Consider the following 41,368-nt stretch of genomic DNA (forward strand, 5'->3'; position numbering starts at 1 on the left):
CGCGGCCCCGCCCCCGCCCCCCCCCCCGGGCCCCGCCCCCCCCCCGGCGCGCGCGGGGCGCGCGGGGCGCCGGCGCCGCCCGCCCCGCCCAGGTCCGCGTCCGGGCCCGCCGGCTCCAGGGCCTCCGCCATCACCCGCATGATCGTGCCGAGCTGTTCGACCTGCTCGGGGCTGAGCCGGTCGAACATCGCCTGCCGCACCGCCGCCACATGGCCGGGCGCGGTGCGCCGCAGCACCTCCATGCCCTCGTCCGTGAGCTGGGCGAACTGGCCGCGCTTGTCGGAGGGGCAGTCCTCGCGCCGCACCCAGCCGTTCTTCTCCAGGCGGGCGACGGCGTGCGAGAGCCGGGAGCGGGTGATCTTGGCGTGCTTCGCGAGCTCGGTCATCCGGAGCCGCCGGCGCGGGGCCTGGGAGAGCTGGACGAGCAGGCCGTAGTAGACGTGCGGCATGCCCGCGTCCCGCTGCAGCTGGCGGTCGAGGTGATCCTCCAGGAGCGTGGTGGCGTGGAGGTACGAGCGCCAGACGCGCTGCTCGCCGTCGCTGAGCCAGCGCGGTCCGGTTGTGTCTTCGGTGGCACCCATGACGCCCATCGTACGACCTGTTCTTGAAAGTTGAATTATTTACGTTTACGCTGCATATATAGAGCTTGAAACTTCAAGTGCCTGTCGGAACGGCTGCGAAACGGAGGCCCGCCATGGACGCCGCCCTCGACGTGCGGATGCCCGCCCTCTACCTCTCCCACGGCGCGCCCCCGCTCGCCGACGACCCGGTCTGGCCCGGCCAGCTCGCCGCCTGGTCCGCCGGACTGCCCCGCCCCAAGGCGATCCTCATGGTCTCCGCCCACTGGGAGGAGGCCCCGCTCGCCCTCGGCGCCACCGAGACGATCCCCCTCGTCTACGACTTCTGGGGCTTCCCCGAGCACTACTACCGGGTGGAGTACGCCGCCCCGGGCGCGCCCGGGCTCGCCGAGTCCGTCCGCAAGCTGCTGCGCTCGCCCGGCCACCCCGTGCAGGACATCCCCGACCGGGGCCTCGACCACGGCGCGTACGTGCCGCTCGTCGAGATGTACCCCGAGGCCGACATCCCGGTCCTCCAGATCTCCATGCCGACCCTGGACCCGCGCCGGCTCATGGACATCGGCCGCAGGCTCGCCCCGCTGCGCGACGAGGGCGTGCTGATCGTCGGCAGCGGCTTCTTCACCCACAACCTCGCCGCCCTCCGGCACACCGGCGGCGGCGTGCCGGGCTGGTCCGCCGAGTTCGACGCCTGGGGGAACGAGGCCCTCGCCGCCCAGGACGTGGACGCCCTGCTCGACTTCGAGCACAAGTCCCCGGCCGGCCGCCTCGCCCACCCCCGTACGGAGCACTTCGCCCCGCTCTTCGTCACCATGGGCGCGGCGGACGCGGCCGGCGACCTCGACGCCGAGCGGTCGGTCATCGACGGCTTCTGGATGGGCCTCGCGAAGCGGTCCGTCCAGTTCGGCTGAGTCCTCAGCCGAACACCGGCGGGTTCAGCTCCACCGAGCGGACGGCGGCGGCCAGTGCGAGCGGATCGCCGACGTCGAGGGCGGTGTCGGTGAACTTGATCGTGTGGTCGTCGCCGTGCGCCGCCGCCCGCGCGAACACCTCCTCGGAGGTGAGGGTGACCGCCTCGTACGGGGCCGGCTCGCGTGGCGTGTACGCGGCCGTCACCGCCGCCGAGGCCGCCCAGGCCGCCGCCAGGCTCGGCGCCCACAGGGTGCGGGGCAGCGCCGGCAGGGTCCGCAGCACCGCGTTGGGCGCGGTCGCCGCGTGCACCAGCATGATCGGCTCGCCGTGCCCGTGCGTCGCGTACCGGTGCACGGCCGCCGTCACCAGCTCCGCCAGCCGCTCCCGCGCCGCCTCGGGCTCCTCCTCCGCGCCCCACACGGGCAAGGCCGTGAGCTGCGCGAGCCGCCGCAGGATCCCGCCCTCCTGCTCCGGGACCGGCGGTACGGCGGCGAGCGCGGCGGCCGCGTCCGGCGCGGGGGCCAGCGCGGCGAGCGGCGGCAGCGGCTGGTGGCGCGCCGCCCAGTAGCCGAGCGCGTGCGCCAGCTCGGCCCGCCGGGGCGCGGTCTCCCCGCCGGGCGCGAGCAGGGTCCGTACGGCGTGCCCGGTGCGGATCACCGGATGCGTGGCGCCGCCCGCGATGCCGGGCAGCAGCCGCGGCCACCACTCGGCCAGCACGTCCCGCCACGGCCGGTCCGCCAGCTCGCGGCCGAAGTAGCGGGTCCAGTCGGTGATCCGGCCCGGATCGCCGAGCGCCTCCCGCCAGTTCCCGGCGGTGACCGGGGCGGACGGGGCGGGCGCGTCCTCCAGCTTCCGCGCGTACGCGTCGAGCCAGCGGTGCACGGCGGCGGAGTGCCCGTGCCGGGCCAGCGCCTCCACGGCCATCGGCGCGTGGTTGGTGAGCCAGCCGTTCCGCTCGGGTCCGGTGGTGTGGAGCCGTTCGAGGGCCTCGTCGAGGATGCCGGTGGTGTCCATGGACTGGACGGTAGGGCGGGCGGCCCCCGCCCCGTAACGGGCTCGGGACCTACACCCGGGGGCGGAGACGGGCCTCGGTCGTGGGGACGGACCTCGGTCGCACGGGTCGAGTGGTCGCCGAGGCAACTTCCCGGCGCGCTCCGACGTCGTAAGAGGAGAAGGGCGGACGGCCGATCGTGTGACGGCCGTCTCACCGACAGTGCGGTCGGGGAAGACCCGGAGGCCGTTCCACAGGCTCTGACCTGCGGATCCGTACCGCCGGCAGATCGTCGGGCGGGGCGGTGGCCGCGCAGGATACTGCATGATCGCGAAAATCCTGAGCCTCCTGGGAATTCTGTCCCGATTCCGGTCGTTGTTTCCGTCGGATGCAGGGCACCCGCAAGGGTGTCGCGACCTACTCAGCAAGGGAGCACGCATGGCAACCCGTGCCGTCGCCCGTCGTCAGTCCACCGCCAAGAGCGGGGACAGCCGGGCAAGCAGCGTTCGCGCCGTGGGCGGGGAGATCGCCGACCGCGACCTGGTCGGCATGTACCTCGACGAGATCGCGCGCACGCCTCTGCTCGACGCCGCCAAGGAGGTCGAGCTCTCCCAGACCATCGAGGCGGGCGTCTACGCCCAGCAGATCCTCGACGGCGAGGTGGAGGACACCGAGGCGGGCGGGGCGACCCGCGAGGAGCTCGAGGCGCTGGCCGCCGAGGGCGAGCGTGCCAAGGACCTCTTCATCAAGTCCAACCTGCGGCTCGTCGTCGCCGTCGCGCGACGCTACCCGCGCAGCGGACTGCCCCTGCTCGACCTGATCCAGGAGGGGAACGCGGGCCTGGTGCGCGCCGTCGAGAAGTTCGACTACGCGAAGGGCTTCAAGTTCTCCACGTACGCCACGTGGTGGATCCGCCAGGCCATCACCCGGTCCATCGCCGACCAGTCCCGCACCATCCGCCTCCCCGTCCACCTCGTGGAGGAGCTGGGCCGGATCCGCCGCGTCCAGCGCGAGTTCAACCGCGAGCACGGGCGCGAGCCGGAGCCCGCCGAGGTCGCGGAGGAGCTCGGCTCCACGCCGGAGCGGGTCACGGACGTCCTGGACTGGGCGCGCGACCCGGTCTCGCTCAACATGTCGGTCGACGACGAGGGCGAGACGCAGTTCGGCGACCTGCTGGAGGACACGTCGGCGATCTCGCCGGAGCAGTCCGTCCTCACGCTGCTGCGCAGCGAGGAGCTCGACGACCTGATCGACAAGCTCGACAACCGCACGGCCTCCATCATCCGGATGCGGTACGGCATCGAGGACGGGCGCGAGCGGACCCTCACGGAGGTCGGCAAGGAGCACGGGCTGACGCGGGAGCGGATCCGCCAGATCGAGAAGCACGCGCTCCTGGAACTGAAGAAGATGGCGAGGGACACGGGCTTCGACGCGGTGGCCTAGAGCGGCCGGCGACCAGGGCCTTCCGCGGGGCGGTGCCGTCGGCTGGCCCTCCCCGCGGGCAGACGTCCCGCGGGGCGGTGCCCCCCTCCCGTCCGGCACGCGCCGGGCTCGTCTTCCGGGCGGCGCCCGTCCGCCGCACCTCCGCGCGGGCAGGCGTGTCCCCCCCCAGGAACCCGTGAACCCCCCCGCCACAGGCCCCCCCCACCCCCCCCGGCGGGCCCGGGGGGGGGGCCCCCCCCCCGTCGGGCACGCGCGGGGCTGGTCTTCGGGGCGGCGCCCTCCCGCCGCACCTCCGCGCGGGCAGGCGTTCCGCCCCAGCGGAACGATTGCCCACAACGGCAGCGGCCACCCGCAACGCCCGCGTCGGGCCCGGGGGCGGGCACCGCCCCAGCGGAACGATTGCCCACAACGAAACGGCAGCAGCACCGCTGCGCCCCAGCCGGGCGCAGCCCACAGCGAAACGGCGGCGGCTGCGGTGTGGTGGGTTACGTGAGGGCGGCTGTCAGGCGGGTGGTGAGGGACTGGATGTGGGTGCGGAGGGCCGCGGGGGCGTGGACCTTGAAGGGGACGTCCATCAGGGCCAGGCGGACGGCGAGCCATTCGACGGAGTCGGTGACGCGGCCGCGGAGCCGGCACGCGTCGGGGCCCGCCGGCACCGGCACGAGGTGCGCCGGGAGACGCGCGGCGACGACGTCCGCCGCCGCACCGAACTCGACGTCCAGGTCCACCTCCCCCTGCGCCCGCGTCATCGACCGCGCCAGGTACGCCGCCTCGTCCCCCTCCGGCAGCTCCCGCGGCGTGAAGCGCGCCCCCGTGGCGAGCGGGTCGGTGACGCGGTCGACCCGGAAGGTCCGCCAGTCCTCGCGCCCGAGGTCGTACGCGACGAGGTACCAGCGCCGGCCCGTCGACACCAGCCGGTACGGCTCGACGAGCCGCTTCGTCTCGGCGCCGTCGCCCGCGCGGTAGCTGAAGCGGAGCCGTTCGCGGCCGGTCACGGCGCCCGCGAGGGCCGTGAGGGTGGAGGGTGCGACGGTGGCGCCGTCGCCGCGGGTCAGCGGGAGCGTCGCGTTCTGCAGCGTGGAGACCCGGTGCCGCAGCCGCGCAGGGAGGACCTGCTCCAGCTTGGCCAGGGCCCGTACGGACGCCTCGTCGACGCCCTCGATGGCGTGCCCCGCGCCGGCCCGGAGGCCGACGGCGATGGCGACGGCCTCCTCGTCGTCGAGGAGCAGCGGCGGCATGGCCGTCCCGGCGACGAGCCGGTAGCCGCCGACGGCCCCCCGGGTCGCCTCGACGGGATAGCCGAGGTCACGGAGTCGGTCGATGTCGCGGCGGATCGTGCGCGGGGAGACCGAGAGCCGGTCGGCGAGCTCGCTGCCGGGCCACTCGCGCGGGGTCTGGAGGAGCGAGAGCAGATTGAGGAGTCGTGCCGGGGTGTCCGTCATGAGCCCATGATGCGGTCCAAATAGGACGCGCCCTGACCTGTATCCCTCCTATGGTCCTCCTATGAGCGCACACGAGACCGAAGCCGCCACGGGGGCGGACAGCAGCGACACGGGGGACAGCAGACGCTGGATCGCCCTGGCCATCGTCATGACGGCCGCCTTCATGGACCTGGTCGACGCCACGATCGTGAACATCGCGATCCCGAGCATCGAGCACGACCTGGGCACCACGACCGCCGCGATCCAGTGGATCACCGCCGGCTACGCGCTGGCCTTCGCGGCCGGACTGATCACCGGCGGCCGCCTCGGCGACATCTACGGCCGCAAGCGGCTCTTCCTGCTCGGCACGGCGGGCTTCACCCTCGCCTCCGCGCTGTGCGGCGTCGCCGCGAACCCGGAGATGCTGGTCGCCTCCCGCCTCCTCCAGGGCGCGGCCGCGGCGATGATGGTGCCGCAGGTGCTGTCGATCGTCCACGTCACCTTCCCGCCGCACGAGCGCGGCAAGGTCTTCGGCCTCTTCGGCGCGATCGTCGGTCTCGGCGCGGTCTCCGGACCGCTGCTCGGCGCGCTGCTCACCGAGTGGAACATCGCGGGCCTGGAGTGGCGGCCCATCTTCCTCATCAACCTGCCGGTCGGCGTCGCCGCGCTGCTGCTCGGCCGGAAGTTCATCACCGAGTCGAAGGCGCCGAAGGCGCTCCGCCTCGACCTGGTCGGCGTCGTGCTGGTCACGGCCGCGCTGCTCCTGCTGATCTACCCGCTGACCCGGGGCCGCGAGCTGGACTGGCCGCTGTGGGGCCACCTGATGATGGCGGCCAGCCCGGTCGTCTTCGGCGTCCTCGTCGCGTACGAGCGGTACAAGACGAAGAAGGACGGCTCGCCGCTGGTGGAGCTGTCGCTGTTCAGGGTGAAGTCGTTCGCGGCCGGCATCGCCGTGCAGCTGACCTTCGGCATCGTGCTCGGCATCTTCTTCCTGGTGTGGACGCTCTACATGCAGCTCGGGCTCGGCTGGAGCGCGCTGCGGGCGGGCCTGACCGGGGTGCCGTTCTCGATCGCGGTCTCCCTGGCGGCGGGCATGTCGGTGCAGCTGCTGGTGCCGCGCTTCGGCCGCAAGGTGCTCCAGGCGGGCGCGCTGACGATGGGCGCGGGCATCCTGCTGTACTTCTTCGTCGCCGGGCGGTACGGCGCGGAGATCACGTCCTGGCAGATGATCCCGGCGCTGGTGGTGATGGGTCTCGGCATGGGGCTGATCGTGGCGCCGCTGACCGACGCGGTGCTGTCGGAGGTCCCGAAGGAGCACGCGGGCTCGGCCTCGGGCCTGATCAACATGACCGGGCAGATGGGCAACGCGATCGGGCTCGGCCTGGTGTCGGTCGTCTTCTTCGGCACCTTCGACGAGGAGCGGCTGAAGCAGGCCCCGCAGGAGGTCACCGCGGCCTTCACGGACGCCTTCCGCAACTCGCTGGGCTGGGCGGCGGTGGTCCTCGCCGGGATCTTCCTGGTGATGTTCGCCCTGCCGGCCAGGCCGAAGCAGCACCTGGAGGGCGGCGCGGGCGACGGTGAGCCGGCCGCGGTGGAGAAGGAGCCGGCGCTCGTCTCCTGAGCCGTACGGCACCCACGGGAAGGGCCCCGGTCTTCGGACCGGGGCCCTTCCCCGTATCCAGGGCCGCGCCCCCGGGCCCTTCGCCGTCTCGCCGGGCCCTTCGACGTACGCCCCCCGGGCCCTTGGACCCCGATGTCCGTTCGTGCCCGTTCGGATGCCCGGATCCGTTTACTTCGCGGAAACGTGGGCGTAGCCTGACACTGAAACCACAGGTTCGGGCATCGAACGGACACAAACCCACCATGTACGCACCCGAGCGACAGCAAGAGATCCTCCGGCTCGCCCGCGAGAGCGGCCGCGTCGACGTCCTCTCCCTCGCCGAGGAGTTCCAGGTCACCGCCGAGACCGTGCGGCGCGACCTGAAGGCCCTCGACCGGGCCGGGCTCGTCCGCCGGGTGCACGGCGGCGCCATCCCCGCCGGCCGGCTCGACTTCGAGCCCGACCTCGCCGAGCGCGAGGCGGTCGCCGCCGACGAGAAGGACCGCATCGTCGCCGCCGCCCTGGCCGAACTGCCCCACGAGGGCAGCGTCGTCCTCGACGCCGGCTCCACGGTCGCCCGGCTCGCCGCCGCCTTCCCCCTCGACAGCGCGCTCACCGTCGTCACCCACGCGCTGCCCGCCGCCGCCCGGCTCGCCGACCACCCCGGCATCGACCTGCACCTGGTCGGCGGCCGCGTCCGGCACCGCACCCGGGCCGCCGTCGACGCCTGGGCGCTGCGGGCCTACGGCGAGATCCGCGCCGACGTCGCCTTCGTCGGCGCCAACGGCTTCTCCGCCGCGCACGGCCTCACCACCCCCGACCTCGCCGAGGCGGCCGTGAAGCGGGCCGTCCTCGCCTCCGCCCGCCGGGTCGTCCTCCTCGCCGACTCCGCCAAGCACGGCGAGGAGCACTTCGCCCGCTTCGGCGCCCTCGCCGACGTCGACCTGCTGATCACCGACAGCGGCCTCGCCCCCGAGACCGCCGCGGCCATCGAGGCCGCCGGAACGGAAGTCGTCCGCGCATGATCCTCACCGTCACCCCCAACCCGTCCCTGGACCGTACGTACGAGGTCCCCGGCCTCGACCGCGGCGAGGTCCTGCGGGCCACCGCCGAGCGCGTCGACCCGGGCGGCAAGGGCGTCAACGTCTCCCGGGCGGTCGCCGCCGCCGGCCGCCGCACCGTCGCCGTCGTCCCCCTCGGCGGCGCCCCCGGCGCCCTCGTCGCCCAGCTCCTCGCCGGCCAGGGCATCGAGGTGGCCCCGGTCCCGGTCGCCGGCCAGACCCGCTCCAACATCGCCCTCGCGGAGCCGGACGGCACCCTGACGAAGATCAACGCCCCCGGCCCCGAACTCACCGCCGAGGAGGCCGAGTCGCTCCTCGCCACCGTCGGCGCCCACTCCCCGGCCGCCGCCTGGATCGCCTGCTGCGGCAGCCTCCCGCGCGGCCTGGCCCCCGAGTGGTACGCCCGGCTGGTCGCCCGCGCCCACGGCGCCGGCGCCCGGATCGCCCTCGACACCTCGGGGCCCTCGCTGCTCGCCGCCCTCACCGCCCGGCCGGACGTCGTGAAGCCCAACGTGGACGAGCTCGCCGAGGCCGTCGGCCGGCCCCTCCGCACCGTCGGCGACGCCGTGAAGGCCGCCGAGGAGGTGCGGGAGCGGGGCGCGGGCGCGGTCCTGGCCAGCCTCGGCGCCGACGGGCAGCTCCTCGTCAGCGCCGACGGCACCTGGTTCGGCAGCGCCGCCGTCCCCGCCGTCCGCTCCGACGTCGGCGCGGGCGACGCCTCCCTCGCCGGCTTCCTGGCCGCGGGCGGCGAGGGACCGGAGGCGCTGGCCGCCGCCGTCGCCCACGGTGCCGCCGCCGTCCAGCTGCCCGGCAGCCAGATGCCCACCCCGGCGGACCTCGACCCGGCCGCCGTGACCGTCACCTCCGACGTACCCCTGGACGCCGTCCTCAGCGAGCAAGGGAGCCCGCGATGAGCACCATGATCACCGCGGACCTGGTCGACCTCGACCTGTCCGCCGACACCAAGGAGGCGGCGGCCCGCTCGCTCGCCGAGCGCATGGCCGCGCTCGGCCGGGTGACCGACCTGGATGGCTTCCTCGCCGACGTCGCCGCCCGCGAGGCCCAGATGCCGACCGGGCTGGACGGCGGCATCGGCATCCCGCACTGCCGCAGCGCCCATGTCACCGAGCCGACCCTCGCCTTCGGCCGCTCGGCCGCCGGCATCGACTTCGGCGCCCCCGACGGCCCGGCGGACCTGATCTTCCTGATCGCCGCCCCGGCCGGCGCCGACGACGCCCATCTGACGATCCTGTCGTCGCTGGCCCGCCGGCTGATGGACGAACGGTTCACCGGCGCGCTGCGGGCCGTGGACTCCCCGGCGGAGGCGGCGGCGATGATCGCGGGGGAGGAGGCGCCGAAGCCCGCGCCCTCGCCGGAGCCCGAGCCCGAGCCGGAACAGGCCGCGGAAGCTCCGGCGACCGAGTCGGAACAGGCCGCGGAAGCTCCGGCGACCCAGTCGGAACCGGCCGCGGAAGCTCCGGCGCCCGAGACTCCGGCGTCCGAAGCCCCGGTCGTGGCGGCGCGTCCCTTCCGGATCGTCGCCGTCACCTCCTGCCCCACCGGCATCGCGCACACCTACATGGCCGCCGAGGCGCTGGAGAAGGCCGGGCGGGAGGCGGGCGTCGAACTCGTCGTGGAGACGCAGGGATCGGCCGGCTTCACCCGGCTCGACCCGGCGGTCGTCGAGGCCGCCGACGGCGTGATCTTCGCCCATGACGTGCCCGTACGGGAGAAGGAACGGTTCGCCGGAAAGCCGACCGTCGACGTGGGCGTCAAGGCCGGCATCAACCGGCCCGCCGAGCTGATCGGCGAGGTGCGCGACAGGGCCGAGCGCGGCGAGACGACCGCCGCCGCCGCGCCCACCCCCGTCGAGAGGACCGGGGAGCCCGAGGAGGGTTACGGCACCAAGCTGCGCAAGTGGCTGATGTCCGGCGTCAGTTACATGGTGCCGTTCGTCGCGGCCGGCGGTCTCCTGATCGCCCTGGGCTTCGCCCTCGGCGGCTACGACATCGACAAGGCGCCGTCCGTCGCCGAGCACTTCGCCTGGGGGCAGATCGACAGCTGGGCCGCGCTGATGTTCCAGATCGGCGGCCTCGCGTTCGGCTTCCTGGTGCCGGTCCTCGCCGGCTACATCGCCTACGGGATGGCGGACCGGCCCGGTCTCGTGCCCGGCTTCGTCGGCGGCTCCATCGCGCTGACCATCGACGCGGGCTTCCTCGGCGGTCTCGCCGCAGGTCTCCTCGCGGGCGGCACCGTCCTCGCGATCCAGCGGGTGCGGGTCCCCGCCGCACTGCGCGGCATCATGCCGGTGGTCGTGATCCCGCTGCTGTCGTCGATCGCCGTCGGCTTCCTGATGTTCCTGGTGATCGGCAAGCCGATCGCGGGCCTCCAGTCCGCCCTCACCGACTGGCTCTCCGGCCTCTCCGGCGCCAACGCGGTCATCCTGGGCGTGATCCTCGGCCTGATGATGTGCTTCGACCTCGGCGGCCCGCTCAACAAGGTGGCGTACGCCTTCGCCGTCGGAGGCCTCGCCACCCCGAACGAGGGCTCCCTCAAGGTGATGGCCGCGGTGATGGCCGCCGGCATGGTCCCGCCGCTGGCGATGGCGCTGGCCACCGCGGTCCGCGGCCGGCTCTTCACCCGGACCGAGCGCGAGAACGGCAAGGCCGCGTGGGTGCTCGGCGCCTCCTTCATCACGGAGGGCGCGATCCCCTTCGCCGCCGCCGACCCGCTGCGGGTCATCCCGGCCGCGATGGCGGGCGGCGCCGTCACCGGCGCCCTGTCGATGGCCTTCGAGTGCACGCTGCGGGCCCCGCACGGCGGAGTCTTCGTGATCCCGCTGATCGGCAACCCGTTCCTGTACCTGCTGGCGATCCTGGCGGGCGTCCTGGTCAGCGCCGCACTCGTCATCCTGCTGAAGAGCATGCGCAGGACCGCCCCGGAGGGCATCGAGACCACCGCCACGGCCGCCGCGACCAAGGTGACCGTGGCCGCCTGACCGGCCCCTGGACAGGAGGGGCCGGACCCGCGAGGGGCGGTGCGCACCGCGAGCGCACCGCCCCTCGTCCGGCTCAGGTCACTTCTTCAGCGAGTCGAGGAACCTGTTGCTGCGGTTGAGCGGCGGGGCGCCGGGGGTCGTGAGCTTGGTCCACGGGCCGAGCTCGTCCGTGGGCGTGCCCACGCAGTCGAGCCTGTCCGGCGTGCCGGGCACGATGTCGCACAGCGTCTCCCAGACCTCGCCGCCCTGCGTCAGCACCTGGACGGAGACGTTGTTCGCCTGGGAGGCGATGGAGACGGCGCACGCGGTCGTCGGGTACCGGGGGTGGAGCATCGGGTTGGTGAGGTCGGTCCACACGAACGGCGTGACCTCGTCCTGGAGGTCCCGGATGCCGATGTAGGTCTTCCCGCCGCTGAGAACGGCCTTGACCTCGCGGCTCTCGTCCGGGTTGTAGGCGTCGACGTCGATGCACGGGCCGGTGGGGCCGGTGGGGCCGGTGGGGCCAGTGGGGCCAGTGGGGCCCGTGGCTCCGGTGGCGCCCGTGGCTCCGGTGGCTCCGGTCGCTCCGGTGGCACCCGTGGCGCCGGTCGCTCCCGTGGCGCCGGTCGCGCCGGTCGCGCCGGTCGCGCCGGTGGCTCCGGTAGCACCCGTCGCGCCCGTGGCACCCGTCGCACCCTTGGGGCCGGCCGGGCCCTGCGGACCCTTGGGGCCGGTCGGGCCGGTGGGGCCGGTGTTGCCCTTCGGACCCTTCGGGCCGGTCGGGCCGGTGTTGCCCTTGGGGCCCTTGGGGCCGGTGGGGCCCGTGGGGCCCTTGCAGCCCGTCGTCGGGGCCGACGCCGTCCGCGGGTCGGCGGTGACGGCCTCCTGCTCCAGGGCCTCCGTGCCCGGCGAGCCCGGGAGGGCCTTGTGCTTGCAGCCCGTCATCGGGTTCGACGACGCCGAGTCCGCGACCGGGGTCTGCGGGGTGCCCCACGCAGAGGCGGTCGGCGCGAAGCCGGCGAGGACGAGCGCGACCGAGGCGAGCGCGCCGCCGCCGAGCCAGGCGCGCCGCCGGGGCAGCGGACCGAGCGGGGACCGGGTCCTGGGGTCAGGACGCATGAGGGTGCTCCTTCCTCCGCCGACGCCCGGCGGCGCCGACGTGAGTGCCGGTGGGGGATCCGTACGGGAACAACGCCCGGAACCGGATCGGTGGGATGAACTTCCCATCGGTTCATCGGATCGCGACCGCGAAGCCTTGATGGCCCCGAGGGCACTCTCAGCGCCATGGCGTAGCGGTGCCAGCCGAATGGATGCGTACGCGACGGCGAACGCGTAACCCCCCGTCGGCGCGCCGCCCCCGCGCCCCCGCCGGGCCGTGCCTACCGTCGCCCCCCGACCGAACCGCGAGAAGTGGTGTTGCCATGAGGCCGTCCCTCTGCTTGTGCATGATCGTCAAGAACGAGTCCTCGGTCATCGAGCGGTGCCTCGCCTCCGTACGAGACCTCGTGGACACCTGGGTCATCTCCGACACCGGCTCCACCGACGGCACCCAGGACCTGATCAGGAAGGCCCTCGCGGGGATCCCCGGGGAGCTGGTGGAGGAGCCCTGGGTGGACTTCGGGCACAACCGCAGCCTGAACATCGCCCGCGCCCGGGCCCGGCTCGCCGCGGCCGGCGGGGGCGGCTACCTGCTGCTCCTGGACGCCGACCACGTGCTGCGCCAGGACGGGCCGCTGCCGGAGCTGACGGCCGAGTCGTACATGCTGCGCCACGAGGGCGACGTGGAGTACCGGATCAAGCGCCTGGTCCGGGCGGACCTGCCGTGGCGGTACGAGGGCGTCACCCACGAGTACCTGACCGCCGACCGCGACGATGCGCAGCGGAACCTGGACGCGCTGGTCGTCGAGGACCACGCCGACGGCGGCTCGCGACACGACAAGTTCGAGCGGGACGCCCGGCTGCTCGGCGCCGAACTCGTCCGCGACCCGGGCAATCCCCGGACGGTCTTCTACCTCGCCCAGACCATGCGGGACATGGGCCGCACGGGGGAGGCGATCGGGCTCTACGAGCGGCGCGCGGCCATGGGCGGCTGGGCCGAGGAGGTGTACTACGCGCTGCTGCAGGCCGGGGTGCTGGCCGCCGAGGCCGGGGACTGGCCGGCCGGGCAGGACGCCCTCGTCCGCGCCCGGGAGGCCCGCCCGGAGCGCCTGGAGGCGGTGTACGAGCTGGCCTCGCGGCTCCGGCTGGCCGGCCGTCACCACACCGCGCACGCGCTGCTGACGGACGCCCTCGACCGGCCCGCGCCCGCCGACGACCTGCTCTTCGTCCAGCCGTGGGTGTACCGCTGGGGGCTGCTCTTCGAGTACTCGATCACCGCCTACTGGACCGGTGACCACGCGGCCTCGCTCGCCGCCTGCGACCGCCTCCTCGACCTGCCGGAGCTGCCCGCGCCGTACCGCGAGCAGACCCTCGCCAACCGGGAGTTCGCGGTACGGGCGCTGGGCGTGCCGGCCCAGGTCTGAGCCGGGCCGGCGCCACGGCGACGCTCAGACGACGCGGGAACGGGCCTCCATCGCCCCGCGGGCCGCGGCCTCCGACTCGTACACCTCGCACATGTGCCGGCCGTCCGGGGTGGCGGTGTGCTCGACCTCCCAGAGGCTCAGCTCGGTGCCGTCGAGCAGCAGGAACTGGTGCTCGTAGAGGGTGAAGCCGGCGTCCCGGCCGCCCTCCACGGGGCAGTGGCGGCCGAAGACCTGGGTGATGTGGTGGGCGAAGGCGATCCGCAGCCGGCGGGCGGTCCGCTCGGCGGGCCGGTCCTCGTTCTCCGCGCGGCGCAGGACGCGGCGGGCGTGGTCCGCCGAGTTGTCCGGCACGTACATCCGGGGCTGGGCGGGTATCGGACGGGCCAGCAGCGCGCCCAGCGCCGTCAGGTCGTCGTCCTCCCCGAGCGGGCGCCCGTCGGCCCGCTCCACGGTCCACTCCGGCAGCGGCCCCGCGGGCAGCCGGGACGCGGCCAGCCGGGCCTCCGCCTCCTCCGCGTACAGCTCGTGCTGCTCGGCGCCGTCCCGGCCCGCGTTGTGCGTGAGCTCCCACAGGACGAGGGCGCTGCCGTCGGACAGCAGATAGGTGTGGCGGTAGGTGGTGCGGTGCAGCGAGGAGCTGTGGTGCGAGGAGTGCAGCGCGGTGGAGTGGGCGAGCGCCGACTCCAGGCGCTCCACCGTCGCGTCGGGCAGGTCGAAGGAGTTGAGCGCCCGGCCGAGAAGCCGCTCGACGTGCGTCTCGGTCGTCTCGTACGGATCGAGGTGATCCCGCGGATCGTTCAAGAGGGTCTCCAGGCCGTCGCCGCATGTCACTTGGTGCTTGCTTAACGTAGTCCCTGGGTCCGACAACGGGGTCGGGGTTACGGAAAACGAGGGGCCCGCGACGGAAGTTCCCGACCCCGCCGCGGCCGCCCGCCTCCGACACCCCCTCAACTCCCTTGCCGTTACCGGGAGTACGGCTCCTGGGGCGGGTCGTACAGCTCCCCGTACGAGGGGAAGTCGCCGCCCGGACCGCGCAACCCCGCCGGGGCCGCCAGGACCGCGCGGACGATCGCCCGCGTCACCAGGTCCGCGCCCGCCGCCAGTACCTCGTTCAGGGCGAGCGGCCCCGGCCCGGCGGGCAGCTCCCGGGCCCCCGTGGCGAGCGCGAAGACCGTGTCGCCGTCGTTCATCAGATGCACCGGCCGGATCGCCCGCGCGATGCCGTCGTGCGCCGTGCCCGCCACCTTCTGCGCCTGCGCCCGGGTCAGGACCGCGTCCGTCGCCACCACCGCCAGCGTGGTGTTCAGCGGCGGCCGGACCGAGGCGGCCCGGGCCTCGGCCAGCCGCCGGACCGCCGCCTCGTGCACCGCGCGCGACGGCCGGCCGGACCCCGCGCCGGCGGAACCGTCCTCGAAGAGGCCGCCGTACAGGACACCGGTCGCCGGATCGACGGCCGAACCCACCGCGTTCACCACCACCAGCGCGGCCACCGTGATCCCGGACTCCAGACGCAGACCCGCCGTCCCGACCCCGCCCCGCATCCCGCCCACGACCGCGCCCGTGCCGGCGCCGACCGCGCCCGTCGCCACGCGCGCGTGGTCCCCGGACGCCGCCGCGGCCTCCACCGCCGCCCGGCCCGTCGCCGCGTCCGGGCGGGCCGCGAAGTCGCCGCCCCGGCCCAGGTCGAAGACGCACGCGGCCGGCACCACCGGCACCACGTGCGCGGGGTCAGGACCCACCCGCACCCCGCGCCGGCGCTCCTCCAGCCAGGCCATCACCCCGGCGGCCGCGTCCAGGCCGTACGCGCTGCCGCCCGTCAGGACCACGGCGTCGATCCGCTGGACCACGTTCCTCGGATCCAGGGCGTCCGTCTCCCGGGTGCCGGGGCCCCCGCCGCGCACGTCCACGGCGGCCACCGCCCCGCCCTCCGGGGCCAGGACGACCGTCGTCCCCGACAGAGCCCCGGGGCCCGCCACGCGCGCGTGGCCCACCCGGATCCCGGGCACATCGGTCAGGCCGTCGGGGGAGAGCCGCTCAGCTGTCATGTCCCCTTCCTACCTCAGGACGGGGAGGACGTCCTGGTGGCCGGGTTCCGCGCGGTGAGCGTCACTCCGACCGCGACCGCGGCCGCCGCCACCAGACCCGCGAGCAGCACCGCCCAGCGGCCCGCGAACGAAGACAAAAGGATCGCCAGCGACGCACCCGGCAGCACCGCCTGCTGGGCCAGGCCCACCTTGAAGTAGCGCGCGTGCAGCAGCCACACCGACAGCAGGAACACCGCCGTCGGGATCGTCACCGACGCCGACGCGGCGAGCGTGCTGATGTGCGCCTTGCCCACGGCCTGCTCGACCGCGATCTCCAGACCGGCACCGATCGCCGCCGCCGACATGAAGATCACGAAGTGCCCGTACCCCCACAGGAAGCCCTGCCGACTGTCCGTCAGCCGGTCGTGCGCCGGCACCACGAAATAGATCCACCAGGAGGCGAACACGATCAGCAGCCCGCCCGCCGCGATCGGCAGCAGCTCGTTCAGGGCGTCGTTCTCCACCACACCCGACTTCACCGCCACCGTCGCCGCCGCCACCGACTCGCCCAGCACGATGATCGTGAACAGGCCGTACCGCTCCGCGATGTGATGCGGATGCCAGGTGCTCGGCGCGTCCTTCTCCGCGAACACCGGCACCGCCAGCTCCGCCAGCGCCATCACCAGGAACACCCACGGCACCGCCCCCTCCGGCACGAACAGCAGCGCCAGCCAGCCGACCTGCACCGCGAGCACCCCGCCCGCGTACCGCCGGCACATCGTCCGCTCCTCCGCCGACGTCGCGTGCCGCGCCGCCCGCAGCCACTGCGAGGCCAGCGCCACCCGCATCACCAGATAGCCGATGTACACGACGAGGAAGTCGTGCTCCTCGAACGCCCGCGACACCCCCGCCGCGAGGATCAGCACACCGGCGATCTGCACCAGCGTCACGACCCGGTACAGCACGTCGTCGTTGTCGTACGCGGAGGCGAACCAGGAGAAGTTCATCCAGGCCCACCAGATCGCGAAGAACACCATCGCGTAACTGACGACGCCCTCGCCCGCGTGCCCCTCCGCGACCGCGTGCACGAGCGCCGCGCCCGCCTGGGCGACGGCGACCACGAAACACAGATCGAAGAAGAGCTCCAGCGGCGTGGCGGTCCGGTGCGACTCCTCGCGGGAGCGCGCGGTCAGAGGAAGAAAAGGTTGTGTCATGGCCCCAGCACATCAGAGCCGCGACCTCCGCGTTTTCAAGCCACGCGGAGCGGTACGGCCTCCGGCGCCGGGACCTAGGGCCGCTCCGGGAGCCGACCTAGGCCGCCCGCGGTCGCGACCATCGGCACTGACGACACCCCGGACCCGCGGCGGAGCCTGGAAAGGCACGGCAGAAGCCCCGCAAAGGCACGTAGACGTCAGGGAAGTCAGGGAAGCGCCATGAGTTCCGTAGTCCAGGACAGCAGAACCACGGGCGGATCACCCGCCTCGTACGACGCGGAGCAGTACCGCCCCGGCCGGACCATCACCGACTGGGAGCCGGAGAACGAGCTCTTCTGGAAGTCGATCGGACGGAAGGTCGCCGGTCGCAACCTGTGGATCGCGGTCCCGGCCCTCCTCGTCGCCTTCGTCGTCTGGCAGGTCTGGTCGGTCACGGCCACCAACCTGAAGGACGTCGGCTTCGGCTTCTCGACCGCGCAGCTGTTCTGGCTGACGGCCATCCCCGGTCTGACCGGCGGCACGGCCCGCGTCCTCTACACCTTCCTCGGCCCGATGATCGGCCAGCGGCGGTTCACCGCCCTGTCGACGGTCGTCCTGGTCGTCCCGCTGATCTGGCTGGGCGTCGCCATCCAGGACCCGGCCACCCCGTACACCGTGATGGTCGTCATCGCCGCCCTCTGCGGCATCGGCGGCGCCAACTTCGCCTCCTCCCTCGCCAACATCGGCTTCTTCTTCCCCAAGGCGAAGAAGGGCAGCGCGACCGGCATCAACGGCGGACTCGGCAACCTCGGCGTCTCCGTCGTCCAGCTCCTCACCCCGATCGTCATCACCTGGTCGACGATCGCGATCGGCTCCGCCCAGCACAAGGCCGACGGCACCCCCGTCCACCTCCAGAACGCCGCCTTCGTCTGGGTCCCCGTCGTCCTCGTCCTGGCCGCCGTCGCCTGGTTCGGACAGAACGACCTGAAGGTCGCCTCCACCCCCTTCAAGCAGCAGAAGGTCATCTTCAAGCGCAAGCACACCTGGCTGATGACCTGGCTGTACGTCGGCACCTTCGGCTCCTTCATCGGCTTCGCCGCCGCCCTGCCGATGCTGATCAAGACGACCTTCCCGGACCACTCCGTCGCCACGTACGCCTGGATGGGCCCCGCCGTGGGCGCCCTCGCCCGCTGGGCCGGCGGCTGGATCGCCGACAAGTGGGGCGGCGCCCGGGTCACCCTCCTGTCCTTCGCCGGCATGGCCGCCTCGATCATCGGCGTCATCGCGTTCCTGCCCTCGGGCGGCGACGGCGGCACCTTCCACGGCTTCTTCCTCTGCTTCCTCGCCGCGTTCCTCTTCTCCGGCATCGGCAACGGCTCGACCTTCCGCCAGATCCCGGTGATCTTCCGCGGCACCCACCTGAAGGGCCTCACCGAAGGCACCCCCGAACACGCCAAGGCCCTCAAGCAGGCCGAGATGGAATCGGGCGCGGTCACCGGCTTCACCTCCGCGATCGCCGCCTACGGCTTCTTCTTCATCCCGGCGCTCTTCGGCTCGGTCGCCGTCACCAGCGCGATGTGGGGCTTCGTCGCCTTCTACCTCAGCTGCATGGTCGTGACCTGGTGGTTCTACGCCCGCAAGGGCGCCGAGGCCCCCAGCTGACCGGCCCCCGAGAAAGGCCCCGCCCAGGCGGGGCCTTTCCGCATGCCCGGGCCGGGACCTCGGTCCATCGAGAGGTGACCAATGCCGCCCGGAACGATCGATCAGAAGGAGTGCAATGGAGGCAAGCGAAAAGCTGATTCGAGCGATCGAGAAGGCGGTGCGGGCAGTGACTGCGACCCCTGCTGAAGCAACGGTGAACGACGGCGGCGCCTGGAAGGGCTTCAAGGGCGGACTCTGGCGCGACGCCATCGACGTCCGCGACTTCATCCAGCAGAACTACACCCCGTACGAGGGCGACGACTCCTTCCTCGCCGGCCCCACCGAGCGGACCACCGCCGTGTGGAAGGCGATCACGGACAGGTTCCCCGAGGAACGCGCCAAGGGCGTCTACGACGTCGCCCACGACATCCCCTCCACCATCACCGCCCACGCCCCCGGCTGGATCGACCGCGACAAGGACCTGATCGTCGGCCTCCAGACCGACGCCCCGCTGAAGCGCGCGATCATGCCGTACGGCGGCTGGCGGATGGTCGCCGGCGCCCTGGAGACGTACGGCTACCCGGTCTCCGAGGAGCTGGAGAAGGTCTTCACCGAGTACCGCAAGACCCACAACGCCGGCGTCTTCGACGCCTACACCCCCGAGATCCGCGCCGCCCGCAAGGCCGGCATCGTCACCGGCCTCCCCGACGCCTACGGCCGCGGCCGCATCATCGGCGACTACCGCCGCGTCGCCCTCTACGGCGTCGACCGCCTCATCGAGGTGAAGAAGGAGGAGAAGGCCGGACTCGACGTCCTCCCGGCCGGCCACCGCTCCCTGGAGGAGACCATCCGGCTCCGCGAGGAACTCTCCGAGCAGATGCGCGCCCTCGGCGAACTGAAGGCCATGGCCGCCTCGTACGGCCACGACGTCTCCGGACCCGCCACCACCGGCCGCGAGGCGATCCAGTGGCTGTACTTCGCCTACCTGGCCGCCGTGAAGGAGCAGAACGGCGCCGCGATGTCGCTCGGCCGCACCTCCACCTTCGTCGACGTCTACCTCCAGCGGGACATCGAGGCCGGCCTGCTCACCGAGGAACAGGCCCAGGAACTCGTCGACGACTTCATCATCAAGCTCCGCATCGTCCGCTTCCTGCGCACCCCCGAGTACGACGAGCTGTTCTCCGGCGATCCCACCTGGGTCACCGAATCCCTCGCCGGCATGGGCGAGGACGGCCGGCCGCTGGTCACCCGGACCTCCTTCCGCTACCTCCAGACGCTCTACAACCTCGGCCCGGCCCCCGAGCCGAACATGACCGTCTTCTGGTCGCCGCGGCTGCCGCAGGGCTTCAAGGAGTTCTGCGCGAAGGTCTCCATCGACACCTCGTCCGTGCAGTACGAGTCGGACGAACTGATGCGGCCCCGCTTCGGCGACGACACCGCGATCGCCTGCTGCGTCTCGGCGATGCCGGTCGGCAAGCAGATGCAGTTCTTCGGCGCCCGCGTGAACCTCGCCAAGACCCTCCTGTACGCGATCAACGGTGGCCGCGACGAGAAGTCCGGCGCCCAGGTCGGCCCCGCCACCGGCGCCATCGACGCCGAGGTCCTCGACTACGACGAGGTCATGGCCCGGTTCGACGCGCAGATGGAATGGCTCGCGGACGTCTACGTCCACGCCCTGAACGTCATCCACTACATGCACGACAAGTACGCGTACGAGCGGCTGGAGATGGCGCTCCACGACCGCGACGTGCGCCGCACCATGGCCTGCGGCATCGCCGGCCTGTCCGTCGCCGCCGACTCGCTCTCCGCCATCAAGTACGCCAAGGTCACCCCGGTCCGCGACGAGACCGGCCTCGTCACCGACTACACGGTGGAGGGCTCCTACCCCGCCTACGGCAACAACGACGAGCGCGCCGACGAGATCGCCGTCTGGCTGGTCGAGGAGTTCATGCGGAAGGTGCGCAAGCACCCGACGTACCGGAACGCCGAGCACACCCAGTCCGTCCTGACCATCACCTCGAACGTCGTCTACGGCAAGAAGACCGGCAACACCCCCGACGGGCGCCGGGCCGGCGAACCCTTCTCCCCGGGCGCCAACCCCATGAACGGCCGCGACACCCACGGCTACGTGGCCTCCGCCCTGTCGGTCGCCAAGCTGCCGTACGAGGACGCCGAGGACGGCATCTCGCTCACCAACACCGTCACCCCCGACGGCCTGGGCCGCACCCCCGAGGAGCGGATCAAGAACCTGGCCGGCGTCCTCGACGGCTACATGGCGAGCGACGGCTTCCACATGAACGTCAACGTCCTCAACCGGGACGTCCTCATGGACGCCATGGAGCACCCGGAGAACTACCCCCAGCTCACCATCCGGGTCTCGGGCTACGCGGTCAACTTCGTCCGCCTGACGCGCGAGCAGCAGCTGGACGTCCTGAACAGGACCTTCCACGGGGCGCTGTAGCGCACGAAGGGGGGAGGGGGGGGGGGCCCCTCCCCCCTCCCCCTCCCCGCCCCACCCCTCCCGCCCCCACCCGCCCCTTCCTCCCTCAGGAGGTCCCGCCATGGCCACCCTGCTCGGCCCGGACGTCCCGGTCCGCCCCGTCGCCCCGGTCCAGGCCGCCACGCCGGCCGCGGCCGCGACCTATCGCCCGGCCGAGGGCTCGGTGCACTCCTGGGACCTGTCCACCGGCGTCGACGGGCCCGGCACCCGCTTCGTCACCTTCCTCTCCGGATGCCCGCTGACCTGCCTCTACTGCCACAACCCGGACACCTGGAGGATGCGGAACGGCAAGCGGACCTCCGCCGACGACGTGATCGCCGAGGCGTCCAAGTACGTCCGCTTCATCTCCGCGTCCGGCGGCGGCGCCACCGTCTCCGGCGGCGAGCCGCTGCTCCAGCCCGTCTTCACCGGCGAGCTGCTGCACCGCATGAAGCACGAGCTCGGTCTGCACACCGCCCTCGACACCTCCGGCTTCCTCGGCGTCCGCGCCACCGACGCCCTGCTCCGCGACACCGACCTCGTCCTCCTCGACATCAAGTCCTGGGATCCGGAGACCTACCGGAAGGTCACCGGCCGGCCGCTGAAGCCCACCCTGGACTTCGCCCGCCGCCTCGCCGACCTCGGGCAGGACGTCCACGTCCGCTTCGTGCTCGTCCCCGGCCTCACCGACGACCCCGCCAACGTCGAGGGCGTCGCCGCCTTCGCCGGCGGCCTCGGCAACGTCTCCCGCGTCGACGTCCTCCCCTTTCACAAGCTGGGCGAGGCCAAATGGCAGGCCCTGGACCTGCCGTTCACCCTCCACGACACCCCGTCGCCCACCCCCGAGCAGGTCGCGGCCGCCCGCGAGGCCTTCCGCGCCCACGGCCTGAACGCGGTCTGAACGCGGTCTGATGGCGGTCTGATCCCGGTCTGATCGCGGTCTGATCGCGGTCTGATCGCGGTCTGATCGCGGTCCGGACGCCGTCCGATCGCCGTCCGACCGCGGCCCCGGAGCGGTCCGCATCGCGTGGCGCGCGGGGGCGGGACGGCGCGCTCACCCTTCAGGTGCCCAAAACGGGCCTAAGGGGCACATACGTCCTACCGTGGCCCCGTGACCGAGCCACCGCAGACCGCCGAGCCCACCACTCCCGAGCCGGAGGCGCCCGCCCCGGTCCCGGACGGCCGCGCGCCCCAGACCCCCGCCGCCGTCCGCCGCCGCGCCACCCTCGCCGGCACCGCCGTCTCCGTCCTGCTGATCCTCGCGATCGTCCTCGGCAGCCGGCTGCTCCGCGACTTCGACTCGGCCCTGCTGCCCTATGCCGTCGCCACCGTCTTCCTCGCCTTCGGCGTCGCCTACCGCTACACCGTCTGGATCTCCGCGCCCGGCGCCCGGCGCCTCTTCCGCCGGGGCTGGGGCGCCTTCTTCTCCGCCGCGAACTTCCGCAGGGCCCCCACCGCCCTGCCGAGGATGATCGCCACCTATCTCGGCTTCCAGAAGTTCCTCGGCGCCCGCTCGCACGCCCGCTGGGCCGCCCACCAGCTCCTCTTCTGGGGCTGCGTCCTCGCCGCGCTCATCACCTTCCCGCTCACCTGGGGCTGGTTCACCTTCACGTCCGGCACCGGCGACGGCCCCGGCTACGAGATGCGGATCTGGGGCTTCAAGGTCCTCGGCTTCGACTCGCTGAACGTCTTCGGCTGGCTCATGTTCCACGGCCTGGACATCGCCGCCGTCCTCGTCATCGCCGGCGCCTCCTACTTCCTGTGGCGGCGCATGAAGGACCGTGGCGCCATCACCGGCCAGCGCTTCGCCTACGACCTGATCCCGCTGATCGCCCTCGTCGTCATCTCGGTCACCGGCCTTCTGCTCACCTTCTCGTCGATCTTCCTGCACGGCGGCGGCTACGAGTTCCTGGCGATCCTCCACATGGTCTCGGTCGTCTTCACCCTCGTCTACATCCCCTTCGGGAAGTTCTTCCACATCGTCCAGCGGCCCGCCGCCGTCGGCATGCAGCTCTTCAAGTACACCTCCCGCCGCAAGGACGAGGAGCTCCAGGCCTGCCGCCGCTGCCACGAGCCCATCGACACCCCCGACTACGTCGACAACCTGCGCGGCACCATGAAGGACCTCAAGCTCGACTTCGACGAGTGGGCCGAGTACTGCCCCCGCTGCAAGCGCGTCCTCCGCGGCAACGCCTACCTCACCCACGTCAAGAAGGGCTTCAAGTAAGTGACCGCGACCGACCCTTCCCGTGCGCTGCCGCTCGATCCCTCCGTCGCCCCGCCCGGGACGCGCACCTTCCGGGACGCGGGCGGGATCCCCGCCGACCGGTGGCACGCCGACCAGAACGGGGAGACGCTCGTCCCCACGCACTGCTGCTTCTGCGGGGTGCAGTGCGGCATGTACCTGCGGGTCGACCGGGGCGGCAAGGTCTTCGGGGTCGAACCCCGCAACCACGACATCAACCGGATGCGGCTCTGCCCCAAGGGCATCAACGCCTACCAGCAGGTCAACCACCCCGACCGGCTCACCGCCCCGCTGCTGCGGCGCAACCGCGACGAGCCGTTCCGCGAGGTCAGCTGGGAGGAGGCGCTGGACCACACCGTCGCCGAGATCCGGCGCGTCCAGAGCGAGTACGGCAACGACGCCTTCGGGCTGCTCGGCGGGGCGAGCCTCTTCTCCGAGAAGACGTACCTCGTCGGGAAGTTCGCGCGGGTCGCGCTGAAGACCAAGCACGTCGACTACAACGGGCGCCTCTGCATGGTGTCCGCCGCCGGCGCCAACAAGCTCGCCTTCGGCATCGACCGGGCCGGCAACCCCTTCTCCGACATCCTCCTCACCGACTGCCTCCTCATCGCCGGCTCCAACGTCGGCGAGTGCTTCCCGGTGATGACCCAGTACCTGTGGGGCGCCCGCGACCGGGGCGCGAGCCTGATCGTGGTGGACCCGCGGCAGACCGCCATCGCCCGCACCGCCGACGTCCACGTCGCCCTCAAGCCCGGCACCGACTCGGCCTTCTTCAACGCCGTGCTGCACGTCATCGTCGCCGAGGGCCTCACCGACGAGGCGTACCTCGCCGCCCACACCACCGGCTGGGACGAGGTCAGGGCCACCGTCGCCGAGTACCCGCCGGCCCGCTCCGCGCAGATCTGCGGCGTCCCCGAGGAACAGATCGTGCGGGTCGCCCGCATGTTCGCGGGCGCGGACAAGGCGATGGCCTGGCACGCCCGCGGCGTCGAACACCACTCCCAGGGCGTCGAGAACTGCCTCACCATCATCAACCTCTGCGTCGCCACCGGGAACATCGGCAGGCCCGGCGCCGGCTACGGCACCATCACCGGCCAGGGCAACGGGCAGGGCGGCCGCGAGCACGGCCAGAAGTCCGACCTCCTGCCCGGCGGGCGCTCCATCTCCAACCCCGAGCACCGCCGTCAGATCTGCGAGATCTGGGGCATCGAGGAGTCCGAGCTGCCGCCCGCCGGCACCTCCATGATGGAGATGGTCTGGCAGATGCAGCGCGCCGAGATCCGCGGCCTCATCGGCATCTGCAACAACCCCTTCGTCTCCCTGCCGAACTACGCCACGGTCAAGGAGGGCTACGACACCCTCCAGTTCCACGCCCAGTTCGACTTCTTCCTCTCCGAGACCGCCGCCAACGCCCATGTCGTCTTCCCCGTCACGGTGTGGGCGGAGGACGAGGGCGTCATGGCCAACGCCGAGGCCCGGGTCGTCAAGCACAACAAGGCCCAGGAGCCCCCGGCCGGCGTCCGCACCGACACCTGGGTCATCTGCGAGCTGGCCAAGCGGCTCGGCGCCGGCGACAAGTTCGCCTTCCCCGACTCCCGCTCCGTCTTCGAGGAGCTGCGGATCGCCTCCGCGGGCACCGTCAACGACTACTACGGCATCACCTACGAGCGCCTGGAGGAGACCGGCGGCATCGCCTGGCCCTGCCCGACCACCGAGCACCCCGGCACCCCCCGCCTCTTCGAGGACGGCCGCACCTATCACCCCGACGGCAGGATCCACCTGCAGGTGGTCGAGTGGCACCCGCCGATGGACCCGTACAGCGAGGAGTACCCGCTCTCGCTCACCACCGGCCGCACCGTCGCCCACTTCCTCTCCGGCAACCAGACCCGCCGGCTCGGCGCCCTCGTCGAGCAGACCCCCCGGCCCTGGGTCGAGGTCCACCCCTCGCACGGCTTCCGCAACGGCGACCCGGTCCGGGTCGTCACCCGGCGCGGCAGCGAGGTCTTCCCCGCCCTGGTCACCGAGGCCATCCGCCCCGACACCGTCTTCGTGCCCTACCACTGGCCCGTCCCCACCGCGGCGAACGCCCTCACCGTCGACGCCCTCGACCCCCGCTCGAAGATCCCCGAGTACAAGGTCTGCGCGGCCCGCATCGAGGCCGCCGAACGCGTCGACGAGGTCCCCGCGCCGCCGACCGCCCCGGGGCAGCTCGCCTACCCCGAGACCCAGGTCTCCCGCACCGACCCCCTGCCGCCCACGTCCCCGCAGGGCCGGGGCACCGCGGAGAGGAGCTGACCGCACATGATGGGCCGCACGATCTTCATCGACCCGGGCCGCTGCATCGGCTGCCAGGCCTGCGTCTCCGCCTGCCGCGAATGCGACTCGCACCGCGGCAAGTCGATGATCCACCTCGACTACCCCGACGAAGGTCACTCCGTCGCCTCCCTTCCCACCGTCTGCATGCACTGCGAGGACCCCGTCGCCCCCTGCGCCGAGGTCTGCCCCGCCGACGCGATCCTCGTGACCGCCGACGGGGTGGTGCAGCAGGCCGACACCACCCGCTGCATCGGCTGCGCCAACTGCGTCAACGCCTGCCCCTTCGGCGTGCCGAAGATCGACCTCCAGGCGAAGCTCCAGATGAAGTGCAACCTCTGTTACGACCGCACCGCCTACGGCCTCGCCCCCATGTGCGCGACCGTCTGCCCGACCGGCGCCCTCTTCTACGGCACCCTCGACGAGCTGCGCGCCGAGCGCCCCGGAGTCCAGGTCGCCGACTCCTTCACCTTCGGCGGCACCACCGTCACCACCGGTGTCGCGATGGTCGTGCCCGCCGACAAGGTCCAGTGGCCCGTTCCCGGCGGTCTCCCGGTCGTCCAGATCAACGGAAAGGACGTCCGATGAGCGTCACCGACCCGCAGCCGCCCGCGCCGGAGGCCGGCGCCGACGCGGCGCAGGAGGCGCTCCGCGACCGGATCGCCGCCGACTCGCTCACCACCCGCCGGGACTACCTGCGGATCGTCGCCACCGTCTCCGGCGGCCTCGCCGTCGGCGGCGTCGCCGTCGCCTCCGGCATCCTGCACCGGCACGGCGACAGCGACGGCGCTCCCGAGCCGAAGAGGATCGCGGACCGGATCCTGCCCGGCGAGTCCCTCGCCTTCCGCTATCCCGGCGACGAGGACCGGGCCATCGCGATCCGCATGGAGGACGGCACCCTCACCGGCTATTCGGCCGTCTGCACCCACCTGGCCTGCGCCGTCCTCTGGCGGCGGGACCGGGGCAGCGAGGGCGAGCTGTACTGCCCCTGCCACGAGGGTGTCTTCGACGCCCGTACGGGAGAGGTCACGGCCGGCCCGCCGCCGCGCGGCCTGCCGAAGGTGATCCTGATCGAGCAGGTCGACGGCAGTGTCTGGGCCATCGGCACCGCCCGCTCCGGCGAGAGCCTGCAGGAGGGCCTGTGCCGTCAGCAGGGGGACGCGCTGCGGCTGTGCCGGGACCGGCAGCAGTCCGGCCCGGAGAGGAGTGAGCGCACGTGACGGAGAGCCGCTTCCCCCAGGACCCGGAGGCCCCGCGCCCGCCCGGCACCCCGCCGGCGCCGTCCCGGCCGCCGTCGTACCGTCCGGGCAGCGCGCAGCCGCGGCTGAACCGGCCGGTGCACGAGCGCTATCCGCAGATCCGGCCCACCAGCGGGTACGGCGACCCGCGGATCCGGCACACGGGTCCGGGGCCCGGGGCGGGCACGGAGCAGGAACCGGAGCGCTCCTCGAAGCTGTCGGCGCGGCTGGCGCTGGCGCTCACGGTGGTGATCGGCCAGCTCTGGGGGCTGACCATCGTGGTGGACGAGTGGATGTCCGGCGACACCGGCACCGCGTGGTGGGGTGCGGGTTTCCTCGTCCTGTCGTTCCTGGTGGTCCTCGGCCTGTGGGCGCTGGACCCGAAGGACCGCTGACCACAGGACCGCTGAATGGGGGGCCGCTGATCAGGCGGGTCCGGGGCGGGGGAGCGGGCGTACCCTGAAGACATGAGCACCGCCCCCGCCCACGGACCGCGAGACGCGAAGCCGAACGGCATTCGGCCGAATTCCGAGAACGCCCCGAAGCCGGTGATCGTCTTCGACGATCCGCTGGACGCGCAGTCCGCGGACGACACGGACCGCGGGTGGGGCGAGCGGCCTCCGACCGGCGGCAGCGCCGCCGACCTCGCGCGCTTCCTCGACGAGAAGCCGCCGCACCACCTCTGACGCCGGAGCGTCCCTCCGGTCAGGAGGTGGAGTGCGTGCCCGTGCTGCTGCCGGAGCTGCGCTGCGCGACCAGGTGGTCGCGGATCTCCTTGAGCACCTCCAGCTCGCTGACCTCCATGACCTCCTCGACGCCTTCCTTCGCCTTGTCGTGCGCGGCGCGCTTGGCGAGGATCCTGGCCATCGGCAGGACCATCAGGAAGTAGACGACGGCGGCGGTGATGAGGAAGCTGAGGACGGCGCTCAGCACCAGGCCCCACTGGAGCTGGATGCCCTGCATCTCGCCGTTGACGACCCGGCAGGGGTCCTTGAGGCAGCTCGTGTAGCTCTCCAGGTCCTTCGTGCCGAAGGCGCCCACGATGGGGTTGATGATGCCCTTGACCACCGAGTTCACGATGTTGGTGAACGCGGCACCGATGACGACCGCCACCGCGAGGTCGATCACGTTTCCGCGCATCAGGAAGGCTTTGAAGCCCGCCATCACGCTTTCCTTCTTCTCGGCCACCAAGGTGCCTTTCTTCGCGTGTGCTGCTGTGTGCGCAGCCATTAGGCCGTGAAGGGCGCGGGGCCGTCCAATCCGTACACACGGGACGGTGACTTGACAGTGAGTCAGTGCGAATCAGCACAGTGTCACCGCCAGTTGGGATGTGACACCGGCACTCGCCAGCTCGGTCGCGGTCGTCCTGGGCACGGTCAGGACGATCAACGCCCCTCCGTCCGAACGAGTCTCACCCGGGGGCGGGACTTCGGCCACTCGGGCGGCCCGCGCCACCACCCTGACCGTGCTGTCGCCTTCTCCGAGCGGGGAGTTGACGGTCGGTGCGGCGATGACGTCGACGCGGTCGCCGGCGCGCAGGAGCCGTACCGCGTCCGCGTCCGCGATCCGTACCGGCGCGGAGACGAGCCGGGCGGGAGCGGGTGAGCGGGCCGCGGGCGCGGCGACGGGGTGCGGCCCGGGGATGTCCGGGCCGGGTGGGGCGGGCGGGCCGGGTGGAGCGGCGGTGAGGGCGAGCGCGGCGGCCGTCAGGACGAGGAGCGCGCCGGGCGCGCGGCGCAGCCGTGGCCGGAGCCGGCCGCCGCGGACCCGCAGCGGCGCGAAGTCCGGCACCGCGCAGGGGGCGGGAACGGAGCCGTGGGCGGGGACGGGGGCGTGGACAGGTTCGGTGGTGTGGGCAGGGACGGCGATGGATGTGTGCGTCGTGTTCATGCGCTCACTGTCCCGCTCGTCCCGCGGTCCCGCTCCGGCCTGTGGACGGTCCACCGCCTGTGGACAACTCGGCCACCCCTGCGAGGGGTTTGACGGGATTTACGGGAGTTCGATGCCGAGGTCCCAGCCGTCGTGGGCATGGGTGCAGAGACAGTCGCGGTCCGCCGTGGCCGGGAGGGCGGCGATCGTGTCGAAGAGGACGTCGCGGAGCCGGCCGATGTTCTGGCCGAAGACGCGCAGGACCTCGGTGTGGGAGACGCCCTCGCCGGTCTCGGTGCCCGCGTCGAGGTCGGTGACGAGGGTGAGGGAGGTGTAGCAGAGGCCGAGTTCGCGGGCGAGGACGGCTTCGGGGTGGCCGGTCATGCCGACGACGGACCAGCCGTTGGCGGCGTGCCAGCGGGATTCGGCGCGGGTGGAGAAGCGGGGGCCCTCGACGACGACGAGGGTGCCGCCGTCCACGGCCTGCCAGTCCCGGCCGCGGGCGGCCTTGATCGCGGCCTGCCGTCCGTCGGGGCAGTAGGGGTCGGCGAAGGAGACGTGGACGACGCGGGGGACGGCGCCGTCGGCGCGCGGCTCGCCGTCGAAGTAGGTCTGGGCGCGGTTCTTCGTCCGGTCGATCAGCTGGTCGGGGACGAGGAGGGTGCCGGGGCCGTACTCGGGGCGCAGTCCGCCGACGGCGCAGGGGCCGAGGACCTGGCGGACGCCGAGGGAGCGGAGGGCCCAGAGGTTGGCGCGGTAGTCGATCCGGTGCGGGGGGATGCGGTGGTCGCGCCCGTGGCGGGGGAGGAAGGCGACCCGGCGGCCGGCCACCTCGCCGAGGAAGAGGGAGTCGCTGGGGTCGCCGTAGGGGGTGGTGACGGGGACCTCGCGGACGTCGTCGAGGAAGGAGTAGAAGCCGGAGCCGCCGATCACGCCGATCTCGGCGTACGCGTCGTGGTCCGCGTCGCCGGCCGGGGCGGACGGCGCGGGCCGACCGGACGCTGCGGACGGGCTGGACGGGGCGGGCGGGGTGGTCACCATGCCCGCCACCCTACGCAGGGGCTCGGAGCGGACGGTGGGGTTCCGGACATGCCGGGGCCCCCGGGCCCCAACAGGTCTGCGAGCCCCCGGGACGGGAGTCGGGGGGGGGGGGAGCGGGCCGCGTGTGGGGGGGCGGCGCGCCGGGGCGGTGCTGCGGGTGGGGCTCAGGCGGCCGGGGTCGAGGACGACGACGAGGACGTCGAGGTGGACGTCGTCGAGGCCGGCTTCGCGTCGGACGAGGAGGTGGACGTCGTGGAGGACGTCGAGCCCTTCGTGGCCGGCGAGCTGCTGGACGAGGCACCGCGGCTGTCGTTCCGGTAGAAGCCGGAGCCCTTGAAGACGATGCCGACGGCCGAGAAAACCTTCTTGAGGCGGCCGTGGCAGGCGGGGCACTCGGTCAGCGCGTCGTCCGTGAACTTCTGGACCGCCTCAAGGCCCTCGCCGCACTCGGTGCACTGGTACTGGTAGGTCGGCACTAGTCTTCCTCCTGGCACTCACACTCATCGAGTGCTAACGACGATCCATAGTGACGTATTCCGGCGGTTCAGTCCACCGCCACCGGCACGCGGTGACCGACACCACGTGCCGCGACCCGCGTCGTGATCCGGTTCGCCGGGCGCGGCCGCAGCTTTCCGCGCAGGGCGACGAGCGTGACGAAGGCGAGCGCGGTGCCCGCGGCGGGGACGAGGAATCCGGCGGTGGAGCCGTGGGCGTCGGCCAGCCGGCCGGCGACCGTGACGGCCAGGGCCTGGCCGAGGGCGACGGCTCCGGTGAGCCAGGTGAACGCCTCGGTGCGGGCGGAGGCCGGGATCAGGGTCTCGACGATGGTGTAGCCGGTGATCAGGGCCGGGGCGATGCACAGGCCGACGACGAGGCCGAGGGCGCCGAGCAGGACCACCGAGTGCGCGGTCCACAGCAGGGACGCGGCGACGGTGAGGCCGGTGTAGCCGAGGATCAGGCGGCGGCGGGGGCCGGTCTTCCAGGCGATGGCGCCCATGGCGATGCCGGCGAGCATGTTGCCGGCGGCGAAGACGCCGTAGAGCAGGCCGTTGGCGCCGGGGTTGCCGATCTCCTCGCTGAAGGCGGTGAGCGAGACCTGCATGCCGCCGAAGACGGCGCCGATGCCGAGGAAGGCGACGATCAGGACGCGGACGCCGGGGACGGAGAGCGCGGAGCGGTGCGGTTCGGCGTCGCCGTGGGCGGCCGCGGCGAGCAGGCCGTGCGGCGGCTGGGTGGCGCGCTGGGCGGCGAAGAAGAGGCCGCCGAAGAGGGTGAGGGCGGCTTCGGTGATCAGTCCGGCGGCCGGGTGGACGCCGGTGCACAGGGCGGTGGCGAGGACCGGTCCGACGACGAAGGTGAACTCGTCGGTGACGGACTCGAAGGCCGCGGCGGTCGGCATCAGCGGAGTGCCGTCGAGCTTGGCCGCCCAGCGGGCCCGGACCATGGGGCCGACCTGCGGGACGGAGGCGCCGGCGGGCACGGCGGCGAGGAACAGCGCCCACAGCGGGGCGCCGGCCAGCGCGAGCGCGACGAGCAGCGAGACGGCCGCGGCGTGCACGATGACGCCCGGGACGAGGACGGCGCGCTGGCCGAAGCGGTCGGCGAGCTTGCCGCTCTGCGGGGCGAAGAGCGCCATGGAGACACCGGTGACGGCGGCGACGGCGCCGGCGCTGCCGTAGGAACCGGTGGTGTGCTGGACGAGCAGGACGATGCCGATGGTCAGCATCGCGAAGGGCTGCCGGGCGGCGAAGCCGGGGATCAGGAAGGAGAGCGCACCGGGGGTGCGCAGCAGCTGCCCGTAGCCGGGCCGCTTCTCGGAGACGACCGTGGACGCCACGGTCCTGGCCTTTCTGCCGCCTGGTAGCGCGCGGGCACGGTGGTGCCGGTCTCGCCGAGAGCTGTCCTCTTGCGCGGAACTGCGGTAGATACCGGGAGGGCCCCCACTGCGGAGGGGCGCCGCGGCCGCCATACGGTCGCGCCAGCTCTGCGTCAGGCAGAGTTGGTTCGATCAAGTGTGCCTTCATGGTACAGGGAGGAGCGCTCTCCCGCCTGTGATTCCACTGGGGAGAACGCTCCTGACCCCGAAATAATGCCGGGAATTAGCGATCCGTCGGCCGGTGCCTGCCCGGCGCGGGCGGGTGCTTCCCGGTGACGGAGGCCGGCCGGTGGAAGCGGGTCGCGGTCGTCGTGACCGCCGTCTCCTTCCCGTCCCCGGTGCCGAGCCAGCCGGCGAGCTTGCCGCCCTGGCCGACCGCGCGCAGCCGCTGCTCGGTGGCGTCGCGCACCGGGTCGGTGGCGACGACGAGCAGTTCGTCGCCCCTGCGCAGCACGGTCGCCGGGCCGGGCACGAAGCTGGCGTCCTCCCGTACGACGAGGGTGACGGCGGCTCCGGTGGGCAGTCGCAGCTCGGCGACCTCGACGCCGTGCATCCGGGAGCCCTCGGGGATGGCGACGGAGAGGAGATGGCCGCGGAGCCGTTCCAGCGGGGCGGACTCGACGCCGAGGTCGGCGGCCTCGCTGGAGTCGCCGAGCCGCAGGGCGCGGGCGAGCCAGGGCAGGGTCGGGCCCTGGACGAGGGTGTAGACGACGACCAGGACGAAGACGATGTTGAAGATCCGCTCGCTGCCGTCGATCTGCCCCACCATCGGGATGGTGGCGAGGATGATGGGGACGGCTCCGCGCAGGCCGGCCCAGGACATCAGGGCCTGCTCCTGCCAGGGGATGCGGAAGGGCGCGAGGCTGACCAGGACCTCCATGGGGCGGGCGACCATGGTGAGGACGAGGCCGATGACGACGGCCGGCCAGAAGTCGTTGCCCAGCTCGTGCGGGGTGACGAGCAGTCCGAGCAGGACGAACATGCCGATCTGGGCGATCCAGCCGAGTCCCTCGGCGAAGCCGCGGTTGGCGGGGGCGTGCGGCAGCTTGGCGTTGCCGAGGACCATCGAGGCCAGGTAGACGGCGAGGAAGCCGGAGCCGTGGGCGATCGCGCCGGCCGCGTAGGCGGTGACGGCGATGGCCATGACGGCGATCGGGTAGAGGCCGGAGGCGGGCAGGGCGACGTGCTTGAGCCCGTACGAGCCGACGAAGCCGACCGCGAGGCCGACGGCGGCGCCGATGGCGAGCTCCAGGGCGATCTTCCCGACGAGCACGTACCAGTCGTCGACGGGTCCCGCGGAGGAGAAGGCGACGACGAGGATGACGACCGGGGCGTCGTTGAAGCCGGACTCGGCCTCCAGCACGCCGGTGACCCGGGACGGCAGCGGCACCTTGCGCAGCACGGAGAAGACGGCGGCGGCGTCGGTGGAGGAGACGACGGCGCCGATGATCAGCGCCTGCCGCCACTCCAGGCCGACGAGGTAGTGGGCGCCGGCGGCGGTGATGCCGACGGAGACGGCGACGCCGACGGTGGAGAGGACGACCGCGGCCGGCAGGGCCGGTTCGATCTCCTTCCACTTCGTGCCGAGACCGCCCTCGGCGAGGATGACGACGAGGGCCGCGTAGCCGATGACCTGGGTGAGTTCGGCGTTGTCGAAGGCGACGTTGCCGATGCCGTCCTGTCCGATGGCGACCCCGATGCCGAGGTACAGCAGCAGGCTGGGGAGCCCGCTCCGCGACGAGATCCGGACGGCGGCGACCGCGATCAGCAGCACGAGTGAGCTGATCAGCAGGAGTTCGTTGAGCTCGTGGACAGTCAGTGCACCGTTCCTTCCCCTCGCACGCGCCGGATCGTTCCTCCAGCCGCAGGTACTTCGTTACCTTACCTAATCTTTAACGCTTTCTTGACGCCTTCTTTGCGCTCCGGGGTCTTCGATGCGGTCATCTGTGCGGTTCCGGCCTGACACCGGGTCCAGGGCGCCCAGGCGCTGCGCCTAAGGTGGCTCCCGTACTCCAGGACCACCCTGCCCCTCGAAGGACAGCGATGCCCTCCAACACGACCGCGCCCCCCGCCAAGAAGAAAGGCAGGCGCGCCCGCCTGATCGTCCTGCTCCTGGTCCTTGCGCTGGTCGGGGCCGTCGCCTTCGGCGGCTGGTGGGGCGTCGGCACCGTCCGGGCCTCGTTCCCGCAGACCACCGGCGAGATCCGGATCGACTCGCTCTCCGGCGACGTCGAGGTGAAGCGGGACGCCAACGGCATCCCGCAGATCTACGCGGACAACGAGACCGACCTCTTCCGCGCGCAGGGCTACGTCCAGGCGCAGGACCGCTTCTACGAGATGGACGTCCGCCGGCACCTCACCGCCGGCCGCCTCTCCGAGATGTTCGGCGAGAGCCAGGTCGACACCGACGCCTTCCTGCGCACCCTCGGCTGGCGCCAGGTCGCACAGCAGGAGTACGACAAGGTCCTGTCGCCGGAGACGAAGAAGTACCTCCAGGCGTACGCGGAGGGCGTCAACGCCTACCTGAAGGACCGCGAGCCGAAGGACGTCTCCGTCGAGTACGCGGCGCTGGCCTTCACCAACGAGTACACGATCGAACCCTGGACCCCGGTCGACTCGGTCGCCTGGCTCAAGGCCATGGCCTGGGACCTGCGCGGCAACATGCAGGACGAGATCGACCGCTCGCTGCTCACCAGCCGGCTGAGCGCGGCCCAGATCGAGCAGCTCTACCCCGCGTACCCGTACGGGCTCCACCAGCCGATCCTCGACCGCGGCACGGTCGACCCGGTGACGCGGAAGTTCGACCCGAAGGCCGGCAAGGGCCAGGGCTCCGACGGTGGCACGGGTACGGGCGGCGGCGACGGCTCCGGCGGCGCGAGCGCCCAGCTCGCCGCGCTCTCCGGCCTCTCCGACGTCCTCGACTCCGTCCCGGCGCTGCTCGGCCCCAACGGCAACGGCATCGGCTCCAACTCGTGGGTCGTCTCGGGCGCCCTCACCACCTCCGGCAAGCCGCTGCTCGCCAACGACCCGCACCTCGCGCCGATGCTGCCGTCCCTCTGGTACCAGATGGGCCTGCACTGCCGCTCGGTCTCCGCGACCTGCCGCTACGACGTCGCCGGCTACACCTTCTCCGGCATGCCCGGCGTGATCATCGGCCACAACGACTCCATCGCCTGGGGCCTCACCAACCTCGGCGCCGACGTCACCGACCTCTACCTGGAGAAGATCAGCCCCGAGGGCTACCTGGTCGACGGCAAGGTCAAGCCGTTCGACACCCGCGAGGAGGTCATCAAGGTCGCCGGCGGCGCGGACCGGCCCATCACCGTCCGCTCCACCGACCGCGGCCCGCTGGTCTCCGACCGCTCCGCCGAACTGGAGAAGGTCGGCCAGAAGGCCCCCGTCGGCAACGCCGCCCCCGACCGCGGCACCGGCTACGGCGTCTCCCTCCAGTGGACCGCCCTCCAGCCCGGCAAGTCGATGGACGCGATCTTCGCGATCGACCGCGCCCAGAACTTCCAGGACTTCCGCAACGCCGCCAAGAACTTCGAGGTCCCCTCGCAGAACCTGGTCTACGCCGACACCGAGGGCCACATCGGCTACCAGTCCCCGGGCAAGATCCCGCGCCGCGCCAAGGGCGACGGCACCCTGCCCGCGCCCGGCTGGGACTCCTCGTACCGCTGGAAGGGCTACATCCCCTTCGAGCAGCTGCCGTACGAGTACGACCCCGAGCGCGGCTACATCGTCACCGCCAACCAGGCCGTGATCTCGCCCGAGCAGTACGACGACCTGCTCACCAAGGACTGGGGATACGGCTCCCGCAGCCAGCGGATCAACGACCTCATCGAGTCGAAGACCAAGGACGGCGGCAAGATCTCGCCGGACGACATGCGGACCATGCAGACCGACAACCGCAGCGAGATCGCCACCCTGCTCAACCCGCTGCTGCTGAAGGTCGACATCTCCGACCCGTACGTCCGCGAGGCGCAGAAGCTCCTGGAGGGCTGGGACTACACGCAGGAGCCCGACTCGGCCGCCGCCGCGTACTTCAACGCGGTCTGGCGCAACGTCCTCAAGCTCTCCTTCGGCGACAAGCTGCCCAAGGAGGTGCGCGCCGAGGGCGACTGCGTCATGGTCCGCCCGGTCGACGCCACCGGCCCGGTCGACGAGCAGAACAAGCTGGTCCGCGAGTGCGGCGAGCGCGACGCCGACTCGGCCCAGCCGGACGGCGGCGACCGCTGGTACGAGGTGGTCCGCCCGCTGCTCAAGCAGGAGAAGAGCGAGTGGTGGAAGACCCCCGCCACCCGCACCGACCCGGCCACCGAGACCCGTGACCAGCTGCTCGCCCGCGCCATGAAGGACGCCCGCTGGGAGCTGACCGCCAAGCTCGGCAAGGACGTCTCCACCTGGAGCTGGGGCCGGCTGCACCAGCTGACCCTGAAGAACCAGACCCTCGGCACCGCCGGCCCCGGCGTGGTGCAGCAGCTGCTCAACCGAGGCCCGTGGAACCTGGGCGGCGGCGAGGCCGCGGTCGACGCGACCGGCTGGAACGCGGCCGGCGGCTACGAGGTCATCTGGGTGCCGTCGATGCGGATGGTCGTCAACGTCGGCGACTGGGACAGGTCCCGCTGGATCAACCTGACCGGCGCCTCCGGCCACGCCTTCCACGACAACTACACGGACCAGACGGACGCCTGGGCCAAGGGCGAGCTGTACGACTGGGCCTACGGCAAGGCGGCGGTCGACGCGGCGGCGAAGGACACGCTGACGCTCAGGCCGTGATCAGGAACGGCCGAATCGGGTCACTCCGGCCGGGGTGACCACCGCGTGCACGGGGTGGTCGTGCGGTTCCTCCGGGACCCGCGCGACCACCTCGTCCGCGTAGAGGAGCACCACCAGGGACGGGTCCTTCCCGGCGCGGGCGAGCCGGGCGAGGACCCGGTCGTACGAGCCGCCGCCCCGGCCGAGCCGCATGCCGCGCGCGTCCACCGCGAGTCCCGGCAGCAGCACCGCGTCCGCCGTGCACACGGCGTCCGGGCCGAGCCGCGGACCGGTCGGCTCCAGCAGGCCGCGGCCGGCCTTCGCGAGCGTCTCCCGGCCCTCGTACGCGGCCCAGTCCAGGTCGTTGTCGGGCAGCAGCACCGGCAGCAGGACCCGCACCCCGCGCGCGTGGAGGGCGTCGAGCAGCACGCGCGTGCCGGGTTCGCGGCCGACCGAGACGTACGCGGCGACGGTGGCGGCACCGGCCAGCTCGGGCAGTTCGAGGCCGTGCCCGGCCAGCGCCCCGGCCGTCTCGGCGAGGACGTCGGGACCGAGGGCGGCGCGGGCGTCGAGCAGCCGGCGGCGCAGGAGGGCTTTTTCGGACAAGTCAGGATTCTCTTTCTGTACCGGGGATCCCAGGAAAACTCTCGTAACAGCCTTTATGGGGAGAAAGTTAATCGGAGCCACATCTTTCTCTCATTCCCTAACGGTTAAGGTGCCTGCATGAATCAGTCGTTCCCCCGCCTCGGCCGGATCAGCAAGGCCGTCATCCCGGCCGCCGGCCTCGGCACCCGCTTCCTGCCGGCGACGAAGGCGACGCCGAAGGAGATGCTGCCGGTCGTCGACAAGCCGGCGATCCAGTACGTCGTCGAGGAGGCCGTCGCCGCCGGGCTCTCCGACGTGCTCATGATCACCGGCCGGAACAAGCGTCCGCTGGAGGACCACTTCGACCGGAACTACGAGCTGGAGGAGGCGCTGAGCCGCAAGGGCGACGACGAACGCCTCTCCAAGGTGCGGGAGTCGAACGACCTCGCCACCATGCACTACGTGCGCCAGGGCGCCCCGCGCGGCCTCGGCCACGCGGTGCTGTGCGCGGCCCCGCACGTCGGCGACCAGCCCTTCGCGGTCCTCCTCGGCGACGACCTGATCGACCCGCGCGACCCCCTCCTCGCGCGGATGGTCGAGGTCCAGGAGCGCGAGGGCGGCAGCGTCATCGCGCTGATGGAGGTCGAGCCCTCGCAGATCCATCTGTACGGCTGCGCGGCGGTCGAGGCGACCGTCGACGGCGACGTGGTGCGCGTGACGGACCTGGTGGAGAAGCCGGAGCCGGCCGAGGCGCCCAGCAACTACGCGATCATCGGCCGCTATGTGCTCGACCCGGCGGTCTTCGAGACGCTGCGGGAGACCGAGCCCGGCCGGGGCGGCGAGATCCAGCTGACCGACGCCCTGCAGAAGCTGGCGAGCGACGAGAAGCTCGGCGGTCCGGTGCACGGCGTGGTCTTCAAGGGCCGCCGCTATGACACCGGCGACCGCGGCGACTATCTGCGTGCCATTGTCAGACTCGCGTGCGAACGTGAAGATCTGGGACCGGACTTCCGGGCCTGGCTCCGGAGATACGTCAGCGAGGAGATGTAGGACCTTGAGCAGCGACACGGCACCGTCCCAGGACCCCCAGGACCACGGCACCGGTCACGGCCACGGGCCCGGCGACCCCTGCGCGGGGCCGGACCGCACGGGCCTGTGGTCGGTCGACGAGCACCTGGCCGACATCCTGGCGACCGTCCGCCCCCTGGACCCGATCGAGCTCCAGCTGCTCGACGCGCAGGGCTGCGTCCTCGTCGAGGACGTGACGGTGCCGGCGGCGCTGCCGCCCTTCGACAACAGCTCCATGGACGGGTACGCGGTCCGGGTCGCCGACGTCGCGGGCGCGACCGAGGAGTACCCCGCCGTCCTCACCGTCGTCGGCGACGTCGCCGCGGGCGCCGGCGGCCTGCCCGAGGTCGGCCCCGGCCAGGCCGCCCGGATCATGACCGGCGCCCCGCTGCCGCCCGGCGCCGAGGCCGTCGTCCCGGTCGAGTGGACCGACGGCGGCACCGGCGAGGGCGCGGCCACCGGCATGCGGGCCGCGAGCGCCGCCCCGGAGGGCGCCGCCGGCGAGGTGCGGGTGCACCGCGCGGCCGAGGCCGGCGCCCACGTCCGCCGGGCGGGCAGCGACGTACGGGCCGGCGAGCTCGCCCTCGCGGCCGGGACGGTCCTCGGCCCGCCGCAGCTCGGACTGCTCGCCGCCATCGGCCGGGGCACGGTCACCGTCCGGCCCCGCCCGCGCGTCGTGGTCCTCTCCACCGGCAGCGAACTCGTCCAGCCCGGCGAGGAACTGGGCCCCGGTCAGATCCACGACTCCAACAGCTTCGCGCTGGCCGCCGCCGCCCGGGACGCGGGCGCGCTCGCCTACCGGGTCGGCGCCGTCGCCGACGACGCCGAGTCGCTCCGCGCCACCATCGAGGACCAGCTGATCCGGGCCGACCTCCTCGTCACCACCGGCGGCGTCAGCGTCGGCGCCTACGACGTGGTGAAGGAGGCCCTGACCGCCGACGGACAGGTCGACTTCCGCAAGCTGGCCATGCAGCCGGGCAAGCCGCAGGGCTTCGGCGCGATCGGCCCCGAGCAGATCCCGCTGCTCGCCCTGCCGGGCAACCCGGTCTCCTCGTACGTCTCCTTCGAGCTCTTCGTCCGGCCCGCGATCCGCGCCCTGATGGGCCTCGACGACCTGCACCGCCCGGTCGTCCGCGCCACCCTGAAGGCCGACGCCCCGCTCACCTCCCCGGCCGGCCGCCGCCAGTACCTCCGGGGGACGTACGACGCCGAGTCCGGCACCGTCACCCCCGTGGGCGGTGCCGGCTCCCACCTGATCGCCGCCCTCGCCCACGCGGACTGCCTGCTCGTGGTCCCGGAGGACCGCACGGGCGCCGACCCGGGCGAGGAGCTGGACGTGGTCCTCCTCGGCTGAGGGGGCCAGGGCGGGGGTACGGTGTGTCGTCCCACACAGCGACCGGGAGTGTCACGGCCATGAGCACGCAGCAAGGTCTCACCCACATCGACGAGGCGGGCGCCGCCCGCATGGTCGACGTATCGGCGAAGGACGTCACGTCCCGCACGGCGCGCGCCAGCGGGCGGGTCCTCGTCTCGCCGCGCGTGATCGAGCTGCTGCGCGGCGAGGGCGTGCCGAAGGGCGACGCGCTGGCCACCGCGCGGATCGCCGGGATCATGGGCGCCAAGAAGACCCCGGACCTCATCCCGCTCTGCCACCCGCTGGCCGTCTCCGGGGTGACGCTCGACCTCACGGTCGCGGACGACGCCGTCGAGATCCTCGCGACGGTGAGGACAACCGACCGCACGGGCGTCGAGATGGAGGCGCTGACCGCCGTGTCGGTGGCCGCGCTGACGGTCGTGGACATGGTCAAGGCGGTCGACAAGGGCGCGGTCATCTCCGACGTCCGGGTCGAGGAGAAGACCGGCGGCAAGTCGGGCCACTGGACCCGGGACGACGCGTGACGCGCGGCGGCCGGGTCGCGGGCGTCCACGAGGCCCACGGCGGCTCTTCGACCGCTCCGTACGCGGCGCTCGTCGTCACCGCCTCCAACCGGGCCTCCGCCGGGATCTACGAGGACAAGGGCGGCCCGCTGATCGCCGAAGGGCTGCGCGCCATGGGCTTCGCGGTCGACGGCCCGCAGGTCGTCCCCGACGGGGCCCCCGTCGAGGCGGCGCTGCGGGCCGGGATCGCCGCCGGGTACGACGTGATCCTCACGACCGGCGGCACCGGCATCTCGCCGACCGACGAGACCCCCGAGGTCACCGCCCGGGTCCTGGAGCGGCACATCCCCGGCATCCCGGAGGCGATCCGGGCGTACGGCCGGGAGAAGGTGCCGACGGCGGCGCTCTCGCGCGGCCTCGCCGGCGTCGCGGGCGCCACCCTGATCGTGAACCTGCCGGGGTCGACCGGCGGGGTACGGGACGGGCTCGCCGTCCTGGAACCGCTGCTGCGGCACGCCGTGGACCAGATCCGCGGCGGCGACCACCCGAGACCGGCGGAAGCGGGCCCGGCCTCATGACCACGCCCTGGCCGGTCGTCCTCGTCGACGGAGACGTGCTGCTCCGCCCGATAAGGATGCGCGACCAGCGGGAATGGCGGGAGGTGAACCGCCGCAACCGCGAGTGGCTGCGCCCCTGGGAGGCGACGGTGCCGCCGCCCGCGCCGGGCATGCCGCCCGCGCAGCGCCCCACGTACCGTCAGATGGTGCGCCACCTGCGGTCGGAGGCGAACCACGGGCGGATGCTGCCGTTCGTCATCGAGTACCAGGGGCGGATGGCCGGGCAGCTGACGGTCGCCGGGATCACCTGGGGCTCGATGTGCTCGGGGCACGTGGGCTACTGGGTGGACAGCGCGGTGGCCGGCCGCGGGGTGATGCCGACGGCGGTCGCGCTCGCCGTCGACCACTGCTTCCGGACCGTGGGGCTGCACCGCATGGAGGTGTGCATCCGGCCCGAGAACGGCCCCTCCCGCCGGGTGGTGGAGAAACTCGGTTTCCGGGAAGAGGGGTTGCGCCCGCGCTATCTGCACATCGACGGGGCCTGGCGGGACCATCTGGTGTTCGCGCTGACGGCGGAGGAGATTCCGGAGGGACTGCTGGCCCGCTGGCACCGCACCCGGCGCCGGGATGCCGCTTAGCTCTCCCCGCCCCGCTATTCACATAACTGTTCGAATTCCAGTGGCATATGAACACCGATCGATCTGAACAATCACAAAAAAGTTCAGTGATATCAGCCAGATCGTGCGACACACCGGGCCAATTGGCCGATGCCCCGTCGCGAACCCCTCTACCGTGTGAGGCGTGAGCAGCAGCGGCCTCATCTACGCAGTCATCGTCGGGGCCTGGGCCGCCTACTTGGTGCCGATGTGGCTCCGCAGGCAGGACGAGCTGAACGAAGCCCGTCCGACGGAACGCTTCAGCACCGCCATCCGGCTGCTGTCCGGACGGGCGGGCATGGAGCGCCGGTACGCCAAGGAGCTTCGCGAGCGGGACCGTACGGCCCTGGAGGCGGCGCCCGACGTGGACCCGGACGCGGCGACCCAGCCCGTGAGAAAGGTCGAGTGACGGGCGCTGACACCGCCCCCCCCCCCGACACAGGCG

At 72.7% G+C, this 41,368-nt stretch carries 35 protein-coding genes and 2 pseudogenes; 23 read left to right on the top strand and 14 right to left on the bottom strand.

Annotated elements, in window-relative coordinates; all coding sequences use genetic code 11:
• Positions 1–89: 89 nt before the first annotated feature.
• A pseudogene (locus ACFW1I_RS09635) lies at positions 90–581 on the bottom strand (MarR family winged helix-turn-helix transcriptional regulator); the annotation flags it as partial.
• 113 nt (positions 582–694) lie between these two features.
• Here ACFW1I_RS09635 and ACFW1I_RS09640 point away from each other — a divergent pair.
• Positions 695–1,486, top strand: a complete 792-nt coding sequence (locus ACFW1I_RS09640) for a dioxygenase (protein ID WP_384668023.1) — start codon at positions 695–697, stop codon at positions 1,484–1,486.
• Between the two features lie 4 nt (positions 1,487–1,490).
• Here the strand turns inward: ACFW1I_RS09640 and ACFW1I_RS09645 are convergent, their stop codons facing one another.
• On the bottom strand, positions 1,491–2,501 hold the full coding sequence (locus tag ACFW1I_RS09645; RefSeq protein ID WP_384668026.1) for a questin oxidase family protein: 1,011 nt from the start codon (positions 2,499–2,501) through the stop codon (positions 1,491–1,493).
• Positions 2,502–2,916: 415 nt separating this feature from the next.
• Between ACFW1I_RS09645 and ACFW1I_RS09650 the strand changes: the two genes are divergently transcribed.
• Positions 2,917–3,921 carry a sigma-70 family RNA polymerase sigma factor gene (locus ACFW1I_RS09650; RefSeq protein ID WP_384668029.1) on the top strand — a complete coding sequence of 335 codons (1,005 nt, stop codon included), beginning with the start codon at positions 2,917–2,919 and terminating at the stop codon, positions 3,919–3,921.
• A gap of 485 nt (positions 3,922–4,406) precedes the next feature.
• On the opposite strand, the gene ACFW1I_RS09655 is transcribed toward ACFW1I_RS09650, so the two are convergent.
• On the bottom strand, positions 4,407–5,363 hold the full coding sequence (locus ACFW1I_RS09655; protein WP_384668032.1) for a helix-turn-helix transcriptional regulator: 957 nt from the start codon (positions 5,361–5,363) through the stop codon (positions 4,407–4,409).
• 61 nt (positions 5,364–5,424) lie between these two features.
• Here ACFW1I_RS09655 and ACFW1I_RS09660 point away from each other — a divergent pair, with 61 nt between their 5' ends.
• From ACFW1I_RS09660 to ACFW1I_RS09675, 4 genes are all read left to right on the top strand, one after another.
• Entirely contained in the window at positions 5,425–6,963 is a 1,539-nt protein-coding gene (locus ACFW1I_RS09660) for an MFS transporter (RefSeq protein ID WP_384668035.1), read from the top strand.
• Between the two features lie 242 nt (positions 6,964–7,205).
• Positions 7,206–7,967, top strand: a complete 762-nt coding sequence (locus ACFW1I_RS09665) for a DeoR/GlpR family DNA-binding transcription regulator (RefSeq protein ID WP_384668038.1) — start codon at positions 7,206–7,208, stop codon at positions 7,965–7,967.
• Positions 7,964–8,917 carry a 1-phosphofructokinase gene (pfkB, locus tag ACFW1I_RS09670; protein ID WP_384668041.1) on the top strand — a complete coding sequence of 318 codons (954 nt, stop codon included), beginning with the start codon at positions 7,964–7,966 and terminating at the stop codon, positions 8,915–8,917. The genes ACFW1I_RS09665 and pfkB overlap by 4 nt, the downstream gene beginning before the upstream one ends.
• Positions 8,914–11,001 (top strand): fructose-specific PTS transporter subunit EIIC, encoded by a 2,088-nt coding sequence (locus tag ACFW1I_RS09675; protein WP_384668044.1) that lies wholly within the window; start codon positions 8,914–8,916, stop codon positions 10,999–11,001. The genes pfkB and ACFW1I_RS09675 overlap by 4 nt, the downstream gene beginning before the upstream one ends.
• Before the next feature lie 78 nt (positions 11,002–11,079).
• Here the strand turns inward: ACFW1I_RS09675 and ACFW1I_RS09680 are convergent, their stop codons facing one another.
• Positions 11,080–12,099 carry a hypothetical protein gene (locus tag ACFW1I_RS09680; protein ID WP_384668047.1) on the bottom strand — a complete coding sequence of 340 codons (1,020 nt, stop codon included), beginning with the start codon at positions 12,097–12,099 and terminating at the stop codon, positions 11,080–11,082.
• Positions 12,100–12,425: 326 nt separating this feature from the next.
• Between ACFW1I_RS09680 and ACFW1I_RS09685 the strand changes: the two genes are divergently transcribed.
• Positions 12,426–13,502, top strand: coding sequence for a glycosyltransferase (locus tag ACFW1I_RS09685; protein WP_384668050.1), 1,077 nt, complete (start codon positions 12,426–12,428; stop codon positions 13,500–13,502).
• A 24-nt stretch (positions 13,503–13,526) separates the two neighbouring features.
• Here ACFW1I_RS09685 and ACFW1I_RS09690 read toward each other — a convergent pair whose 3' ends face one another.
• The 3 genes from ACFW1I_RS09690 to ACFW1I_RS09700 all read right to left on the bottom strand — a co-directional run bounded on the left by ACFW1I_RS09690 (position 13,527) and on the right by ACFW1I_RS09700 (position 16,740).
• On the bottom strand, positions 13,527–14,303 hold the full coding sequence (locus tag ACFW1I_RS09690) for a DUF6227 family protein (RefSeq protein WP_384668053.1): 777 nt from the start codon (positions 14,301–14,303) through the stop codon (positions 13,527–13,529).
• Positions 14,304–14,464: 161 nt separating this feature from the next.
• Positions 14,465–15,547, bottom strand: coding sequence for a P1 family peptidase (locus ACFW1I_RS09695; RefSeq protein WP_384668056.1), 1,083 nt, complete (start codon positions 15,545–15,547; stop codon positions 14,465–14,467).
• A 14-nt stretch (positions 15,548–15,561) separates the two neighbouring features.
• Positions 15,562–16,740, bottom strand: coding sequence for a low temperature requirement protein A (locus ACFW1I_RS09700; RefSeq protein ID WP_384668059.1), 1,179 nt, complete (start codon positions 16,738–16,740; stop codon positions 15,562–15,564).
• A gap of 219 nt (positions 16,741–16,959) precedes the next feature.
• On the opposite strand from ACFW1I_RS09700, the gene ACFW1I_RS09705 reads away from it, so the two are divergent.
• From ACFW1I_RS09705 to ACFW1I_RS09745, 9 genes are all read left to right on the top strand, one after another.
• The gene (locus ACFW1I_RS09705; protein ID WP_384668062.1) at positions 16,960–18,381 is read left to right on the top strand and encodes a NarK family nitrate/nitrite MFS transporter; all 1,422 of its coding nucleotides are present in this window, start codon (positions 16,960–16,962) and stop codon (positions 18,379–18,381) included.
• Positions 18,382–18,496: 115 nt separating this feature from the next.
• Entirely contained in the window at positions 18,497–20,821 is a 2,325-nt protein-coding gene (gene pflB, locus ACFW1I_RS09710) for a formate C-acetyltransferase (protein WP_384668064.1), read from the top strand.
• Positions 20,822–20,921: 100 nt separating this feature from the next.
• Positions 20,922–21,740: a pyruvate formate-lyase-activating protein gene (gene pflA / locus ACFW1I_RS09715; RefSeq protein WP_384668067.1), complete on the top strand. Its 819-nt coding sequence runs from the start codon at positions 20,922–20,924 to the stop codon at positions 21,738–21,740.
• 210 nt (positions 21,741–21,950) lie between these two features.
• Positions 21,951–23,066: an MFS transporter gene (locus tag ACFW1I_RS09720; protein WP_384668070.1), complete on the top strand. Its 1,116-nt coding sequence runs from the start codon at positions 21,951–21,953 to the stop codon at positions 23,064–23,066.
• On the top strand, positions 23,067–25,379 hold the full coding sequence (locus tag ACFW1I_RS09725) for a molybdopterin oxidoreductase family protein (protein ID WP_384668072.1): 2,313 nt from the start codon (positions 23,067–23,069) through the stop codon (positions 25,377–25,379).
• Positions 25,380–25,385: 6 nt separating this feature from the next.
• On the top strand, positions 25,386–25,985 hold the full coding sequence (locus tag ACFW1I_RS09730; RefSeq protein WP_384668074.1) for a 4Fe-4S dicluster domain-containing protein: 600 nt from the start codon (positions 25,386–25,388) through the stop codon (positions 25,983–25,985).
• A complete protein-coding gene (locus ACFW1I_RS09735) occupies positions 25,982–26,617 on the top strand; it encodes a ubiquinol-cytochrome c reductase iron-sulfur subunit (protein ID WP_384668076.1) in 636 nt (211 codons plus the stop codon). The genes ACFW1I_RS09730 and ACFW1I_RS09735 overlap by 4 nt, the downstream gene beginning before the upstream one ends.
• A complete protein-coding gene (locus ACFW1I_RS09740) occupies positions 26,614–27,030 on the top strand; it encodes a hypothetical protein (protein ID WP_384668078.1) in 417 nt (138 codons plus the stop codon). The genes ACFW1I_RS09735 and ACFW1I_RS09740 overlap by 4 nt, the downstream gene beginning before the upstream one ends.
• Positions 27,031–27,102: 72 nt before the next feature.
• Positions 27,103–27,321 carry a hypothetical protein gene (locus ACFW1I_RS09745; protein ID WP_031007358.1) on the top strand — a complete coding sequence of 73 codons (219 nt, stop codon included), beginning with the start codon at positions 27,103–27,105 and terminating at the stop codon, positions 27,319–27,321.
• A gap of 19 nt (positions 27,322–27,340) precedes the next feature.
• On the opposite strand, the gene mscL is transcribed toward ACFW1I_RS09745, so the two are convergent.
• The 6 genes from mscL to ACFW1I_RS09775 all read right to left on the bottom strand — a co-directional run bounded on the left by mscL (position 27,341) and on the right by ACFW1I_RS09775 (position 33,195).
• On the bottom strand, positions 27,341–27,865 hold the full coding sequence (gene mscL / locus ACFW1I_RS09750) for a large conductance mechanosensitive channel protein MscL (RefSeq protein ID WP_384668081.1): 525 nt from the start codon (positions 27,863–27,865) through the stop codon (positions 27,341–27,343).
• A 72-nt stretch (positions 27,866–27,937) separates the two neighbouring features.
• A complete protein-coding gene (locus ACFW1I_RS09755) occupies positions 27,938–28,525 on the bottom strand; it encodes a hypothetical protein (RefSeq protein ID WP_384668083.1) in 588 nt (195 codons plus the stop codon).
• Positions 28,526–28,624: 99 nt separating this feature from the next.
• Entirely contained in the window at positions 28,625–29,545 is a 921-nt protein-coding gene (locus ACFW1I_RS09760; protein WP_384668085.1) for an S-methyl-5'-thioadenosine phosphorylase, read from the bottom strand.
• A 164-nt stretch (positions 29,546–29,709) separates the two neighbouring features.
• Entirely contained in the window at positions 29,710–30,021 is a 312-nt protein-coding gene (locus tag ACFW1I_RS09765; RefSeq protein ID WP_384668087.1) for an FmdB family zinc ribbon protein, read from the bottom strand.
• A 68-nt stretch (positions 30,022–30,089) separates the two neighbouring features.
• A complete protein-coding gene (locus tag ACFW1I_RS09770; protein WP_384668089.1) occupies positions 30,090–31,382 on the bottom strand; it encodes an MFS transporter in 1,293 nt (430 codons plus the stop codon).
• A 262-nt stretch (positions 31,383–31,644) separates the two neighbouring features.
• Positions 31,645–33,195 carry a potassium/proton antiporter gene (locus ACFW1I_RS09775; RefSeq protein WP_384668091.1) on the bottom strand — a complete coding sequence of 517 codons (1,551 nt, stop codon included), beginning with the start codon at positions 33,193–33,195 and terminating at the stop codon, positions 31,645–31,647.
• A gap of 269 nt (positions 33,196–33,464) precedes the next feature.
• On the opposite strand from ACFW1I_RS09775, the gene ACFW1I_RS09780 reads away from it, so the two are divergent.
• A complete protein-coding gene (locus ACFW1I_RS09780) occupies positions 33,465–36,200 on the top strand; it encodes a penicillin acylase family protein (protein ID WP_384668093.1) in 2,736 nt (911 codons plus the stop codon).
• On the opposite strand, the gene ACFW1I_RS09785 is transcribed toward ACFW1I_RS09780, so the two are convergent.
• On the bottom strand, positions 36,201–36,785 hold the full coding sequence (locus ACFW1I_RS09785) for a 5-formyltetrahydrofolate cyclo-ligase (protein ID WP_384668095.1): 585 nt from the start codon (positions 36,783–36,785) through the stop codon (positions 36,201–36,203).
• Between the two features lie 117 nt (positions 36,786–36,902).
• Between ACFW1I_RS09785 and galU the strand changes: the two genes are divergently transcribed.
• From galU to ACFW1I_RS09815, 6 genes and pseudogenes are all read left to right on the top strand, one after another.
• The gene (gene galU, locus ACFW1I_RS09790; protein WP_384668097.1) at positions 36,903–37,814 is read left to right on the top strand and encodes a UTP--glucose-1-phosphate uridylyltransferase GalU; all 912 of its coding nucleotides are present in this window, start codon (positions 36,903–36,905) and stop codon (positions 37,812–37,814) included.
• 4 nt (positions 37,815–37,818) lie between these two features.
• Entirely contained in the window at positions 37,819–39,186 is a 1,368-nt protein-coding gene (gene glp / locus ACFW1I_RS09795) for a gephyrin-like molybdotransferase Glp (protein ID WP_384668098.1), read from the top strand.
• Positions 39,187–39,245: 59 nt separating this feature from the next.
• Positions 39,246–39,731, top strand: coding sequence for a cyclic pyranopterin monophosphate synthase MoaC (gene moaC / locus ACFW1I_RS09800; protein WP_384668100.1), 486 nt, complete (start codon positions 39,246–39,248; stop codon positions 39,729–39,731).
• Positions 39,728–40,288, top strand: coding sequence for a molybdenum cofactor biosynthesis protein B (locus ACFW1I_RS09805; RefSeq protein WP_384668102.1), 561 nt, complete (start codon positions 39,728–39,730; stop codon positions 40,286–40,288). Before moaC ends, ACFW1I_RS09805 begins: the two co-directional genes overlap by 4 nt.
• The gene (locus ACFW1I_RS09810; protein ID WP_384668104.1) at positions 40,285–40,905 is read left to right on the top strand and encodes a GNAT family N-acetyltransferase; all 621 of its coding nucleotides are present in this window, start codon (positions 40,285–40,287) and stop codon (positions 40,903–40,905) included. The genes ACFW1I_RS09805 and ACFW1I_RS09810 overlap by 4 nt, the downstream gene beginning before the upstream one ends.
• Before the next feature lie 163 nt (positions 40,906–41,068).
• Positions 41,069–41,368: pseudogene (locus tag ACFW1I_RS09815) on the top strand (hypothetical protein); the annotation flags it as partial.

This window comes from Streptomyces sp. NPDC058955, from assembly GCF_042741435.1.
Taxonomy (GTDB): domain Bacteria; phylum Actinomycetota; class Actinomycetes; order Streptomycetales; family Streptomycetaceae; genus Streptomyces.

What these genes read in the sequence shown, in the direction of transcription:
- ACFW1I_RS09675 (WP_384668044.1), top strand. Translation starts at nt 8,914, where the DNA reads ATGAGCACCATGATCACCGCGGACCTGGTCGACCTCGACCTGTCCGCC.
- ACFW1I_RS09680 (WP_384668047.1), bottom strand. Translation starts at nt 12,099, where the DNA reads ATGCGTCCTGACCCCAGGACCCGGTCCCCGCTCGGTCCGCTGCCCCGG.
- ACFW1I_RS09685 (WP_384668050.1), top strand. Translation starts at nt 12,426, where the DNA reads ATGATCGTCAAGAACGAGTCCTCGGTCATCGAGCGGTGCCTCGCCTCC.
- mscL (WP_384668081.1), bottom strand. Translation starts at nt 27,865, where the DNA reads ATGGCTGCGCACACAGCAGCACACGCGAAGAAAGGCACCTTGGTGGCC.
- pfkB (WP_384668041.1), top strand. Translation starts at nt 7,964, where the DNA reads ATGATCCTCACCGTCACCCCCAACCCGTCCCTGGACCGTACGTACGAG.
- moaC (WP_384668100.1), top strand. Translation starts at nt 39,246, where the DNA reads ATGAGCACGCAGCAAGGTCTCACCCACATCGACGAGGCGGGCGCCGCC.
- ACFW1I_RS09645 (WP_384668026.1), bottom strand. Translation starts at nt 2,501, where the DNA reads ATGGACACCACCGGCATCCTCGACGAGGCCCTCGAACGGCTCCACACC.
- ACFW1I_RS09745 (WP_031007358.1), top strand. Translation starts at nt 27,103, where the DNA reads ATGAGCACCGCCCCCGCCCACGGACCGCGAGACGCGAAGCCGAACGGC.
- ACFW1I_RS09665 (WP_384668038.1), top strand. Translation starts at nt 7,206, where the DNA reads ATGTACGCACCCGAGCGACAGCAAGAGATCCTCCGGCTCGCCCGCGAG.
- galU (WP_384668097.1), top strand. Translation starts at nt 36,903, where the DNA reads ATGAATCAGTCGTTCCCCCGCCTCGGCCGGATCAGCAAGGCCGTCATC.
- ACFW1I_RS09700 (WP_384668059.1), bottom strand. Translation starts at nt 16,740, where the DNA reads ATGACACAACCTTTTCTTCCTCTGACCGCGCGCTCCCGCGAGGAGTCG.
- ACFW1I_RS09755 (WP_384668083.1), bottom strand. Translation starts at nt 28,525, where the DNA reads ATGAACACGACGCACACATCCATCGCCGTCCCTGCCCACACCACCGAA.
- ACFW1I_RS09760 (WP_384668085.1), bottom strand. Translation starts at nt 29,545, where the DNA reads ATGGTGACCACCCCGCCCGCCCCGTCCAGCCCGTCCGCAGCGTCCGGT.
- ACFW1I_RS09730 (WP_384668074.1), top strand. Translation starts at nt 25,386, where the DNA reads ATGATGGGCCGCACGATCTTCATCGACCCGGGCCGCTGCATCGGCTGC.
- pflA (WP_384668067.1), top strand. Translation starts at nt 20,922, where the DNA reads ATGGCCACCCTGCTCGGCCCGGACGTCCCGGTCCGCCCCGTCGCCCCG.
- ACFW1I_RS09810 (WP_384668104.1), top strand. Translation starts at nt 40,285, where the DNA reads ATGACCACGCCCTGGCCGGTCGTCCTCGTCGACGGAGACGTGCTGCTC.
- ACFW1I_RS09655 (WP_384668032.1), bottom strand. Translation starts at nt 5,363, where the DNA reads ATGACGGACACCCCGGCACGACTCCTCAATCTGCTCTCGCTCCTCCAG.
- ACFW1I_RS09735 (WP_384668076.1), top strand. Translation starts at nt 25,982, where the DNA reads ATGAGCGTCACCGACCCGCAGCCGCCCGCGCCGGAGGCCGGCGCCGAC.
- ACFW1I_RS09650 (WP_384668029.1), top strand. Translation starts at nt 2,917, where the DNA reads ATGGCAACCCGTGCCGTCGCCCGTCGTCAGTCCACCGCCAAGAGCGGG.
- ACFW1I_RS09780 (WP_384668093.1), top strand. Translation starts at nt 33,465, where the DNA reads ATGCCCTCCAACACGACCGCGCCCCCCGCCAAGAAGAAAGGCAGGCGC.
- pflB (WP_384668064.1), top strand. Translation starts at nt 18,497, where the DNA reads ATGGAGGCAAGCGAAAAGCTGATTCGAGCGATCGAGAAGGCGGTGCGG.
- ACFW1I_RS09705 (WP_384668062.1), top strand. Translation starts at nt 16,960, where the DNA reads ATGAGTTCCGTAGTCCAGGACAGCAGAACCACGGGCGGATCACCCGCC.
- ACFW1I_RS09640 (WP_384668023.1), top strand. Translation starts at nt 695, where the DNA reads ATGGACGCCGCCCTCGACGTGCGGATGCCCGCCCTCTACCTCTCCCAC.
- ACFW1I_RS09695 (WP_384668056.1), bottom strand. Translation starts at nt 15,547, where the DNA reads ATGACAGCTGAGCGGCTCTCCCCCGACGGCCTGACCGATGTGCCCGGG.
- ACFW1I_RS09660 (WP_384668035.1), top strand. Translation starts at nt 5,425, where the DNA reads ATGAGCGCACACGAGACCGAAGCCGCCACGGGGGCGGACAGCAGCGAC.